This window comes from Pueribacillus sp. YX66, from assembly GCF_041725775.1.
In the GTDB taxonomy this organism is placed as follows: Bacteria; Bacillota; Bacilli; order Bacillales; family UBA6769; genus Pueribacillus.
Genome location: NZ_JBEUEL010000025.1, coordinates 1 through 44,961, shown reverse-complemented (window position 1 = coordinate 44,961; position 44,961 = coordinate 1). Strand labels below are relative to the sequence as shown.

Below are 44,961 nucleotides of genomic sequence, written 5' to 3'. Positions count from 1 at the left end.
ATTGAACATGACACATTCCTTTAGTTATAAGGGTAGTCCTTATGACAACGCTTGTATCGAATCATTTCACGCTATTTTAAAGAAAGAAGAAGTAAACCATGTTCGTTATCTTGATTTTCAATCTGCTAAAATAGCGCTATTTCAATATATTGAAGGTCGTACAACCGCAAAAGAATCCATAGTAGTATTGGTTATAAAACACCACAAGAAGTGGAAGATTTATATACTTATGCCGTATGAAAATTTTGAACATACATTCACTGCACGGCTTTACATGGAGAGGCGGGCATGATAGCCTTTTTGGCAAGCCAGCAATGTTTTATGATGCTGGTTCCATGGCTTGGAAATTTTGCCCGCAGAGGCTCCATCTCAAGCCCCAGCAGTTTGATATAAATATTTTGAAAGAACAATCTAAAAACTTAACTTTTTTGTGTCCAAAATATTGACGTAGGTCCAGAGTTTTGATTTGATTTTTTAATAGCTTGTCTAAATTATTTTGGCGAAAGAAAAATTTTAGTAACTCACGAGTGTTTAATATCTTAATCTTTTTTTGTGTTTGCACTCGGGGGTTATTTTTTTATGCAATAAGTTTTTCAGTAGAACGACAATTTTAATCAGTTTATGGAAGAACAACGTACGCGATACATTCAAGCACCCGAGTAAGAGCATTCTAATCAACTTGTTAGCCTTACCCAACGAGTACCTTTTTCACGTGTTCTTATTCCTTTCTACTTTATGAACCGTAAAATACGTTGGTCGATTTCCTTATTTTCATCTCGTAAATTTTAAATGAAATTTAAGTTTGTTATATTGTTATCTGTCGTGTTCGATACTTTTAAACTACCATGAAGCAAGACTTCCACTAGTGTGTGTACGCTCACCGAAAGTGGATTATACTAGACGTTGCTCACGTGTCCAGAACGTATCTAGTCTGCAAATCGATTCCACCACTGATGGTTAGTGTATAAGTAGACTCGTTAACTTGCGCTTGACTTTTGCAATTTGTTAGAGCCTTTCAGACGGTTATACCACGATAAATAAGCATTCGTATTAAGGTGTCAATCATTTTAATTCTTAAAATGATTGACAACGATTAAATACCGTAACTTAGATTGTTACATATGGTGGGAAATATTGGATGTATTAAGATGTTAATGTTTTAAATGTTTTAAATAGCCGTTTGCGTCATAAGTAAATTTCAAGGTCTAAAAGTGAGTAGGACTCGTATAGATAATAGTACAAACTTGCTTGGGAGGGAAAAGCTTATGCGCAAGCGTATTCAATCTTTCGTTCTACCTTTATTTTTACTTTTGTTATTAATGATTGCGGGTTGTGGTTCGAATGGAAATGAGAAAAACGTGAATATCGATCCACCCCAAGATGTTAATTATGTTGATGAAGGAGAAAAAGGAATTTCAGGTGATGGACAGACCGGAGAAAAGGCTGAGGGCGGGGAGGAAGCAGAAGAGAAAAGTGCTAGTGGAGAAACGGTAAAAAGACAATTGTTTTTAATTGATGAGAACGGGATGGTGGCTCCTCAAACGCTTGAAATACCTGTTCCGGAATCGAAGGAGGTAGCGACGCAAGCGCTTGAATATTTAGTGAAAGATGGTCCGGTGACTGAGCTTTTACCTAATGGTTTTCAAGCTGTGCTACCAGCAGGGACAGAAATTTTAGGTGTCAATATTAAAGATGGAGTTGCGATCGCAGACTTTTCAGAGGAATTTAAAGAATATAAGGCTGAAGATGAACAAAAAATATTACAAGCGATAACGTGGACGTTAACGCAATTTGAAAATGTTGATAAAGTTAAACTACGTATTAATGGTCATGATCAAGATAGTATGCCTGTTGACGGCACCCCCATTTCAGATGGGGTGAGCCGTGATGACGGGATTAATATTGATGTTGGTAATGTAACAGATGTAACAAACAGTATCGGTGTCACATTATATTTTCTAGCACAATCGGGTGACAACAGTTATTACGTACCAATTTCAAAAAGAATCCAACAATCAAAAGGTGTAGATGAAATTGTTGCGACGGTGAATGGACTTATCGAAGGTCCGAGTTTACAGTCTGGGTTATTTTCTGACTTTCCGAAAGATGCTGAGCTTTTAAATGTTCAAAAAAACGATAATGGGGGACTCTCGTTAGATTTTAATGAAGCAATTTTGGACAACCAAAAAATCATTTCTGATAAGGCACTACATTCTCTCGTTTTATCGCTCACTGAAAATCAAGACATTAAAGAAATAGCAATTTCCGTTAACGGTGAAGCGAACGTATTAACTGAAGCAGGTGATCCGTTAACTCAACCCGTAACGAGAGAGATGGTAACGAATGCAATTCCTTTTTGAGGAGATAAAGCAAACGTTATTTTTACTGGAGCGCAGTTCCACTTATTTGCGATTCAAATTGACATTTCTTATAATGTGAGTAATGCGTTGAGGCGAGCGATAGAAGCTGCCTCTTTTTTCATCATTCTGATATACGTAGATGTCTATGACGAGTAGTGGAATGTGCTGTTTATAGAGAAGGAGGAACTTCATGAGAGTTGACGGTAGAAATAAAGATGATTTACGAATTGTGACAATTGATAAAGATTACTTAAAACATCCTGAAGGTTCAGTGTTAATTTCAGTTGGTGATACGAAAGTCATTTGTAATGCAAGTATTGAAGAACGGGTACCCCCGTTTCTGCGCGGTCAAGGAAAAGGCTGGATTACTGCTGAATATGCGATGTTACCACGTGCAACCGAACAGCGAAATATTCGTGAATCTAGTAAAGGAAAAGTATCAGGTAGAACGATGGAAATTCAACGATTAATTGGAAGAGCGTTACGTTCAGTCGTTAATCTTGATCTGTTTGGAGAACGAACATTATGGATTGATTGTGATGTTATTCAAGCCGATGGTGGAACACGTACGGCCTCAATAACAGGTGCTTTCGTTGCCATGACGCTCGCTTTTCATAAGCTACTTGAACAAGATACGATTGAGAAGATGCCAGTTATTGATTTTCTTGCTGCGACATCAGTTGGGGTAATTGAAAATATTGGTGAAATATTGGATTTAAATTATGTTGAAGATTCGCAAGCACTTGTCGATTTAAATGTCGTCATGACAGGGAAAAAAGAATTTGTTGAACTTCAGGGAACCGGTGAAGAAGCGACTTTTTCATCAGTGCAATTAGATGAGATGCTGAAGTTGGCAACGATAGGAATAGAACAATTAATTGATCTCCAAAAAGAGATTCTGGGTGATATTGTAACTTTAATCGGAGAGTAGAGAAGAGGGTAAGGTGTGATGAAAACAGTTTTGATAGGTACGGCCAATTTAGGGAAAGTTAACGATTTTAAACAGTTGCTTAAAGACGAAGGTGTGATTGTAAAATCACTTCACGATTTTTCCGAAGTGATTGATGTTGAAGAAACAGGGGAAACGTTTGAGGAAAACGCGATTTTGAAAGCAGAAACGTTGAGTCGCCATTATAATCAGATTGTCATTGCAGACGACTCAGGTCTTGAAGTTGAAGCTCTAAATGGAAGACCAGGTGTTTATTCTGCCCGTTATGCAGGTGAAAACAAAAGCGATGAAGCCAATTTAAAAAAAGTGTTAGCTGAATTAGAAGGCATCCCCTTTACTGAACGTAAGGCAGCATTTATTTGTGTACTTGCGGTGGCAATTCCAGGAAAATTAACGACAGTGTTTGAAGGAAAATGTACAGGATACATAACGGAAAAACCAAAAGGAGAAAACGGCTTTGGCTACGACCCGATCTTTTTTGTTCCTGAAAAGAATAAAACGATGGCTGAAATGAGTACGGAGGAAAAAAATGAACGTTCTCATCGCAGAAGAGCGTTAGACAAATTAAAACGGGAATGGAATCACTTACTTTAATTCTCGAAAAATTTTTAAGATGTCAAACGTCAGTGAAAATGTCATAGTAAAACGTCAGTGATTTTGTCACTTTTATAATATCCTTCATCCCATTAGTGATGTTAGCTATCTCGTTCATGTCATCAAGGGTAAAGGCAAGCCCTCGCTATCGCTCGCCCTTGATTCCATTCACGAGATAAGCGATTCAGCCTATAAGGAATGAAGGAAGAAATTGTTTTTAGTTTCAATTATGACTATTTTTACACTTTTTGTGTTATCCTAGAAGTACGATTGTATTGTCGCCAAGGATGATTGGCAGCGGGCTTGTGAGATTTTTTCTCCGAGCCCGCCTTTTCTTTTTTTGATGCGACTTGTGGTTTTGATTTGTCCACTTCTTTTAATGGATAATGATGGCCTTTATAAAACAAAAATAACTTGTTATTGAGTGTTCTACAAATTTCCACCTTCGTTTTCATTGGAATCATTTCAGTTCGTTCTTTTCGATCGACTTTGTAAGTTTTATTTTGATAAGAAATGGTTTCTCCAGGGTTTAGCACACGCTGGTCTCGGTAACATAAATAAGGTCAAGAGACTGTTTGTCGTTTAACGGTACAAAGGCTTTCTCAGCCGCTTTTGGCTTGACGGCGAATCGTTTATTATGTTCGTTGACCAGCTCAGGCAACACTTGATTCGCTTCATCAATGGTACGAACATTTCGAAGACGAAGTTCAATAACCCAGCGATCTTGCAACGTTTCAAATAACCGTTCAACACGCCCTTTCGCTTGAGGTGTCGTTGCTTTAATATGGGATACTCCCAGTTCGTCTAATGCTTGTCCAAATTGTGACAAAGGAATCGGTTCACCAGCTAATTCTTGTTCAATGGTTTGTTTTTCATTAGGTGAGCGAAAGATTGTATGTTGGTCGGAATAAATTTCCATTGGGATTCCTTTTTGTGTGATCAATTGTTTCATGATAATGAAATATCCTTCGGTGTATTCTTGTTGGCGGAATGTTGCACCAACAATCTCTCCTGTTGCATCGTCAATGGCAGCTATCAATGAAAAGCGTTCATGTCGTTCTTCCAACCAATGGTGCGTACTTCCATCAATTTGAATTAACATTCCTGCCTGTGAGCGACGTTCTCTCGGTCGATAAATGTTAGACGGTCGACGTTTTCGTTTAGGCTTAATATTAGCTTCTTGACGAATTCTACGCACAGTAGAAGGACTAATCGTAATCCCTTCATACTTTTCAAGAAGTTCTGCAAAGTGATGATCGTTACAGTTTTTATACTTGTCGCTCCGGTGAAGTTCAAGTATATGTTGTCGTTTTTCCTTTGAAAGTGCATGTGCAGGTTTACGCCCTCTATTTTTATGAATAACTCCAGTTTCCCCCTCTTCTAGTACACGTTTTTTTAGGCGATAAACCTGGCGAGTGCTTAATGAGAGCAATTCAGCAGCTTCACCTCCTGTAATATAACCTTGGATCAAATGACCAATGACTTTGTAACGCTTTAATTCTTTTCTGTTCAATACAATTTTCTCCTGTTCCATAGTGACATTTTCACAGACGCGTTACAATATGACAATATCAAAGACGTTTAACACTGGAAAATTTTTAAGATTGACAGGCCGAAAAAAATAAGTTATATTTAAAAACGTCGCCCCTTTGGCTAACGTTTTGATTGCGGGTGTAGTTTAGTGGTAAAACAAGAGCCTTCCAAGCTCTGGTCGTGGGTTCGATTCCCATCACCCGCTCCAAACTTTAACTTTGTTATGAGCGGTACTTCCGCCGAAGAAGCTATGTGAGTTGTCTCGATGGGTTTTGTTAATAAAGGAAGAGACAGTATAGATTTTTAAGAAATACAAATGCATATCACTAACTATGACTTATACATGTCCCAGTAGCTCAGCTGGATAGAGCAACGGCCTTCAAGAATAGGAGCCTCTAAAGGGAAAGAGAAACCTTTAGAGTGGACGACACTATATCGGTGAAGCCTTAACAGGTTATGCTGATGGTAATACCGAGGAAACTTGCGATCTTTATGATTATGAAGATTTAGGGGTTTTAAAGGCTCAACAAGATTTAGCTTGAGGGTAAAAACCCCGAAACATAATCAAGTGCATCAGATTCACACTGCATAAGATTATCGTGAGGATCCGTAGAGACTATACGTGTCGCACCTGAAATGGTGAAGATATAGTCCAGACCACAAACAACCATATTTGTTTGGTGACGAAAGTCATAGTGGTAAGCTAAGCCGTCGGTCAGGGGTTCGAATCCCTTCTGGGACGCCATTTTAACGCTTTTTTAAGCGTTTTTTTATTTTTTAAATATGGTATGATTATCTTGAGGCTCAAAGCTGTTTTCAGTTATTAACCTTAAACGATCGCATGTGTACGAAACTAGAACAAACTAGTTCATTGTTCAATAATAAAATAATTGTATAAAAACGGTTGACCATAACTGAAAATAAGCGTATGATAATTCTTAAATAAAGTTTGTAGTTGAGCTTTTGTTGAAAATCAACTATAATCAAAATCATAAATCAATGTCTTTTAAGACTAAAATGATTTGATGAGTCATACAGTAAATAATGAATTTCACGCGAACTGACACAAAAACTTGTTGAAAACGATGAGAAGGTAAAAGGAAGGGATACGGATATCTACAGAGAGCTAGGCTGCTGGAAACTAGCGTTATCCCCCAACCGACATCGCCTTTGAGTGATTTTCTGAAAACGGTAGACCGTGATTAGGACGATCCGAGTGAACCTCACTCGTTATCAAAAGGGACGGAATAAACTTCATTCAGCTTGCGTCTGAGCCTTGCGGTTATGAACGCTAAGGTGAAATGGATGTTAATGATCGTCCGTGAGATGGTTGTTCGAAAGGACACCATGAATAAGGGTGGTACCATGAAGAGATACCTTTTCATCCCTTAGGCTGTGATAGTCTATTCGGGATGAAAAGGTTTTTTTGTTTTTTTGCGAATCTCAAGGGTGCATACAAAATTGTTTTCAACCGAATCCAAGCAGTTTAACTGAATTTTTTATAAGGAGGAGATTGACCATGGCTGCTAACTTAAAACTCGAGAATAAAAAGCAAACGATAAATAAAAAAATGTCAGGTGCGGAAATTCTAGTCGAGTCGCTTAGAAGAGAAAATGTTGAACTAATCTTCGGTTATCCTGGTGGTGCGGCTTTGCCGATATATGATGCCCTTTATGGGAAATCACTTAAACATATTCTTACACGACATGAGCAAGGAGCAATCCATGCTGCAGAAGGCTATGCTAGAGTTTCAGGTAAACCGGGAGTTGTCTTAGCAACGTCAGGACCAGGTGCAACAAACCTTGTTACTGGAATTGCAGATGCGATGCTAGACTCACTGCCACTTGTCATCTTAACAGGGCAAGTTGGAACAAACGTTATTGGTTCTGATGCATTCCAAGAAACAGATGTCATTAGCATAACAATGCCAATTACGAAACATAATTATCAAGTTCGTGACGTTAACGATATGCCAAGAATTATTAAAGAAGCATTTCATATCGCCTCAACGGGTCGGCCAGGTCCAGTTCTTGTTGACATTCCAAAGGATGTCGCAGTTGCTGAAACAGAGTTTGAATACCCAGAAACGGTTCATTTGCCTGGCTATCAGCCGACAACGGCACCGAATTTAATGCAAATTAAAAAAGTAAGCGAAGCGATTCGTAAGGCGAAAAAGCCTGTAATCTTGTGTGGAGCAGGTGTCATTTTTGCTCAAGCACATGAGGAATTACGTCAGTTCGTTGAATTAACGAATATTCCCATTACATCAACGCTTTTAGGTTTAGGAGCAATGCCAGCGGATCATGAGCAATATCTTGGAATGGCTGGAATGCACGGTGTGTATGCAGCAAACATGGCCATTTACGAAAGCGATTTGCTAATTAATTTCGGTGCTCGTTTCGATGATCGTTTAACAGGAAATCTTGATCACTTTGCGCCAAATGCAACAGTTGCCCATATCGACATTGATCCAGCTGAAATCGGAAAGAATGTGGAGACAGATATTCCAGTTGTTGGCGACGCGAAAGAGGCGCTAGTTGCATTGCTTAATGAAACTGAAAAAGGCTTATCTTTTCCAGAATGGAACAATCATTTAAATGAATATAAAAAGGACTATCCGCTTTGGTATAAACAAGAGGGCGATGAGCTAAAGCCACAACAGTTAATCGAAATGATCCATGATCTAACTGGTGGTGAAGCAATCGTAACAACTGACGTTGGTCAGCATCAAATGTGGGCCGCACAATTTTACGGATTTAAACAGCCAAATTTACTCGTTACATCTGGAGGACTCGGAACGATGGGCTTTGGTGTCCCATCAGCGATTGGTGCACAAATGGCAAATCCGAGCCGTACATGTATTTCAATCGTTGGAGATGCAGGATTTCAAATGACAAACCAAGAGTTAAGCATCATCCAAGAGTTGAATTTACCAATTAAAATTATTATTGTTAATAACTATTCGCTCGGTATGGTTCGCCAATGGCAAGAACTATTTTATGAAGAGCGTTATTCCGAATCATTAATGCCCAACCAACCAGATTTTCTCAAACTGGCTGAAGCATTCGGAATTGAAGGCTTACGAGTCGAATCATTAAGTGAAGCCAAAGAAGTATTGAAAAATGTTATCGATGCAGACCGCCCCATCTTAATTGACTGTCGCGTAACTGCAGATGAAAATGTTTATCCGATGGTTCCGGCCGGGAGTGGTTCACACGAAATGATTGGGGTGAAACCAGAATGAAACGTATCATCACATTAACAGTTAACAATCGGGCTGGTGTCATGAATCGAATTACTGGATTGTTTATGAAACGACAGTACAACATTGAAAGTATTACTGTTGGTCATGCTGAAACACCTGATGTTTCCCGTATGACGTTTGTTGTCAATGTTGAATGCGAAACGAAGCTCGAGCAAGTTATTAAACAGCTCCACAAACAAATCGATGTGTTAAAAGTGCATGATGTCACCGAACAGAGAGTTGTTGTGAGAGAACTTGCATTAATTAAAGTTTTAACATCCACACCGCAAACACGAAGTGAATTATTTAGTTTGATTGAACCGTTTCGAGCATCAGTCGTTGATGTTAGCACATCGAGCTTAACGATTGAAGTGACTGGAAATCCAGATAAAATTGATGCGCTGCTTGAACTGGTACGCCCGTTTGGGATAAAAGAACTAAGTAGAACTGGTGTTACAGCATTAACTAGAGGAACACAAAAAAACGAAGCAGAAATTAAACCTTTTTCAATCATTAATTAAAATAAAATTAAAATATATATTTATGAGGAGAGATTTAATCATGGCAAAAGTTTATTACAATGGTGACGTTCAGGAAGATCTACTACAAGGAAAGACTGTTGCAATTATTGGATACGGTTCTCAAGGGCATGCGCATGCTTTAAACCTTAGAGATAGTGGAGTTAACGTTGTTATCGGATTAAGACAAGGGAAATCTTGGGATCAAGCAAAAGAAGATGGATTTGACGTATTTTCAGTGAAAGAAGCTGTTGAAAAAGCAGACGTTATTATGGTTCTTTTACCAGACGAATTCCAACCACAAGTGTACAAAGCAGAAATTGAGCCTGGCTTAACGGAAGGTAAAGCATTACTCTTTGCTCACGGTTTTAACATTCATTTCAATCAAATTGAACCACCAAGCAATGTTGATGTACTGCTCGTTGCTCCAAAAGGACCAGGACATCTTGTGAGAAGAACGTACACTGAAGAAGCTGGTGTTCCGGCATTGTTTGCAATTTATCAAGACGTAACGGGGAAAGCGACACAACTTGCATTGTCTTATGCAAAAGGTATTGGCGCAGGTCGAGCAGGTGTACTTGAAACGACATTCCAAGAAGAGACTGAAACTGACTTATTCGGTGAGCAAGCCGTTCTTTGTGGTGGCTTGACATCACTCGTAAAAGCAGGTTTTGAAACACTCGTTGAAGCAGGCTATCAGCCAGAAGTTGCTTACTTTGAGTGCTTGCATGAATTAAAGCTTATCGTTGATCTTATGTATGAAGGCGGATTAGAAGGTATGCGCTATTCAATTTCAGATACAGCACAATGGGGTGACTTCGTATCGGGCCCACGTGTTATTAACGAAGATACAAAAGCGATTATGAAAGATGTATTAACTGATATTCAAACAGGTAAGTTCGCAAAAGGTTGGATTCTTGAAAACCAAGCGAACCGTCCAGAGTTTAAAGCGATTAATAGACGTGAGAATGAGCACCTCATTGAAGAGGTTGGCCGTAAATTGCGTGACATGATGCCATTTGTTAAATCCAAATCAAAGGAAGTGGTAGGTAGTGCGAAAAATTGACATTTTCGACACAACGTTGCGGGATGGCGAGCAATCTCCAGGCGTAAGCTTGAATTTAGCCGAAAAAATTGAAATTGCAAAACAACTTGAGCGGTTAGGTGTAGACATTATTGAAGCCGGATTCCCGGCTTCCTCCAATGGAGACTTCGAATCGGTAAAAACGATTGCTGAAGTCGTAAAAGATAGTTCTGTTACAGGATTATCTCGTGTATTAAAAAGCGATATTGATGTAGCTTGGGAAGCGCTGAAAAACTCTGCAGAACCGCGGATTCATGTTTTCGTTGCAACATCACCGATTCACATGAAGCATAAATTAATGCAAACGCCAGATGAAGTTGTTGAATCTGCTGTTAGTGCAGTGAAATATGCTGCAGAACGTTTCCCGATTGTCCAATGGTCAGCAGAAGATGCGTGTCGTTCCGATCGCGACTTTTTAGTAAGAATTATTAAAGAAGTCATCGATGCTGGAGCAAGAGTAATTAATATTCCTGATACGGTCGGTTACAGAAGCCCGAACGAATATGGTGAAATTATTAAGCATTTACGTGACAACGTTCCGAACATTGATAAAGTGAAATTGTCTGCACATTGTCATGATGATTTAGGCATGGCTGTTGCGAATTCACTTTCTGGAATTGAAAATGGAATAGAACAAGTCGAATGTACAATTAACGGAATTGGTGAACGGGCAGGGAATGCGTCACTTGAAGAAATTGCAGTAGCCCTTCATATTCGCAAAGATCATTATCAAGCTGAAACAAATATTAAATTTAATGAAATTAAAAGAACAAGCAGTCTTGTCAGTAAGCTAACGGGTATGATTGTCCCAGCTAATAAAGCTGTTGTCGGAGCGAATGCATTTGCTCATCAATCTGGTATCCATCAAGATGGCATGCTGAAAGAAAAGACGACATATGAAATTATTACACCAGAGCTCGTAGGATTTGAAACGAAGCTCGTGTTAGGCAAGCTTTCGGGTCGAAATGCGTTTAATGAAAAAGCAAAAGAATTAGGTTTTGAATTAGATAAAAATGAATTAAAAAAAGCATTTACTGCGTTTAAAGATCTTGCAGATAAGAAAAAAGAAATTACGGATGATGATATTTACGCAATCTTAACTGAAAATCGTTTCGAAGCGTCAGCATCACCGTACTATGAAATTGAACAGCTTCAAGTTCAATATGATACGAATAATATCGCGACGGCAACCATCTCATTGAAAACATCAGACGGCGGTACAGTGAAAGCGATGGAAAAAGGCAGTGGCAGTGTTGATGCTATTTACAATACGTTAGAGAGCATCATCGGAATGAAAATTGTTTTGAAAGATTACAAACTTCAATCCATCGGAGAAGGTAAAGATGCCCTTGCTCAAGTTAATGTAAAAGTAGACATCAATGGCAAAAAAATCAACGGACATGCAACCGTTCAAGATGTTCTTGAAGCATCGGCAAAAGCATACTTAAATGCAGTAAACCGAGTAATGACTGTTCAAGCGAATAAAAAAGTTGCCAGTAATTAGACGCAGTAGTTAGCAGGAGGCTTGTATGATGAAAAAACAAATCGCTGTTCTTCCTGGTGACGGAATTGGAGCAGAAGTTGCAGAAAGTGCAACAGCCGTTTTACAAGCAGTTGGTCATAAATTCGGACATGAGTTTAAATTTAAAAAAGGGTTAATTGGAGGGTGTGCCATTGACGAAACAGGCACACCCTTACCAGATGAAACGCTAGAAACATGCCGAAATAGCGACGCGATTTTATTAGGGGCTGTCGGCGGTTACAAATGGGATACATTACCAAGTGAACAACGCCCGGAAAAAGGTCTATTAAAACTGCGGAAATCGCTAGATTTATTTGCGAACTTACGCCCAGTAACTGTATTTGAAAGTCTAGCAGATGCGTCAACATTAAAGTTCGACATTGTCAATGGAGTTGATTTAATGATCGTTCGTGAACTAACCGGCGGTCTTTATTTTGGTGAACCGAGCGAGCGTCGCGGTGACGCTGTTGTCGACACACTTGCATATACGCGTCAAGAAATTGAACGAATCGTAAGAAAAGGTTTTGAACTTGCTCAAGTGAGACGCAAAAGATTAACATCTGTCGATAAAGCAAATGTGCTCGAATCAAGTCGAATGTGGCGTGAAATCGTTGAAGAAATCGCACCAGAATATCCTGATGTCGAGTACGCTCATCGTCTCGTTGATGATGCTGCGATGCAACTCATTCGTAATCCGAAACAATTTGATGTCATCGTCACAGAAAACTTATTTGGTGACATATTAAGTGATGAAGCGTCAATGATGACAGGTTCTCTAGGGATGCTGCCATCGGCTAGCTTAAGTGCAGATGGACCAGGATTATATGAACCTGTACATGGATCAGCTCCAGACATTGCAGGCCAAGGAAAAGCGAATCCACTTGCAATGATATTATCAGCCGCAATGATGTTAAAGTATTCATTCCATCTCGATGATGAAGCAGAAATGATTGAAAATGCGGTTGTGAACGTGTTAAAGGCGGGTTACCGTACACCTGATATCGCAGAAAAAGATGCAAAACTTGTTTCAACTACAGAAATGACAGAACAAGTCGTTTCCGCGTTATAAAGCGAGACTTATCAGGGTCTAAGTGTCCGTAGGAGCGCCGAAACGTACGGTACGGTTAGAAATGCGAGACCTCCGCACAAAGGATCTGAGTCAAGTAACAGTAGCTTGCACGACCGTATCATTTGTAGTCTGTCACATAGTAGGGTCATAGCTTAAAAATTCAGGAGGGGAGGAACGATAATGGCACCAAAAACAATTTTTGAAAAAATATGGGAAAACCATATCGTTGTAGAAGAGGAGAATAAACCAGCTTTACTTTACATCGATTTGCATCTCGTTCATGAAGTTACATCACCACAGGCATTTGAAGGGTTACGAATGAATAACCGAAAAGTGAGACGTCCTGATTTAACTTTTGCAACGATGGATCATAATGTGCCAACAACTGATCGATTTAATATAAAAGATTTAATTTCGAAAAAGCAAATCGATACGTTACAAAAAAACTGTGAGGAGTTTAACATTCCGCTGTTTGACTTACAAAGTCCAGAGCAAGGGATTGTTCACGTTATTGGACCGGAGCTCGGGTTAACACAACCTGGGAAAACGATAGTATGTGGTGACAGTCATACGTCAACACATGGAGCATTCGGAACTCTGGCATTCGGAATTGGTACGAGTGAAGTTGAACACGTTTTAGCAACACAAACATTATGGCAAGCAAAACCAAAAACATTAAACATCGAAATTACAGGTAAACTTTCACCATACGTGTCAGCTAAAGATGTCATTTTATATATTATTAAAAAACATGGTATCGGTTTTGGTACTGGTTACGTTATTGAATACACGGGGGATACAATCCGTGCAATGACAATGGAAGAGCGAATGACGATTTGTAACATGTCAATTGAAGGCGGAGCGAAAGCTGGATTAATTAGTCCAGACCAGACGACATTCGACTATTTAAAAGGTAGAAAATATGCACCGCAAGGTAAAGATTTTGACAAGGCGGTTGAAGAGTGGAAAAAGCTTGCAACGGATGAAGGGGCAGTGTACGACAAAACGATTAAAATCGATGCAACACAAATTACACCTCAAGTAACATGGGGAACGAACCCTTCAATGGGAATTTCAATTCATGATAACATTCCGCATCCGGACGATTTTGCCACTGAAACAGAACGGCGAGCAGCGTGGAATGCATTGGAGTATATGGGTCTTGAACCAGGTGTACCGATTCAAGATGTTGAAATTCAGCACGTATTTATCGGATCATGCACGAACTCAAGACTTAGTGACTTGCGTGCAGCAGCTGAAGTTGTCGAAGGTAAAAAAGTAGCAGAAACGGTTAACGCAGTTGTTGTTCCAGGTTCACAACAAGTGAAGGAACAAGCAGAGAAAGAAGGTTTAGACGTCATTTTCAAAGAAGCTGGATTTGAGTGGAGAGATTCTGGTTGCAGTGCTTGTTTAGGAATGAACCCAGACATTATCCCTGAAGGAGAACGTTGTGCTTCGACTTCGAATCGGAACTTTGAAGGACGCCAAGGAAAAGGTGCACGTACACACCTTGTTAGCCCGGAAATGGCGGCTGCAGCAGCCGTAACAGGCAAGTTTACTGATATCCGAACCTTACAAAATGAAGTTGTTTCTTAAAGGAGGGATCACCATAATGGAACCTATTACAAAGTATACAGGGAAAGTCGCTCCATTAGATCGTGTCAACGTCGATACAGACCAAATTATTCCGAAACAATTTTTAAAGCGTATTGAACGGAGCGGTTTTGGAGAATTTTTATTTTATGACTGGAGATATAAAGCACCCGGGAAGCTCAACGAAGAATTCGAATTAAATAAACCAGAACATCAAGGGGCAACCATTCTAGTTACCGGTGATAACTTCGGTTGTGGATCATCTCGGGAACATGCGCCATGGGCATTACTAGATTACGGATTTCGTGTCATTATTGCTCCGAGTTTCGCTGATATTTTTTACAATAACTGTATGAAAAATGGCATTCTTCCAGTTCGTTTGGACGAGGATAAAGTAAAACTGCTCATGGAGAAAGCTGGTGATGCAAATTATGAACTTACTGTTAATTTGCTAGACCAAACCGTTACAGATTCATCCGGTTATTATGAAACGTTTGAAATTGATCCTTATTGGAAAGAAATGCTGTTAAACGGATGGGACGAAATTGCTGTTACGCTTCGTTATGAGGAAGCCATTACTGCATACGAAAGTCGTTAAACGACTCTTGTCAAGTTTCAAGTGTCCACATGGGCATATGGTAATGAATGAACAAAGCTTAAGCTTTAGTTGTTATAGTCGAGCAACTAAAGCTTTTTATATGTTTGCTTTTGTAGAAATAAAGATAACAAAAAGATAGTGATGAAATTTTTCTTGCCAATGACTTAAACAATTGATAAACTGAGTGCTAATTGTGAATGATGAGGTATAGCTTTTGCTAGACATGACAATAGAGTAGGCGATATGATGAGCAATGACGATGATAAAATTATTCCATTTCCGAGATTAAAGCAAACCTTAATAGAAAAAGGAACGTTTGCTCTTCAGAACGAGCAATATAAAGAAGCGCTTGAAACTTTTAATCAGTTGCTTTCCACCGATCCGAAACATGCGCAATCAAATTTAGGCAAAGCGATTTGCCTCGTTGAACTCGGCGATATGCAAGAAGCAGCAACGATTTGTGAAATGATGTTAAATGAAGCAATCGGTGATTATTTTGAAGTGCTTCAAGTGTATGTCTCGATTTTAATTCAGTTAGAACAGTATCAAGAAGTAGTAGATTTACTCGAAGCAGTCGTTGCAGAAGAGAAGTTACCCGCATCATTAGCAGAGTTTTTTTATCAATTATTAACTTTTTGTAGAAAAATGGTTGATAGTAAAAAAGATACTCGCATCATTTTATCTTCCGAAGAAGTTCAGCAGTTTAACGATTTTTTGCATAGTGAGAAACTAGAAAAGCAAATGTTGGCAGTTGAGAAATTAACGAGAAATCTTAATAACGAAGCGCTACAAGTTTTGAAGACATATTTAAAAATAGACAAAAATGATCCGATTTTAAAAAGCATTATCATTAGAAATCTAGCGGAAGAAAAGATAGATGATCTTATCGAAGTACATAAATTTTCAGAGCGAATGTTTATGAATCCAACGGAAGTAGAAGACCCGTTTGAACATCCCGTAACAATAAGAGTAACTGAAACACTAAGTGAAGTTATTGAAAATGAAAATCCGACATTATACGAGTTGAGCATCCAGTTGTGGACAAATGTCGTCTTGATATATTACCCATATCCATTGCCAGCTTATGATCCTCGTGTAATCGCGGCTGTCATTCATTTTGAAAGCAGCAAACTTAACGGTCTTCCGACTACAGAAGAAGAGATTTGTTCTCTTTATGAGGTCCAATCACAACAGATGAAAAATTGTAAATCGGACATAGCGACAGTGAATCCTCATTCATTTCCAACGTTTAGAACATAATCAGATTGAAAACCAAATGACTTATGCTATAATGTAATGGTTATAAATTCGATTAATCAAAAAATCAGTACCGTTAGACGAACGGGAATTAACGCTTGTGGAGATATGAGGACTTGATTGGACTCAGCCCAAGAATCTGCAAGGAAAATAGCTTGCGCGAACGTCAAAAACAATGGAATATAAGATTTTGTTGGAGGTATAATGATGACTGCAAAATGGGAAAAAGATCAAGGCAATGAAGGTGTTTTAACGATTGAAGTCGATTCAGAGCGATTCGATTCAGCCCTTGATCAAGCTTTTAAAAAAGTAGTAAAAGAAGTAAATATCCCTGGCTTTAGAAAAGGAAAAGTTCCTCGCAAAATTTTTGAACAACGTTTCGGCGTTGAAGCATTGTATCAAGATGCTGTCGATTTAATCTTACCTGAAGCATATAACAATGCAGTAGAGGAAACGGGAATTGAACCTGTTGATCAACCAGAAGTGGATATTGAACAAATCGAAAAAGGAAAGCCGTTAATTTTTAAAGCAACGGTGACCGTTAAACCTGAAGTAAAACTTGGTGAATACAAAGGGTTGGAAGTTGAAGAACAAGATGTAACCGTAACGGATGAAGAAGTTGAAGAAGAAATTATACGTTTACAAGAAAACCAGGCAGAACTTGTCATTGTGGAGGATGAGGAAGCAAAAGAAGGCGATACTGTTGTCATCGATTTTGACGGCTCGATTGATGGTGAAGCCTTTGACGGCGGGAAATCTGAAAACTTTACACTTGAACTTGGTTCAGGCACATTCATTCCAGGTTTTGAAGAACAACTAATTGGTGAAAAAGCTGGTGCCGAAAAAGAAGTGAATGTCACGTTCCCTGAAGATTATCATGCGGAGGAATTAGCTGGAAAAGAAGCTGTTTTTAAAGTAAAAGTTCATGATGTAAAGCGGAAAGAACTTCCAGAGCTCGATAATGAATTTGCAAAAGACGTTGATGACGAAGTTGAAACGCTTGATGAATTAAGAGCGAAATTAAAAACAAAACTTGAAGAAGAGAAAAAGCACCAAGCTGAACATGTGAAGCAAGATACAGTTGTCCAAAAAGCAGCAGAAAACGCTGAAATGGATTTGCCCGAAGTAATGATCAAAAACGAAACTGATCGAATGGTGCAAGAATTTGAGCAACGTTTACAAATGCAAGGTATAACTCTCGATATGTATTATCAATTTTCTGGTCAAGACGAAGATGCATTACGTGAACAGATGAAAAATGATGCTGAACTTCGCGTTCGGTCGAATTTAACACTTGAAGCGATTAGAGATGCTGAGCAGATCGAAGCGACAGACGAAGAAGCAGAAGAAGAAATTAACAAAATGGCCGAAATGTACAATATGGAAACGGATCAAATTAAACAAATGCTTGAATTGCAAGGTGGTATAGATGCGGTCAAGCGTGATGTTACGATGAGAAAAACAATTGAGTTTCTCGTTGAACAAAGTAAAGAAGTACCAAAAGCAGAGACGGAGAAAGCAGAGGCTAAGGAAGAACCAGCACAAACTGAATAAGCAAATCATTAAAAGACAAGGTACAATTTGTACCTTGTCTTTTAAACAAAATCTCACATAAACTGTCGATGGACGTGAGATAGTATGAGGTATAAAGCTTTTTATATCCGTTCTATCTTTAAAAGTGTTTTTGTTTTAACTGAACATAAATTTATGATACAATGCAATACATAATGTAAGAAGAAAAATTTGTGACGGACGTATATAAAAAGAATTTTGCATAAATGTAGGGGCTTTTTCATCAAGATAAGTAAGGGGTGAGCGTCGTGTTTAAATTTAACGATGAAAAAGGGCAATTAAAATGCTCGTTTTGTGGGAAAACACAAGACCAAGTCCGCAAGTTAGTCGCTGGACCTGGTGTTTATATTTGTGATGAATGTATAGAGTTATGTACAGAAATCGTTGAAGAAGAACTAGGCACAGAAGAAGAAGTTGAGTTTAAAGAAATACCAAAGCCTCAAGAAATTCGTGAAGTGCTTAACGATTATGTCATTGGACAGGATCAAGCAAAAAAGTCGCTATCTGTCGCAGTTTATAACCACTATAAGCGAATTAATGCATCTCAGAAATCAGATGATGTGGAACTTGCAAAAAGCAATATCGTTTTGCTCGGTCCGACAGGTAGCGGGAAGACATTACTCGCACAAACGTTAGCACGCATATTAAATGTACCGTTTGCAATTGCAGATGCCACATCTCTAACCGAAGCGGGTTACGTTGGCGAAGACGTTGAAAACATTTTGCTGAAACTTATTCAAGCAGCAGACTATGATGTTGAAAAAGCAGAAAAAGGCATCATTTACATTGATGAGATTGACAAAGTGGCTCGGAAATCAGAAAATCCTTCCATTACACGTGACGTATCTGGAGAAGGTGTTCAACAGGCATTGTTAAAAATATTAGAAGGAACGACAGCAAGTGTTCCACCACAGGGTGGTCGAAAACACCCGCATCAAGAATTTATTCAAATTGATACAACAAATGTTCTTTTTATTGTTGGCGGAGCATTTGATGGAATCGAGCAAATCGTAAAAAATCGTCTCGGCAAAAAAGTAATCGGATTCGGAGCGAACTCTGAAAAAGAAGAGCTTAAAGATAATGAATACTTATCAAAAGTATTGCCTGAAGACTTGCTTCGATTCGGTTTAATTCCAGAATTTATCGGTCGTTTACCTGTATTAGCAACTCTTGAGCAGCTCGATGAGGATGCGCTCGTGGAAATTTTAACAAAGCCGAAAAATGCCCTTGTGAAGCAGTATCAAAAATTGCTTGAATTTGATGATGTCGAACTTGAATTTGAAGAAGAAGCTCTCGTGGAAATTGCAAAACAAGCGATTGAAAGAAAGACTGGAGCGAGGGGTTTACGTTCGATCATTGAAAAAATTATGTTAGACGTTATGTATGATTTGCCATCTCGAGAAGACATTAAAAAATGCGTCATAACAAAAGAGACCGTCACGGATAATTTATCACCAAAACTTTTGCTCGAAGACGGTACAATTGTAAAAGAATCAGCGAAAAAACCGAAAGAAAGTGCATAATAATATGGCTTAGTATGAAAACCAACTAGTGCATGAAGTAGTTGGTTTTCTTTATCTCTAACCCTCAATTTATCAAGTTTAGTTTTACATGTAGGTCAAAAAAACTTTGAATTTGTGTCCGGAAGCCTTCTGATTTACATATAGGTAAAAAAGTTTCGACTTCTTTTTCTCACATTTTTCCAATTTATCGTTTATTGACGTTCATGCAGGGAAATACTAATACAATGAATTTCTTTGCAGGAGGTCTAAGCATGGATTGGACAGTAATTGCTATTTTTGTACAGCTGTTTTTTGGAATTGTCATTGGGCTATATTTTTGGAATTTACTTCGGAATCAACGGACACAACGGGTTTCCATTGATAAAGAATCACGAAAAGAAATGGAACAGCTTCGAAGAATGCGAAATATCTCACTATCGAAACCGTTGTCGGAAAAAATTCGCCCTACAACATTTAATGATATCGTTGGACAAGAAGACGGAATCAAAGCACTGCGCGCTGCGATTTGTGGACCGAACCCTCAGCACGTTATTATCTATGGACCGCCAGGTGTTGGAAAAACAGCGGCGGCAAGGCTCGTTTTAGAAGAAGCGAAGAAAAATTCTAGCTCTCCATTTAAGCCCGATGCTGTATTTGTAGAACTTGATGCAACAACTGCACGCTTTGATGAACGAGGAATTGCTGATCCGTTAATCGGTGCTGTACACGACCCGTTATATCAAGGGGCAGGGGCAATGGGACAAGCGGGAATTCCACAACCGAAGATCGGAGCGGTAACGAAAGCACACGGTGGTGTTTTATTTATCGACGAAATCGGAGAGCTTCATCCAATTCAAATGAACAAGTTGTTAAAAGTGCTAGAAGATCGTAAGGTTTTTTTAGAAAGTGCATACTATAGTGAAGAAAATCAAAATATCCCAATGCACATTCACGATATTTTCAAAAATGGATTGCCCGCAGATTTTCGTTTAATTGGAGCTACGACTCGCACGGCTGATGAAATCCCTCCAGCCATTCGTTCTCGATGTTTAGAAGTTTTTTTTCGTGAATTAACTCAAAGCGAAATTGCTTTAATTTCAAAACGAGCAGCTAAAAAAATCAATTGCACAATTAATGAGCAAGCGGTTGACATGGTGACCAAATATACACGTAACGGTCGTGAAACTGTGAATGTCGTACAAATTGCAGCTGGTGTTGCGTTAGACGAAGGAAGAAAATCTATTCAAATCGAGGACATTGAATGGGTTGTTTATTTCAGTCAGCTGTCCCCTAGATTTGAACAGAAAACGAATGATAAACCGGAGATCGGTGTTGTGAATGGACTTGCTGTGACTGGACCAAATACGGGAATGTTACTTGAAATTGAAGCAACTGTAAGTAAAGCGAAAAACAATCAAGGTTCTGTCACAATAACAGGGATAGTAGAAGAAGAAAGCATCGGTAATAACAGTAAATCAATTCGTCGCAAAAGCTTAGCGAAAAGTTCGGTTGAAAATGTGCTTACAGTCCTTCGCAAAAAAGGATTTGAAACTTTACATTACGATATTCATATTAATTTCCCAGGTGGTACTCCGATCGATGGCCCATCTGCAGGGATTTCAATCGCAACTGCGATCGTGTCTGCAATTCGAAGAATTCCCGTTGATAGCAAAGTCGCTTTAACAGGGGAATTAAGTATTCATGGAAAAGTAAAACCAGTCGGAGGAATTGTTGCAAAAGTCAAAGCAGCTAAAGAAGCTGGTGCGAATAAGGCGATTATCCCAATCGATAATAATCGTGAAATGTTAAAACAAATTGAAGGAATTGAAATTATTCCAGTCCGTACATTATCTGAAGCGCTTGACATTAGTTTAATCAAGCCAAAAATCGAACGAGAAAGCAACGTTGTTCCAGCAGTGAGTGGATTACACGAGTCTCCGACTAGAAAAATATAAGTCGGAGCTTCCATATATAATAGTGAGATGCAGGTGATTTAGTTCATGCAGACGTTGTCTGTGCGTGTCACTTGCACCGTAAGGTAACGTCTACAAGGACAGGAACAAGACAAGTTCAGTTTTTATAATGGATGTAATGTAATAAAAGGCAAAAATTCGCAAATGCAATTTTAATACTGTAAACTAAAATAAGAAACTTTTTTATTTTAAAGAGATTGTTCAAAAAGTCCAGGAAATAAAAAACGATAGGCTGTAAATCTTTTAGGAATATTTAAACTTATCATTTTATGGGCGACTAAATGTGGATTTAAAATTAGCTAAGTTTCTTTATCAGCTTGCTCTTCCACTTCACGTACAAAATAAGGATTCTTCTGCTAACTTCGTACACATCTTCTAATTATAGAAAGTGCAAATCTTTTTGATTGAGTACGCTGTTCTGAGTTAATTTCAGAACAAGACTCTCTAGGTAAACATTCGGTACCTTAAAATGTGCTGCTTTTATGCGGCAAACGATAGTGCAGAAGTTTATACAACTTAGATAAGTTTGTGGCTCAGAACCGCCCTTCGAACCTCAACGCACGCAATCTGCTTGTGTAGGTGTTTCAATAGGATATTGCGTATTTAGCTGAACTTTGCTTCTCGTAAATCCATCTTTTTGAACATACATTTAAAGGCTTGTCGGAGGTGTAGTACATGTCAAAATCTGAAACGATTACAATCCCACTGTTGCCATTAAGGGGTTTACTCGTATATCCATCGATGGTTATACACCTTGACGTCGGTCGTGAAAAATCAGTGCAGGCTTTAGAAACCGTTATGTTGGGGGATCAACATATTTTTTTATCCGCACAAAAAGAAGTCTCACTCGATCAGCCGACAGAAAGTGACATTTATCAAATCGGAACGTATGCAAAAATAAAGCAAATGCTTAAGCTTCCAAACGGTACAATTCGTGTTCTCGTAGAAGGAATTCAACGAGGAAAAATTAAAAATTTTACAGGAAAAGAGCAATACTTTGAAGCGAATGTTGAACTGATTGAAGAGAAAACGAGCAAAGACTTGGAAGTAGAAGCATTAATGAGAACCGTATTAGATTTATTTGAACAATATGTCAATTTATCAAAAAAAATATCAGCAGAAACGTTCGCATCTGTGCAAGATATTAATGAGCCTGGCCGATTAGCAGATGTTATTGCATCACACCTTACGTTGAAAATTCAAGAAAAACAACAAATTTTAGATTCGTCTAATATAAAAGAGCGACTGAATCTTTTAATTCGAATTTTAAACAATGAAAAGAAAGTTCTCGATCTTGAAAAAAAAATTGGTCAGCGTGTAAAAAAATCAATGGAAAAAACACAGAAAGAATATTATTTACGCGAACAAATGAAAGCCATTCAAAAAGAACTTGGAGAGAAAGAAGGAAAGTTTGATGAAGTCCATGAATTAAAAGAAAAGATTGATTCAATCGGCATGCCTGAACACGTTAAAGCGACGGCATTGAAAGAACTTGATCGGTATGAAAAAGTTCCAACGAGCTCTGCCGAAAGTGCCGTGCTTCGAAATTACCTCGATTGGCTTATTCAATTACCATGGACGAAAGAGACAGAAGACAAGCTTGATATTAAGCATACAGAAAAGGTGTTAAATGATGATCATTACGGATTGACGAAAGTAAAAGAACGTGTCCTTGAATATTTAGCTGTTCAACAATTGACAAAATCGTTAAAAGGTCCAATTCTTTGTCTTGCAGGTCCCCCTGGTGTTGGGAAGACGTCACTTGCCCGCTCTGTTGCTCGAGCATTAAATCGTAAATTTGTAAGAATTTCACTCGGAGGTGTCCGCGATGAAGCGGAAATTCGTGGTCATCGTAGAACGTATGTTGGAGCAATGCCCGGTCGTATCATTCAAGGGATGAAAAAAGCTGGTACGATTAACCCTGTGTTTTTACTAGATGAAATTGACAAAATGGCTAGCGATTTCCGCGGTGATCCATCATCTGCCTTGCTAGAGGTACTTGATCCCGAACAAAATAGCACATTCAGTGATCATTATATTGAAGAAGCTTACGATTTATCGAAAGTCATGTTCATTACAACAGCAAATAATATCGCTGCGATCCCAGGACCGCTTCTCGATCGCATGGAAGTGATTCGTATTGCAGGCTATACCGAAATTGAAAAAACACACATCGCAAAAGACTATCTAATTCCGCGACAACTGAGAAATCATGGGTTAGAAAAAGGAATGCTCCAAATTCGTGAGAGTGCAATTATTAAACTGATTCGCCAATATACGCGGGAAGCCGGCGTACGTAATTTAGAACGGCAAATTGCATCATTATGTCGAAAAGCCGCGAAACAAATCATAACAACGGATAAAAAGCGAATTGTCGTGACTGACAATACTTTAGAAAGTTATCTCGGTAAACCAATGTTTCGCTACGGACAAGCAGAAGAAAAAGACCAAGTCGGAGCTGCGACAGGGCTTGCTTATACACCTTCAGGAGGCGATACACTATCAATCGAAGTTTCAATCTATCCTGGAAAAGGCAAGTTAATTTTAACAGGAAGTTTAGGCGATGTGATGAAGGAATCAGCTCAAGCTGCTTTTAGCTATATTCGGTCTCGTGCTAACCAACTGAACATTCCTGTTGATTTTCATGAAAAAAATGATATACACATCCACGTACCTGAAGGTGCCACACCAAAAGACGGACCTTCGGCAGGCATTACGATTGCAACTGCACTTATTTCTGCGTTAACTGGCATTCCTGTAAAAAAAGAAGTAGGTATGACAGGGGAAATTACGTTACGTGGACGGGTATTGCCGATCGGAGGATTAAAAGAAAAAAGTTTAAGTGCTCATCGTGCAGGGTTAACGACAATAATCTTTCCGAAAGAAAATGAAAAAGATCTTGACGATATTCCCGAAAGTGTGCGCACAGACTTAACGTTTATTTCGGTGTCACATTTAGATGAAGTGTTGGATATTGCATTGAATCGAGGCAAGGATAAGTGAAAGTAACGAAAGCAGATTTTGTCATTAGTGCAGTCAAGCCTTCTCAATATCCTGAATTGAACGTTCCAGAGATCGCCCTTGCAGGACGATCAAATGTTGGGAAATCTTCGTTTATTAATAAAATGATTAATCGCAAAAATTTAGCGAGAACATCACAAAAGCCTGGTAAGACTCAAACATTAAATTTTTATTTTATCAATGAACAGTTTTTCTTCGTCGATGTACCAGGCTATGGCTATGCAAAAGTTTCGAAAGCGGAACGTGAAGATTGGGGTATAATGATCGAAACGTATTTTTTAAATCGTGAACAACTGCGCGGTGCTTTGCTCGTCATCGATATTCGCCACGAACCGACGAATGATGATGTTGCAATGTATGATTGGTTTAAATTTTATGAAATTCCTGTTATCATTATAGCGACGAAAGCGGATAAAATCTCAAAAGGAAAACGCGAAAAACAATTAAAGCAGATTTGTCATACATTACGTATTGATTCAAACGATCCGCTCATCGCTTTTTCAGCTGAAACAGGCGAGGGTAAAGAACATGTATGGCAAGCGATCAAAACATTATTTTAAAGATGTAATCACTTTCACTGTGTTTACATCTTTTTCTATGTATTCTCGTGAACTGAGCGGTCAGCTTCATTCAATAATACCTGGCGAATCAATTATGCAACCGCTTTTGTACGGTTTCTAGCGTTTAATTTTTTAATGACTGATTTCACGTAATCTTGGACAGTGTATTCACTTATTTGTAACGCTCCTGCAATTCTTTGACACTTTCTCTCCACGATACTCTTTGGATGACTACAAATTCTCTCTTCGTTAATGGATACTTGTCATTGTTTGAATAAGTGTCCATTATTTTCGTTAACAAACTGGTAAATGTCAAGCGACTTTAATCCTCGTTATTAATCGGCAACTGGTAGTCTAAATTGGTAGCTGTAATAAATCCAACAGTTAACGTTTTCAGTTTAATCACTATATAAGTAGTTTGCCGTAATTTGACGAAAGTCTTCAAGTTTATGAATAATTGAAGTTTTTCTTTTTAAATGTTACGGATTGGAGGGAAAGCATTAATTCTTTCATGAATGTTTTTGATTTTCATAAAGCCTATTTTCATTTATCCCCACTTGTCCATGAACCATTTTCGTTAATTCCGAAAAGGAGAAAAGACTAGCCGTTTTGAAATTTAAAATGTGAAAAAAGCTTTTCGTCGTTAGAGTCTGTTTTTTCAACGCGGACGATATATTTTATTAAGGTGGTTTCTGTCAATCGAATACCTTCATTAGAATTGTGTGAAATACCTATGTCATTCCTTAAAGAGTCACTATATGATATCTTATAGAACCCCTCATCCGTTTAATCATGAACAAAGAAACTTTTATTCATTGATAGCAAGTTTCTAGCGTCGGTTATTTGCAAGATTTTACAGGCGATGGACACGTGATAAATAAGAAGGGGGCTTTTTGATGGAAGAAGAAATTTTTAGTTTTTCATGGGTTGTGTTACTTGGACATGAAATGAAAAAAGGTCCTACAGAAGAAAGGAGAAGCAGTGTTGATCCAAATTACTGGAATTGGATTAATCGATGTAAACAAGGCTTGACTTTAAAACTTGCTCTCGTTTTACGAGATGAAATGGATCAGTTCGTATATGTTGACATTGTAAATGGAGAAGTGGCTCATACGTATGTTGGAACAGAAATTGAACTTAAAGAGGCAAAAATTGTTTTATCAGGTACGAAAGAGGCTTGGTTGGAAATTGTGGAGGGGAGAAAGGAACCTTCGCAAATGATTATGACTGGAAAAATAAAAATTACGAATGGTAGTCTTTCGTTTTTTTATAAGCGAATTTATTATTTTTCCGAGCTGTTACGTTGTTTAACTAAGTGTTAGCGTAAAGCTAAAGGCTGGCTTTGAGTGACAATCGCTTTTGTCCAAAATGAATTGTTTAAATCACGAATTGATGTTACATACATATATTGATTCATTAGAAATAGACTCTGATCATTTTGAATTAGAGTCTATTTTTTCGTATAAAATCACGCACATACGGGTATACCTACTATAGTAGTCTCCATCAGTTTGCATACATATTTTATGGCCATACAGTAATTAAAAAAACAGTTATCTGTAAAATGACTAGAGTTCTGTTTTGTTGTAAACGTTCATTTTTTGATCCGTGTCGAAACTTCTGCTATACTGCCTTCAGTCAGTCATATGAACGGTTCATATATCTTTCACAAAGTATTGATCAGTCTATCCAAAATCATGCTAAAATTAAATAAGAAGCTTATGTAGAGGGTGAACGTTTTGCACGTAATTGCAGTCAGTCTTAATCATAACATTGCACCAGTTGAAATTAGGGAAAAAATGACGTTTGATGACGAAAACCTCCCTCAAGCACTTAAAACATTGCGCCACTCAAAAAGTATACTTGAGAACGTAATTTTGTCTACATGTAACCGCACGGAGATTTATGTCGTTTGTGATCAATTGCATACAGGTCGTTATTATACAAAAGCATTTTTAAGTGAATGGTTTTCCATTAAACAGGAAAAGTTTGCCTCGTTTTTAACGATTTATGAAAATGAAGCGGCTATTAACCATCTTTTTAACGTCGCTTGTGGGCTAGACTCGATGATTTTAGGTGAAACTCAAATCCTCGGTCAAGTAAGGGATGCCTTTATACTTGCACAGGAAGAAGGAACGACGGGAACGATTTTTAATGAGTTGTTTAAGCAAGTAGTTACGTTGGCAAAGCGTGCTCATTATGAGACAGGTATCGATGAATCACCTGTTTCAGTTAGCTATGCTGCGGTCCAGTTAGCAAAGTCGATTTTTGGTAGTTTAAAAAATAAACGTGTCGTGATTCTCGGTGCTGGAGAAACGAGCCAATTAACTGCGAAACATTTGCAAAGCAATGGTGTTAAAGCGATAACGGTTATTAATCGAACATATGAAAATGCTGTTCAATTAGCCTCTTCATTGAAAGCGAAAGCTCTACCGCTCACACACCTTCAAGAGGCAATGACTGAATGTGACATCTTAATTAGTTCGACCGGTTCGAAACAGTACATCGTCACGTTAGACATTGTACAGCCACTAATTAAAAAACGTAAAGGTCGACATTTATTTATGATTGACATTGCGGTTCCGAGAGATATCGATCCAGCACTTGATGAACTTGAAAATGTGTTTTTGTACAACATCGATGATTTACAAAAAATCGTTGATGATAACTTAACAGAACGCAAAAAGATTGCAAAAACGATTGAAGGAATGATCGTTGATGCGATAGCAGAATTTGATACGTGGCTAACGACGCTCGGAGTTGTTCCGCTTATATCAGCGCTGAGGACGAAAGCATTATCGATTCAAGCACAAACGATGTCAAGCATCGAGCGAAAGCTACCGGATCTAACAGAAAGAGAATTGAAAGTTATCCGTAAACATACGAAAAGCATCATTAATCAGATGCTACGTGATCCGATTTTAGGATTGAAAGAATCCGCAACGGAACCCGAAGCGAAGCAAGTAATGGAGACGTTTATTAAAATATTTGCGATTGAAGAGGAAGTCGCACGTGAAAAAGATAAGCAAATAGTGTCAAAAACAAGTACTGAAAGCAAGGAAGTGAAAGGTTCACGGTCGACCAACAAACAATTCGCTGAAATACCGCTCCGCCCCTAAGGAGAGGAGGGCAAGCGATTGCACGATTTTGACTGGATATATGAATGTGCTGTTATTTTTTATGTCGTATCCTTACTCGGCTATTTTATAGATTTCTTACAGAACAACCGGAAGGCAAATCGCTTTGCTTTCTGGTTGCTTTCTATTGTTTGGGTGTTACAAATCATTTATTTTTTTGTTACACTTATGCAAATAAACCGTTTTCCAATTTTAACACCGTATGAAGGACTTTATTTCGTATCTTGGTTAATCGTTACATTATCACTTTTAATTAATTGGTTTTCACGGATTGATTTTTTTGTATTTTTTGCAAATATAATTGGGTTTATTATGATGTCCGTTTATGTATTTTCTCCTGAAACGGAATTATTGCCATTCATCACAGAAACGATGACGACAGAACTTTTCTTTATGCATATTGCAATGGCTTTTTTAGCTTATGCTGCATTTACGCTTGCATTTGTGTTTTCGCTCATGTATTTCATTCAATATGAAATCTTAAAAAATAAAATTAATTTCCGCAGGTTAGGTCGCTTTGGTAGTTTGCCTGAGCTAGAAAAAATGTCACTCTTTTTCACAATGATCGGTGTCCCACTTTTGCTCATTAGTTTAATCTGGGGTGCCATTTGGGGACATCTTACACTCGATACATTTTTTTACTTCGATGCTAAAGTCGTGACGTCGATTATCGTATTAATGATGTATAGCTTTTTGTTATATATGAAAATAATGAAACAAGAACACGGAAAGAAATTAGCACTTATTAACATTGCTGCTTATTTATTTTTATTAATTAATATATTTCTATCTCAATCTTTTTCCACGTTTCATTGGTGGTAACCATTTATATAGTGGATTGTTCAAAAAGGTGTAGAAGATATAGCGCACTTCTTTATTATAAGTTTATGTTTTTTTGCTAAAGGCGCGAACATCGTGTGGACAGGATGTACTACAAATGCTCGTACGCACTGGATTTAAGTAATACTTCATCGGGTATGTTAGTCAGCATACCTTGAACACTACTTCATTGAACAAACAAAAGATGTATCGAATGAAGTATTGTAGAAGGATGATAAGTGTCCGACGTTTTTAGCCCGTGTTCGCGTGAATTGTAAAGCACTAGAGTACGTTGATTCATGCATAGTCTTGGCGAGTGTGGACGTTGTATATCTAATTTTGCAAGAGTCGACTTTGCGTCTAATCAACCTTTTTGAACTCGAAAACATAGGAGGGACTCATGAAAAAAATAGTTGTAGGTTCTCGTACAAGTAATCTCGCTTTAACGCAAACGAATTGGGTGATTGATCGGTTAAAAGAGTTAAATTTACCATTTGAATTTGAAGTGAAAGAAATTATGACAAAAGGTGACCGTATTTTGGATGTAATGTTGTCAAAAGTTGGTGGAAAAGGTCTTTTCGTTAAAGAACTAGAACTCGCTATGTTAAATGGTGAAATCGATATGGCAGTTCACAGTATGAAAGACATGCCTGCCATACTTCCTGAAGGATTAATGATTGCTAGTGTTCCCGAGCGTGCCGATCATCGCGATGCACTTATTTCGAAAAAATACTCATCACTCGCTTCAATGCCGAGTGGAGCGATTGTTGGAACGAGCAGTTTACGAAGATCAGCGCAAATTCTAGCGAAACGTCCAGATTTAGAAATTAAATGGATTCGTGGAAACATTGAAACTCGTTTGCGCAAGTTAAATGAAGGGGAGTATGATGCGATCTTATTAGCTGTCGCTGGTCTAGAACGAATGGGCTGGTCTGATGACATTATAACTGAGCACATGGCAATCGATGATTGTTTGCCGGCTGTTGGTCAAGGAGCATTAGCGATTCAATGTCGAGAAAATGATGAGGAAATGATACAACTACTTGCCAAAATTAATGATGAAAAGACGATGCGGACGGTTACAGCGGAGCGTGCTTTTTTGCACAAGTTGGAAGGAGGTTGCCAAGTTCCGATTGCTGCATATGCTGAGCTCGTGTCGGATCATCACGTGCGCTTAACAGGGCTTGTTGGTGAACCGGATGGCAAGTTGATTATAAGTGATACACTTGAGGGGGATCACCCTGAGCAGCTGGGGTGTACATTAGCTGAACAATTGATGAAACGAGGAGCAAAAGAAATATTAGATCGAGTGAAAGAAGAGATCGATCATGATGAGCGCTAAACCATTAGAAGGCAAGCGGATTTTAATTACTCGTGCAAAAGCACAAGCTGCAAATTTTGCGAATCAGATTCGTGCGTTAGGTGGTATTCCAGTCGTTATCCCTCTCATTAAAATACATCATCCAACAGATCGTACACCGCTCGTTGAAGCGGTGAACGATATGCGCTCTTTTGATTGGCTTGTATTTACGAGCCAAAATGGTGTGAAGGCATTTTTTTCAATCGTACACTCAGAAAAGATTCCATCTGAATGGCTCGACAATATGAAAATTGCCGTCGTCGGAGAGAAAACTCGTGAACCAGTCGAGGTGCAAGGGTTTGATGCTCACGTGATTCCGGCTGGAGATTATACAGCTGAAGCATTAGCTGACGAGTTATTGAAACATGTAAAACGAGGAGAGCGAGTCTTATTCCCAAAAGGGAATTTAGCGAGAGACGTTTTACCCGATTCATTGCGCCAGCGCGGGATTCACGTCGAAGATGTTGTCGCATACGAAACAGGAATGAATGAAGAGGCTCAAGCGGACCTTGCTACAGAAGTCACCTCAGAACGATTGGATGTCATCGCATTTACAAGCCCTTCCACTGTCAATCATTTTGTGACACTTCTTGATTCAGTCGATTGGCGAAGTAAAATAAATCAAACTTGTTTAGCTGCAATTGGTCCGATAACTGAACGAGCGATGCATAAGCATGGACTTACACCAAATGTTGTCGCAAACTTAAATACGACTGAAGGTTTACTGCAAGAGGTTGTACAGTTTTTGAATAACGAGGAGGAATCGAAATGAGTGAAAAGCAACTTCATTTTCAACGCCACCGTCGACTGAGAAGAACAGAAAGTTTAAGAAAGCTCGTAAGTGAAAATAAATTACATACAGACGATTTAATTTATCCGCTCTTCGTTGTTGAAGGAGAAGGAATAAAGCGTGAAGTCGCTTCGATGCCAGGTGTGTATCATTTGTCGCTCGATCAGGTACAAACTGAAATGGAAGAAATCACAGCACTTGGGATTCAAGCAATTATGCTTTTCGGAGTACCTGACCATAAGGATGACGCCGGATCAGAAGCATATGCGGAGCGAGGCATCGTTCAGCGTGCGATTATGCAAGTGAAGGAAACGCATCCACAGTTGACGGTTATTGCGGATACGTGTTTATGTCAATATACAGATCATGGTCATTGCGGTGTCATTCAAGACGGATATGTTGAAAACGATGAAAGTCTGCGGCTACATGCGAAGACAGCTGTTTCACAAGCGAAGGCGGGGGCAGATATTATTGCACCATCAAATATGATGGATGGTTTTGTCGCTGCGATTCGGACAGCACTAGACGAAGAAGGTTTTAAACATATTCCGATTATGTCGTATTCAGTGAAATACGCTTCTGCTTACTATGGTCCATTTCGAGATGCGGCAGGAAGTGTACCTCAGTTTGGAGATCGGAAGACGTATCAAATGGATCCTGCTAACCGGCTTGAAGCGATTCGCGAAGCGGAATCTGACGTAGTAGAAGGGGCGGACTTTTTAATGGTCAAGCCAGCACTTGCGTTCATGGATGTCATTCGCGAATTAAAAGATTCGTTCCCGTATCCGATCGTCGCGTACAATGTGAGTGGAGAATATTCGATGGTGAAAGCAGCCGTTCAAAATGGCTGGTTCGATGAAAAAGAAGTCGTGCTCGAAACGTTAACGAGTTTGAAACGTGCTGGTGCAGACTTAATCATTACGTATCATGCAAAAGATGTAGCTACATGGTTGAAAAACGAATAAAGGTGAGGTGCTATTGATGAGAACTTTTGAACGTTCAAAAGCAGCATTTGAACAAGCAGTGCGCGTCATGCCTGGTGGAGTAAACAGCCCGGTTCGTGCGTTTAAAAATGTTGACATGAATCCAGTGTATATCGAAAAAGGAAAAGGTTCTAAAGTTTACGATCTCGATGGGAATGAATATATTGATTACGTTCTTTCTTGGGGGCCCCTTATTTTAGGACATGCTGATGATACGGTAATTGAAGCAATTAAAGAAACAGCCGAGAAAGGAACGAGTTTCGGAGCGCCGAATGAATTAGAAACGAAACTTGCTGAGTTAGTCATCGAACGTGTTCCATCCGTTGAAGTTGTTCGTATGGTGAACTCTGGCACAGAAGCGACGATGAGTGCATTGCGGCTCGCAAGAGGATATACGAATCGAAATAAAATTGTAAAGTTTGAAGGCTGTTACCATGGACATGGAGATTCGTTGCTCATTAAAGCTGGTTCGGGAGTTGCAACACTTGGACTACCTGATAGCCCTGGTGTTCCTGAAAGTATTGCAAAAAACACGATAACTGTGCCTTACAACGATTTAGAAAGTGTCAGACTTGCTTTTGAACAGTTTGGTGATGACATTGCGGCCGTCATCGTTGAACCAGTAGCCGGAAATATGGGCGTTGTTCCGCCAGAAGCAGGATTTTTAGAAGGACTACGTCAAATTACCGAACAACATGGCAGCTTGCTTATTTTTGATGAGGTGATGACAGGTTTTCGTGTAGATTATCATTGTGCTCAAGGCTATTTTAACGTGACTCCGGACATAACGTGTTTAGGGAAAGTCATCGGCGGTGGACTTCCTGTAGGTGCGTATGGTGGAAAACGTGAAATTATGGAACAAATTGCACCGAGCGGTCCGATTTATCAAGCAGGAACGCTGTCTGGTAATCCACTTGCGATGGCTGCAGGCTATGCGACGCTTTCACAATTAAATCGTGAGACATATAAAGAATTTCAAAGAAAAGCGAACTTGCTTGAAGACGGCATAACGAAAGCTGCCAACGATTTTGAAATCCCACTTACGTTCAACCGTGCAGGATCGATGATTGGCATGTTCTTTACGAACGAAGAGGTGACGAATTACGAAAAAGCACGAACGTCTAATCTTGACCATTTTACTGCTTATTTTAAGGCGATGCTACAAGAAGGCATTTCTCTTCCGCCTTCGCAGTTCGAAGGTCTGTTTTTGTCAACGGCGCACAGTGATGAAGATATTGAAAAAACAATTGAAGCCGTTCGTGTTGCCTTCGAGAAATTAAGTAAATAGAATCGTTTAAACCCGTACTCAAAATTTTAAATCGAGTACGGGTATTTTCGTGTATCACTTGCATTCTTTAATCATATTCGTTTTTATCACCGCATAAACCTGTACTATATCGAGGTGCACGAAGAAAGGTGATGATAGCATGACGAACTCATTAAAATTTAACGTTGATGAATCGATTTGGTTTAAGCAAGGAGATGAAATTGACAATATACTATCGATCTCGTTAGAGCCGGACATTAACGTTGAAGAAACAGGGGATTACGTAACAATTAAAGGTTCATTGCGGTTAGGTGGAGAATACGAACGTTCAGAACATACGTCTGAGAAAGAAGAGACGTTAGAACGGTCAAGTGAGCAAATGTCGTTTCGTTCAGTACAAGAAGTTCGTAAACTTGATGATAATGTAGTTGAATTTCAACATCATTTTCCTGTTGAAATTACAATCCCGAACAATCGTGTCGAGAGTCTCGATGACATTGTTGTTACGGTGGAAACGTTTGATTATCGAATTCCGAACGCAAGCAACTTGCAAATGTCCGCAGAATTAGCAATTGAAGGGATTCAAAAAGAGCAAACGAACGAAAACGATCCTATTGACAACTATGATTTTGAAGAAAGAGTGAAAGACATTTACGTGAAAGATAAAACATCGTTCATGATTGATAGTCAAAGAGAAGAAGTAACGATGGACTTGCATGAAGTGGACGAGGTTCAGAATGAGCACACGGAAGAAGAAGAGGAACGTCAAAACAGCGGTCCTCAATTCGAATTAAAAAGTCGTGAAGAAGAGAACGAGCCGAATGAAGCACTTGAGTCGTTACGTAATAAAAGTGAAGAAGACATAGTTGAAACGCTTGAAAATGAAGAGCAACCTGTTGAAGTAGAAGAAGTTCGAACTGTTGAAGAAGTTGAGTCGGATGTTGAAGGGCTTCAAGAAACTAACATTGGTGAAATAGATAAAACAGAAAACAAACAGAAAACCCGGTCTGAAAACGCTTTGTATTTAACAAAAATGCTGACACGTGAAGAAGAGCAATTTTCACGGTTGCGCATGCGCATTATTCAACCTGGAGAATCGCTTGATTCCATTGCGGAGTCATATGAGCTTCAACCTACACAAATCGCAAGACTAAATCGGCTTCACGATGAACAAGTTGAAGAAGGTCAGATTTTGTATATCCCAGTGAAATCAGAAAATCAATCATGATTAAAACCATTCAAGAAACAATGAAAGTGATAGTCCGATAAGGATTAATAATAGAATGACATCAAATGGTGTCGGTAGCAGCAAAGTGCGTATAAATTGAAAGATCGTTAATGGCAGTACGAAAGCAGCACATGTGTCTCTAACTGTTAGCAACCACGGTGGGTATTTTAAACGGCGATAATATTGCTTTTTTTTCCCGAACCTATTCATTTTTTATCCTCCTCATCGTTCGTTGTTCATAATGTATGTATAAATAACACAATACGTTCATATGGACTTGACGATTCATGGCAAAATCGGTAAAATTTAAGCAAATTGAATGATTTGATATGCTATGAAAGGGATTAGTATGTGAAATGCACCTTATAAGAGAGAGAAATCAGTAGCTGAGAGATTTCTTAAGGAACGCAGCGCAGAAGTCACCCTTGAGCAGCTTCTTTGAACTATGAAAGTAGGAGAAGCCGGTTAAACACCGATATGTTGATGAGAAGCACAATTTATTTTAGTTGTGAATAAAGGTGGTACCGCGGAATTAACTTTCGTCCTTTTTGTGGATGGAAGTTTTTTTGTTTTTTTACACATTGCTCAGAACGATAATAGTTGGAGGAATCAAAGATGAATACAGAAATGCCGAAAAAGTATGACCCGAAAAAAACGGAAGAAAATAGGTATGCGTATTGGCTTGATGGGCGCTATTTTGAGGCAACAGCTGATCCGAAGAAAAAGCCATATACAATCGTCATTCCACCACCGAATGTAACAGGAAAGCTTCACCTTGGACATGCGTGGGACACCACGTTGCAAGATATGCTCACAAGAATGAAACGGATGCAAGGTTATGATGTACTATGGCTGCCGGGTATGGACCATGCTGGGATTGCAACACAAGCACGTGTCGAAGCGCAACTACGTGAAGAAGGAATGAGTCGTTATGACTTAGGTCGTGAGAAGTTTCTCGAAAAGTCGTGGGAATGGAAAGAAGAATACGCTGATCATATTCGGAAACAATGGGCAAAGCTCGGTCTCGGTCTCGACTACTCTCGCGAACGCTTTACGCTGGATGAAAGGTTATCGAAAGCGGTGCAGGAAGTGTTCATTAACCTATACGAGAAAGGGCTCATTTACCGTGGCGAATATATCATTAACTGGGACCCAGAAACGAAAACGGCATTATCAGATATTGAAGTCATTTACAAAGACATTCAAGGTGCATTTTACCATATGAAGTATCCGTTAAAAGACGGTTCAGGTCATATTGAAGTTGCTACGACTCGTCCCGAAACAATGCTCGGTGATACTGCAGTAGCCGTTCACCCTAATGACGAACGTTACAAACATTTAATTGGAAAAAAAGTCATGTTGCCGATTGTGAATCGTGAAATTGAGATTGTTGCAGATGATTACGTCGATATGGACTTCGGTTCTGGAGCGGTTAAAATCACACCAGCTCATGATCCGAATGACTTTGAAATTGGAAATCGACATCATCTTGAACGCATTCTCGTCATGAATGAAGATGGTACAATGAATGAAAATGCGGGTCCATACGAAGGGCTAGATCGTTTCGATTGCCGTAAGCAAATCGTTAAAGATTTACAAGAGCAGGGCGTTCTTTTCAAAATTGAAGATCACGTTCACTCTGTCGGACATTCTGAGCGTAGCGGTGCCGTCGTCGAACCGTATTTATCGACACAATGGTTCGTTAAAATGCAACCTCTCGCTGAACAAGCGATTGAATTGCAAAAATCGGATAAAAAAGTGAATTTTGTTCCTGATCGGTTTGAAAAAACGTATTTACGTTGGATTGAAAATATTCGGGATTGGTGTATTTCAAGACAGCTCTGGTGGGGACACCGGATTCCGGCTTGGTACCATAAAGAATCAGGCGAAATTTATGTCGGGCATGAAGCACCAGCAGACAGTGAAAATTGGGAACAAGATGAAGACGTACTCGATACGTGGTTTAGTTCTGCGCTTTGGCCATTTTCAACGATGGGATGGCCTGATGAAGAAGCAGAAGACTTCAAACGGTATTATCCAACTGATGTACTCGTTACGGGTTACGACATTATTTACTTTTGGGTAGCACGGATGATTTTCCAAGGGATTGAATTTACAGGTGAACGTCCGTTTAAAGACGTTCTCATTCATGGACTCGTTCGTGACTCAGAGGGAAGAAAAATGAGTAAATCATTAGGCAATGGCGTCGATCCAATGGAAGTCATCGACAAATATGGCGCAGACGCTCTTCGCTATTTCCTCGTTACAGGTAGCGCGCCTGGACATGACCTTCGCTTTTACTGGGAAAAAGTCGAAGCAGCCTGGAACTTTGCAAATAAAATTTGGAACGCATCGCGTTTTGCACTTATGAACATGGACGGTTTAACGTATGATGAGATTTCTTTAGATGGAGAAATGCAACTCGCGGATAAATGGATTTTAACGAGATTAAATGAAACAATTGAAGCAGTTACAACGTTAAGTGAGAAATATGAATTTGGCGAAGTTGGAAGCAAATTGTATCATTTTATTTGGGATGATCTGTGTGATTGGTACATTGAAATGGCGAAACTGACACTTTACGGCGAGGATGAAGAAGCAAAGCAAACGACACGTTCTGTTCTTGCTTATGTACTCGAACAGACGATGTGTCTCTTGCACCCATTCATGCCATTTATAACAGAAGAAATTTGGCAGCATCTGCCGCACAAAGGCGATTCCATTACTGTTGCAACATGGCCAGAAAAGCAAGAAAAGTGGCATGCTCCTAAATCACTTGAAGAAATGCAACTTATTCAAGAAGTGATTCGTACGATTCGTAACATCCGTGCCGAAATGAACGTGGTACCGAGCAAACCGATTGCAATGGATGTGAAACCGATGTCAGATGGAATCGAACAAATTTTAAAAAAGAACGAAGCGTATATTGAAAGATTTTGTAATACGAATGCTTTAACGATTTCAAGCGACGCAAAACCACAAGAAAAATCGGTTACACAAGTCATAACAGGCGCAGAAATTTACTTGCCACTTGAAGAGCTGATCAACATTGAGGAAGAGCTTGAACGTTTGAAAAAAGAGTACGACAGGCTAACAATAGAAGTTGAGCGCGTTCAGAAAAAGCTCTCAAATGAAGGGTTTGTGAGCAAAGCACCAGAAAAAATTGTTGAAGAAGAACGAGCAAAAGAAAAAGATTATCTCGAAAAACGACAACTCGTGAAACAACGCATGGCTGAACTCAAACTGTGAAGCGAGACTTCCATCGCTATAGCGCTAGTTAGCGAGATTAAATAAGGATTCTAGCGTGCGTATGAACGCAGTGAATAAATTTTTTCAAGACGTGGCAAATAGAACAGACCTTTAGCGATTTCATAGTTTAATGTGCTTTAAAAAATACAAATAGGCGAGGTATGATTTCCATCTGGTGAGTTTTTTCAAGTTCGCGAGTCGAACTTAAATGTGAGGTGGATCTTCTCGCCTTTTGTTTTGCAAAAGGAGTGAACTACGGTGAATACAATTCAAGAAGTGTTTGATTGGTTGCAAGGATTGTTGAAATTTGGTATCAAACCGGGACTTGAACGCATGGAATGGATGCTTGAAAAATTGAATCATCCTGAGCGTAGATTGAAAACAATTCACGTTGCTGGAACGAACGGAAAAGGGTCAACAATTGAATATCTGGCACAAATGTTAATGGAAGCGGAACAGGAAATTGGAACATTTACTTCTCCGCATGTGAGTGATGTGAAGGACCGCATTGCAGTTAACGGAAAAGCAATATCGGACGACGATTTTATCTCAATTGCGAATAAGATTCGCCCACTCGTTGAGGAATTAGAAACGACGACAGACTATGGTCAAGCGACAGAGTTTGAAGTAATGACGGTCATGGCACTTGAATATTTTGCAAAAGTCGCATATCCCGATATTGTCATCATTGAAGCGGGATTAGGCGGAAGATTGGACTCAACGAATGTTATTTATCCTATGCTCACGATTATTACGAATGTAAGTTCTGATCATACCGATATATTAGGCGATACAATAGAAGCGATTGCATCTGAAAAAGCAGGGATTATTAAATCAGGCGTCCCTATTATTACAGGAGCAACAGGAGAAGCTCTTGAAATCATTGAGGAAACAGCGAAAAAGAAACGAGCAAAATGTTATCGTTACGGTCATGAATTTACAAGTAAAAATGGAGTTTCAAAGCTGGATGGCGAACAATTTGATTTTCAATCACCGTTTTTAACGAAAGAGGCACTCTTTATTCAAATGAAGGGAAAACACCAAATTGAAAATGCCTCATTTGCGCTTATGGCACTTGATTATTTGTACTTCTTTTTCGGATTAACCGTTGAATTGGACGATGTGAAATCCGGTTTAAGAACAGTGGCAATAAAAGGGCGATTTGAACAGGTGAGTGAACGTCCGCTTATTTTTTTAGACGGAGCACATAATGAACACGCGGTAGCGCGCTTATCGGAAACGATTGCTAACCGTTTTCAAACTGAAGACATTCATGTCATTTTTGCAGCGTTAGAAACGAAAAATGTGAAACAAATGATTGAAAGATTGGAAAAAGTTGCCGATCGTTTAACACTGACATCGTTCACTCATCCAAAAGCATTATCAGCAGATGAGTTAGAATCGCATGTAACATTAGAAAACTATGAAGTGATTCCAAATATAGAAAATGTGATCGATAGTCTCTATCAAAACAGTGATGATTCAACTGTTACCATCATAACAGGTTCACTTTATTTTATTTCTGAGATTCGAAGCGTTTTGCAGTCATAAATTCAAATGTTCCACCATAGACTCATTGTACAAGCTGTCATAAAGGAGCGCAGATATGGTGGAACAAAATGATAAAAAGATCACAATTGTTGTAAATGGAAAAGAGCGAGACGTTCATCATCGCTATGCTTCTTCTGACAATGAAAATATAATTGATACGAATGATTGGTATGTTGAACACCAGGTTAAGCATCCTCGCTTCAGAGACCACCGTCTCCGTCGTAGCTATTTTAAAAAAAACACACAAAAAAAGTCCTCACGATTCCCAAAAAAACGGAACAACACTGTCATAAAACAAGTGTGGGTATCTGCACTGACAGCATTAAGCATCGGAGCAACATTTGGGTTCTTGATGCTTGCATTATTCACCGGTGAGGAATCCGTCCTTGACAATGCGCAAGGGAAAGAGGCGCAAGTGAATGAAGTGGCATCATTACCAGTTGAAGAAGAAACCCTTGAATTAGCAATCAGTTTAATCCAAGGTGGAGCATTTGAAACGATTGAATCTGCAAATCAAGCAAAAGAACATTTTATCAATGGTGGATACGCAGCTGTCGTTGATGAAACCGAACAACCATACAGACTTTACATAGGGCTCGGGACAAACAAAGCTCATTTACAACCACTTATTTCAGCGTATGAAGCGGATGGCGAAGATACGTATGTTAAGGATCTCTCAGTAATTCCACGAGAAGAAATAACAGAGGAAGAAATACAAACTCTCATTGAAGGTAAGCAACTTTTACTTGCGTTTATGATGGATATTAAACGGCTTTTTAACGAACAAGCCATCGAAGATCATGACACATTATCAGAAAAACTATTCGAATGGAAAGCAGAACTCGAACATAAAGAAGACGTAAATCAAAAACAAATCGATTTTGCCCATACACTCCAGCAAACAGATGGTGCCATTCAAGCGTATGTTGATGAAAACAGACGAGAACATCTTTGGGAAGCCGAACAATTTATATTGGAAGCATTCTTGCTTTATAAAAAAATTATCAGTTAAGTAAATGATAGAGTAAATCAATGACATCTAAGGCTTAAAGAGGCAATACACTTGATTTATGAACGTAATAAAAAGCGGCTTAGCCCTTCGATATAATATACAGGGCTGAAGCCGCTTAACTTTTTTACTTAATTGCGTTTCTACATCGTATAACTAACACTCCGCCAGCCGTAGCTAGAAATGCACCGATAAGAATCAGTGTAGGTAAGCTTGTTGCCGTTTTTGGTAGTTTACCACCAGTGGCTTTTGTATCACCATCTTTCACCGTCACTTTCGAATCATCACCTGATTTTTTTCCGGAGCCATCGCCAGAACGACTTCCGTCACCTGATCCACCTTTACCAGCAGGTCCTTGCGGTCCTTGAGGTCCTTGTGGTCCTCCAGGTCCTTGCAGATTCGCAAGCAGTTGCCATCCGTCAGCCGTTTTTTCATAAAGGTCACCTGTTGCGGTATCGAGATATAAATCGCCGTTATCACCTGCATCCGCAGATGGTGCACCTGAACCTGTTAAGATGGATGAACCTTGGTTTCCGTCATCGCCTTTTATATTGCCAACGAGGCTCCACTTGGTCGTATCACGCTTGTAAATATCTCCAGTTAGAAGATCAACATAAGAATCTCCATTCACCCCAAGTTCATTACTTGGTGCACCTTCACCTGTGAACCAATGGCCGAATGGTTCAACGACCTTGACAATACGTTCAACGGTCGCCACATTGCCAACACTATCACTTACAGTGTAAGTAATCGTGTACTCACCAATCGTTGATGTGTCAACTTCGCCAGAGATTTCGATATCATCTACTGATAGATTTCCATCAAAGTTATCGACAGCGGTTGCTCCAGGTTCGACATAAGGGTCCCCTTGCTTCACGATCATTGGGTTGTCGCCGTTTAAAGTGATGACAGGGGCTTCACCGTCGATTGGAATGGTTGCAATTGTTATTTTTTCTCCAGGCATACAATCATAAACAAGCATGCCATGCCAAGGTTCTCCATCTTCAACTAAGCCAGGTATAAATGAAATTTGGTCAACTTTTAAAATTACATTTCCTTCCTGACCAGCAGTAAATGGTCCAACATCTATGCTTCCTTCATCAGGAATAGAATAACTAAATTCTGCTTCGTAGATAGGGGGAGTTACAATATCTGTAACAATAGCAAGCATTCTTTCATCTACGTTTTCAGAACTGATATACAAGGACGTGCTGTCAGATATTAATGAATTGCCCATTTGTAAATCCCATAAATAGTTCTCTAAAGCTCGGGTTATGGTAAGCGAGGTGTTTGTTAACTGAAATTGTTGCCCTGGTGCTACTACTTCGGGTAACGTTGTCGTTAATGTTACTTTTCCCCATATTCCTTGTACAAGACCATCCAGCATATCACACTCAAGATCAAATACTTTTTTCACTTCATTTGTTGCACTTGAAGCACTTACAGAATTTATACTAAACGAATAAAAAAAGATCATTGAAAATGTGAATACTATAACTATCAATCTTTCACATAATTTACTAATTTCAAATTCCTCCTTTTTCAATGAATCACTTTAGAGTTTCTAGCTATTAAAATATAAAAAAAGAACACATTGCACATGAAATAATAATATGTATTTCCATTTCTAGTCAAAGTATAAAGAATATCTTCTTCAATGTTTTTGTTTATCAGGTTATAAAATGAGTTTAATCATTTGATTAAAAATTTAACCTATATTATGAATAAATATCTTTGGGCTGACACGTACCATATGATTATGGTACGTGTCTTTCCTGTAATTTATGGTACAATCGCAATCTCTACTAAGTTGGCATTGCTAGGTGGTTGACAGTTTGCAGTTAATGGTATTGGAAGACCTCCTCCGGCCGTTACAAATGTTGCAGTGACGTTACCCGCAGAGATATTGATCACACCAGAACTGCCTGCTATAATGGGATCGATATCAATTCCACCTATTGCAGGTACTGTAAACACTAAGTCCGATCCATCTTTAGGAACAGGCATCGATGCAATTGGAAGAGGTGCAACGTCAAATAGAGCAGGTACATTATCTGATAAAACTTCAAATTTAGTGACAGTTCCTTGTACATAATTCCATCTTAGAGTACCATCGAGGGTTTCTACTATATCTCCAGGAACCTCTGCAGTAGCTGACGTATTTAATAATTTGAAATCTTGATTAGGTCTTACTGATGGTTCTTTTGGCTCTTCTGTATATACTGTTGGCACGTGTCCTCTAATTGTCAATGGCATATTGAAATTAATATTTGGGATTATTGGTAGGCTAATAGTACAGTTATAGGTAAGCGTCTCTTCTATAAATACATAACCCGATGGTGCATTCTGTGCACTTGCAACAACCGTTAAACTAGCAAGTAAAAGCGCAGTTATGACCATCGACATGAACGACTTGAATACTTTTGACATTACATTTTCCTCCTCAATAGTTTTAATTTTCAAAAATCTTCGACCAAATGCTTTCACAACACTGATTATTTACTCAATTTCCCTCCTTTGCTATGAAAATTCTAGATCAGAGCGGAGAACATTTGTCAAAAAGGACGTTATCGAAAGTTCTGCTAATCTAGTTGTACTTGTTGTTTAACTTTTGGAGTCAAAAATGATTATAGGAGGATTGCTATAATTTGTAGACGTATGCCTGATCTTGCTATTAGTTTAATAGAATACCCATATATTAACAATGGGTCTAAAGAACTATTTTACATTTTATTGAAAATACATCCTTCATTTTCCTTTATTCGACATTTTTTTCTTGTTTTAAAACTATCGTTAACAAAAGTCAGTGTAAATATTTAAAACTATGAATTGTGATTGTGAACAAAATAGTGGTATTTATTAGATTTTAAGGAAAGAAAAATGTGAAGTTAAAAAGTATTATTAAAGATGATTATGAAAACGAAGTGATACTCGATTTTGCTCAAAGCCTTCAGAAAACCGATGACGCAATTCAAACTTATTTAGAAAAAAACCATATAGAACAGCTTTGGGAAGCTGAACAATGGATGATGGAAGCTTTTATACGTTACAAGCAAATCATTAGCTAAGCAAATGAGCATCGATGAAGAAAAATAAAGTCGGAATTGGTTTATGAAATGAGAAAGCGGCTGAGTCCTTTAAAATATAGGACGACAGCCGCTTAATCGTTTTATTCGATTGCCTTGCGACGACGCAAGAACAAGACACCACCTGCAACAATTAAGAGAGAACCGATGAACATAAGAGTAGGTAAGCTCGTTGCTGTTTTCGGTAGTTTCCCACCTTTACCTGATGAACCTTTTCCATCATCTGATTTTTGGCCAGAACCGTCACCGCCACCTCCGCCTGAACCAGGTTCACCTTTCGGTCCTTGCGGCCCTGTTGGTCCGGCAGGTCCTTGCAAGTTTGCAATCTTATCCCATCCAGAGGCGGTTTTTTTGTACACATCACCTGTTGCGGTGTCGAGATATAAGTCGCCAACATCACCTACATCTGCAGATGGTGCGCCTGAACCCGTAATAACTTCAGAACCTTGTTTTCCATCATCGCCTTTTAGGTTGCCAGCAAGATTCCAAGTGTTCGGATCACGCTTGTACACATCACCTGTTGATAGATCGAGATATGAATCTCCGTTGCTACCAAGTTCATCACTTGGAGCGCCTTCACCTGTGTACCATGAACCGAATGGTTCAACGACCTCTACAATGCGTTCAACGGTTGCCTCATTGCCAACACTATCGCTTGCAGTGTAAGTAATTGTGTACTCTCCAATGGTTGATGTGTCAACTTCGCCAGAGATTTCGATTTCGTCTTCTGATAGGTTTCCGTCAAAGTTATCAACAGCTGTTGCACCTGGCTCCACATAATGGTCCCCTTGTTTAACGATCATTGGATTGTCACCATTTAGTGTAATGACAGGGGCTTCGCTGTCAATCGGAACAGTAAAGATTTCAAATTCTTCATTTTCCGGAACAAGACACATTAAACTTAAAGATAATGGTATCCCTGCCCCTAGGTTAATCTTTAAATTCATTCGAATTTCATCTGCTCTTAAAATAATTTCATTATCCTCATCGGCAATAAAAGGACCAACATCCGTACCCTCAGAAATCATCACAGGATAATCATAATTTATTCCAGGTGGAATAACAATATCTAGATCCGGAAGGAAAGTATGCACTACTGAGTTTTCATTTCCATAGGATATTTTAAAATTTGGTCCTTCAAGAGATGCATCTGCTGGTGGTGCAGCATCTGGATGGTTAAACGGTAAAGTTAATGATACTGACGTATTTGTTAAGTAAAACTCTTCACCTTTTGCAACTTTATCTGGAATGGTTGCTTTAAATGTTACTGGTGATGGAAATAAAGTGGGTTCAAGATTTACTGGAGCTAGTCCACATCCATATTCAAATGTCACTTCTACCTCTTTAATTCCAACTGCAGCATTTGCTTGATTCGTACTAAATGCATTCAAAAAGATTATTGACAATGTAAACATTACAATTATTGTTTTTTTCATAAGATTAATAATTTTATATATCCTCCTCGTATATTATTATTAACTAGTATTTTTACTAGTTTTAAATCGTTATACCTTTTCCAAGGTATGATGTATT

33 protein-coding genes, 1 tRNA gene, 2 pseudogenes and 1 other annotated feature are annotated in these 44,961 nt (G+C 38.9%); of the genes and pseudogenes, 30 read left to right on the top strand and 6 right to left on the bottom strand.

Features of this window, described 5'->3' with window-relative positions; translation table 11 throughout:
* The 4 genes and pseudogenes from ABU914_RS11370 to ABU914_RS11355 form a co-directional block, all read left to right on the top strand.
* Positions 1–240: pseudogene (locus ABU914_RS11370) on the top strand (integrase core domain-containing protein); the annotation flags it as partial.
* A gap of 1,025 nt (positions 241–1,265) precedes the next feature.
* The gene (locus ABU914_RS11365) at positions 1,266–2,360 is read left to right on the top strand and encodes a GerMN domain-containing protein (RefSeq protein WP_379669851.1); all 1,095 of its coding nucleotides are present in this window, start codon (positions 1,266–1,268) and stop codon (positions 2,358–2,360) included.
* 190 nt (positions 2,361–2,550) lie between these two features.
* Complete coding sequence (rph, locus tag ABU914_RS11360) at positions 2,551–3,291, top strand: ribonuclease PH (protein WP_379669850.1); 741 nt, start codon at positions 2,551–2,553, stop codon at positions 3,289–3,291.
* A gap of 18 nt (positions 3,292–3,309) precedes the next feature.
* Complete coding sequence (locus ABU914_RS11355; protein ID WP_379669849.1) at positions 3,310–3,903, top strand: XTP/dITP diphosphatase; 594 nt, start codon at positions 3,310–3,312, stop codon at positions 3,901–3,903.
* A 239-nt stretch (positions 3,904–4,142) separates the two neighbouring features.
* Here ABU914_RS11355 and ABU914_RS11345 read toward each other — a convergent pair.
* A pseudogene (locus ABU914_RS11345) lies at positions 4,143–5,416 on the bottom strand (ISNCY family transposase).
* A 154-nt stretch (positions 5,417–5,570) separates the two neighbouring features.
* Between ABU914_RS11345 and ABU914_RS11340 the strand changes: the two are divergent.
* The 14 genes from ABU914_RS11340 (at position 5,571) to yihA (ending at position 24,949) form a co-directional block, all read left to right on the top strand.
* Positions 5,571–5,644: transfer RNA gene (locus ABU914_RS11340), tRNA-Gly, on the top strand.
* 1,311 nt (positions 5,645–6,955) lie between these two features.
* On the top strand, positions 6,956–8,680 hold the full coding sequence (gene ilvB / locus ABU914_RS11335) for an acetolactate synthase large subunit (protein WP_379669846.1): 1,725 nt from the start codon (positions 6,956–6,958) through the stop codon (positions 8,678–8,680).
* Positions 8,677–9,201 (top strand): acetolactate synthase small subunit, encoded by a 525-nt coding sequence (ilvN, locus tag ABU914_RS11330; RefSeq protein WP_379669845.1) that lies wholly within the window; start codon positions 8,677–8,679, stop codon positions 9,199–9,201. Before ilvB ends, ilvN begins: the two co-directional genes overlap by 4 nt.
* A 40-nt stretch (positions 9,202–9,241) precedes the next feature.
* Complete coding sequence (gene ilvC, locus ABU914_RS11325; protein ID WP_379669844.1) at positions 9,242–10,264, top strand: ketol-acid reductoisomerase; 1,023 nt, start codon at positions 9,242–9,244, stop codon at positions 10,262–10,264.
* Complete coding sequence (locus ABU914_RS11320; RefSeq protein WP_379669843.1) at positions 10,251–11,786, top strand: 2-isopropylmalate synthase; 1,536 nt, start codon at positions 10,251–10,253, stop codon at positions 11,784–11,786. Before ilvC ends, ABU914_RS11320 begins: the two co-directional genes overlap by 14 nt.
* 28 nt (positions 11,787–11,814) lie before the next feature.
* A complete protein-coding gene (leuB, locus tag ABU914_RS11315; protein WP_379669842.1) occupies positions 11,815–12,873 on the top strand; it encodes a 3-isopropylmalate dehydrogenase in 1,059 nt (352 codons plus the stop codon).
* A 180-nt stretch (positions 12,874–13,053) separates the two neighbouring features.
* A complete protein-coding gene (gene leuC, locus ABU914_RS11310; RefSeq protein ID WP_379669841.1) occupies positions 13,054–14,469 on the top strand; it encodes a 3-isopropylmalate dehydratase large subunit in 1,416 nt (471 codons plus the stop codon).
* 16 nt (positions 14,470–14,485) lie between these two features.
* The gene (leuD, locus tag ABU914_RS11305; protein ID WP_379669840.1) at positions 14,486–15,064 is read left to right on the top strand and encodes a 3-isopropylmalate dehydratase small subunit; all 579 of its coding nucleotides are present in this window, start codon (positions 14,486–14,488) and stop codon (positions 15,062–15,064) included.
* Between the two features lie 243 nt (positions 15,065–15,307).
* Positions 15,308–16,324 carry a tetratricopeptide repeat protein gene (locus ABU914_RS11300; protein WP_379669839.1) on the top strand — a complete coding sequence of 339 codons (1,017 nt, stop codon included), beginning with the start codon at positions 15,308–15,310 and terminating at the stop codon, positions 16,322–16,324.
* Between the two features lie 204 nt (positions 16,325–16,528).
* On the top strand, positions 16,529–17,875 hold the full coding sequence (gene tig, locus ABU914_RS11295) for a trigger factor (protein WP_379669838.1): 1,347 nt from the start codon (positions 16,529–16,531) through the stop codon (positions 17,873–17,875).
* Between the two features lie 266 nt (positions 17,876–18,141).
* A complete protein-coding gene (gene clpX, locus ABU914_RS11290) occupies positions 18,142–19,416 on the top strand; it encodes an ATP-dependent protease ATP-binding subunit ClpX (protein WP_379669837.1) in 1,275 nt (424 codons plus the stop codon).
* 251 nt (positions 19,417–19,667) lie between these two features.
* Positions 19,668–21,350, top strand: a complete 1,683-nt coding sequence (lonB, locus tag ABU914_RS11285; RefSeq protein ID WP_379669836.1) for an ATP-dependent protease LonB — start codon at positions 19,668–19,670, stop codon at positions 21,348–21,350.
* Between the two features lie 693 nt (positions 21,351–22,043).
* Positions 22,044–24,371, top strand: a complete 2,328-nt coding sequence (gene lon / locus ABU914_RS11280; RefSeq protein WP_379669835.1) for an endopeptidase La — start codon at positions 22,044–22,046, stop codon at positions 24,369–24,371.
* Complete coding sequence (yihA, locus tag ABU914_RS11275; RefSeq protein ID WP_379669834.1) at positions 24,368–24,949, top strand: ribosome biogenesis GTP-binding protein YihA/YsxC; 582 nt, start codon at positions 24,368–24,370, stop codon at positions 24,947–24,949. Before lon ends, yihA begins: the two co-directional genes overlap by 4 nt.
* Before the next feature lie 92 nt (positions 24,950–25,041).
* On the opposite strand, the gene ABU914_RS11270 is transcribed toward yihA, so the two are convergent.
* Positions 25,042–25,164 carry a LuxR C-terminal-related transcriptional regulator gene (locus ABU914_RS11270; protein WP_379669833.1) on the bottom strand — a complete coding sequence of 41 codons (123 nt, stop codon included), beginning with the start codon at positions 25,162–25,164 and terminating at the stop codon, positions 25,042–25,044.
* 681 nt (positions 25,165–25,845) lie between these two features.
* Between ABU914_RS11270 and ABU914_RS11265 the strand changes: the two genes are divergently transcribed.
* From ABU914_RS11265 to spoVID, 8 genes are all read left to right on the top strand, one after another.
* Positions 25,846–26,271, top strand: coding sequence for an SCP2 sterol-binding domain-containing protein (locus ABU914_RS11265; RefSeq protein WP_379669832.1), 426 nt, complete (start codon positions 25,846–25,848; stop codon positions 26,269–26,271).
* Positions 26,272–26,688: 417 nt separating this feature from the next.
* A complete protein-coding gene (gene hemA, locus ABU914_RS11260; protein ID WP_379669831.1) occupies positions 26,689–28,068 on the top strand; it encodes a glutamyl-tRNA reductase in 1,380 nt (459 codons plus the stop codon).
* 18 nt (positions 28,069–28,086) lie between these two features.
* Positions 28,087–28,908 carry a cytochrome C assembly family protein gene (locus ABU914_RS11255; protein ID WP_379669830.1) on the top strand — a complete coding sequence of 274 codons (822 nt, stop codon included), beginning with the start codon at positions 28,087–28,089 and terminating at the stop codon, positions 28,906–28,908.
* 397 nt (positions 28,909–29,305) lie between these two features.
* Positions 29,306–30,247: a hydroxymethylbilane synthase gene (gene hemC / locus ABU914_RS11250; RefSeq protein WP_379669829.1), complete on the top strand. Its 942-nt coding sequence runs from the start codon at positions 29,306–29,308 to the stop codon at positions 30,245–30,247.
* Complete coding sequence (locus ABU914_RS11245; protein ID WP_379669828.1) at positions 30,234–31,037, top strand: uroporphyrinogen-III synthase; 804 nt, start codon at positions 30,234–30,236, stop codon at positions 31,035–31,037. The genes hemC and ABU914_RS11245 overlap by 14 nt, the downstream gene beginning before the upstream one ends.
* Positions 31,034–32,020: a porphobilinogen synthase gene (gene hemB, locus ABU914_RS11240; RefSeq protein WP_379669827.1), complete on the top strand. Its 987-nt coding sequence runs from the start codon at positions 31,034–31,036 to the stop codon at positions 32,018–32,020. The genes ABU914_RS11245 and hemB overlap by 4 nt, the downstream gene beginning before the upstream one ends.
* A gap of 16 nt (positions 32,021–32,036) precedes the next feature.
* The gene (hemL, locus tag ABU914_RS11235) at positions 32,037–33,326 is read left to right on the top strand and encodes a glutamate-1-semialdehyde 2,1-aminomutase (protein ID WP_379669826.1); all 1,290 of its coding nucleotides are present in this window, start codon (positions 32,037–32,039) and stop codon (positions 33,324–33,326) included.
* 139 nt (positions 33,327–33,465) lie between these two features.
* The gene (spoVID, locus tag ABU914_RS11230; protein WP_379669825.1) at positions 33,466–34,533 is read left to right on the top strand and encodes a stage VI sporulation protein D; all 1,068 of its coding nucleotides are present in this window, start codon (positions 33,466–33,468) and stop codon (positions 34,531–34,533) included.
* Here spoVID and ABU914_RS11225 read toward each other — a convergent pair whose 3' ends face one another.
* Positions 34,534–34,743: a hypothetical protein gene (locus ABU914_RS11225; protein WP_379669824.1), complete on the bottom strand. Its 210-nt coding sequence runs from the start codon at positions 34,741–34,743 to the stop codon at positions 34,534–34,536.
* Between the two features lie 115 nt (positions 34,744–34,858).
* Positions 34,859–35,083 (top strand) — a binding site (T-box leader).
* Positions 35,084–35,148: 65 nt separating this feature from the next.
* Here ABU914_RS11225 and ABU914_RS11220 point away from each other — a divergent pair.
* From ABU914_RS11220 to ABU914_RS11210, 3 genes are all read left to right on the top strand, one after another.
* Positions 35,149–37,782, top strand: a complete 2,634-nt coding sequence (locus ABU914_RS11220; protein WP_379669823.1) for a valine--tRNA ligase — start codon at positions 35,149–35,151, stop codon at positions 37,780–37,782.
* Between the two features lie 258 nt (positions 37,783–38,040).
* Positions 38,041–39,333 carry a bifunctional folylpolyglutamate synthase/dihydrofolate synthase gene (locus ABU914_RS11215; RefSeq protein WP_379669822.1) on the top strand — a complete coding sequence of 431 codons (1,293 nt, stop codon included), beginning with the start codon at positions 38,041–38,043 and terminating at the stop codon, positions 39,331–39,333.
* A 55-nt stretch (positions 39,334–39,388) separates the two neighbouring features.
* Entirely contained in the window at positions 39,389–40,345 is a 957-nt protein-coding gene (locus tag ABU914_RS11210; RefSeq protein WP_379669821.1) for a hypothetical protein, read from the top strand.
* A 124-nt stretch (positions 40,346–40,469) separates the two neighbouring features.
* Here ABU914_RS11210 and ABU914_RS11205 read toward each other — a convergent pair whose 3' ends face one another.
* Both ABU914_RS11205 and ABU914_RS11200 read right to left on the bottom strand, forming a co-directional pair.
* Positions 40,470–41,888 (bottom strand): DUF5011 domain-containing protein, encoded by a 1,419-nt coding sequence (locus ABU914_RS11205; protein ID WP_379669820.1) that lies wholly within the window; start codon positions 41,886–41,888, stop codon positions 40,470–40,472.
* A 236-nt stretch (positions 41,889–42,124) separates the two neighbouring features.
* Positions 42,125–42,772, bottom strand: a complete 648-nt coding sequence (locus ABU914_RS11200) for a hypothetical protein (protein ID WP_379669819.1) — start codon at positions 42,770–42,772, stop codon at positions 42,125–42,127.
* A 452-nt stretch (positions 42,773–43,224) separates the two neighbouring features.
* Here ABU914_RS11200 and ABU914_RS11195 point away from each other — a divergent pair, with 452 nt between their 5' ends.
* Positions 43,225–43,410, top strand: coding sequence for a hypothetical protein (locus tag ABU914_RS11195; RefSeq protein WP_379669818.1), 186 nt, complete (start codon positions 43,225–43,227; stop codon positions 43,408–43,410).
* A 101-nt stretch (positions 43,411–43,511) separates the two neighbouring features.
* Here the strand turns inward: ABU914_RS11195 and ABU914_RS11190 are convergent, their stop codons facing one another.
* Positions 43,512–44,864 carry an immunoglobulin-like domain-containing protein gene (locus tag ABU914_RS11190; protein WP_379669817.1) on the bottom strand — a complete coding sequence of 451 codons (1,353 nt, stop codon included), beginning with the start codon at positions 44,862–44,864 and terminating at the stop codon, positions 43,512–43,514.
* Positions 44,865–44,961: the final 97 nt, after the last annotated feature.

Coding starts and splice junctions, on each gene's coding strand:
- ABU914_RS11365 (WP_379669851.1), top strand. CDS start 1,266: ATGCGCAAGCGTATTCAATCTTTCGTTCTACCTTTATTTTTACTTTTG.
- rph (WP_379669850.1), top strand. CDS start 2,551: ATGAGAGTTGACGGTAGAAATAAAGATGATTTACGAATTGTGACAATT.
- ABU914_RS11355 (WP_379669849.1), top strand. CDS start 3,310: ATGAAAACAGTTTTGATAGGTACGGCCAATTTAGGGAAAGTTAACGAT.
- ilvB (WP_379669846.1), top strand. CDS start 6,956: ATGGCTGCTAACTTAAAACTCGAGAATAAAAAGCAAACGATAAATAAA.
- ilvN (WP_379669845.1), top strand. CDS start 8,677: ATGAAACGTATCATCACATTAACAGTTAACAATCGGGCTGGTGTCATG.
- ilvC (WP_379669844.1), top strand. CDS start 9,242: ATGGCAAAAGTTTATTACAATGGTGACGTTCAGGAAGATCTACTACAA.
- leuB (WP_379669842.1), top strand. CDS start 11,815: ATGAAAAAACAAATCGCTGTTCTTCCTGGTGACGGAATTGGAGCAGAA.
- leuC (WP_379669841.1), top strand. CDS start 13,054: ATGGCACCAAAAACAATTTTTGAAAAAATATGGGAAAACCATATCGTT.
- leuD (WP_379669840.1), top strand. CDS start 14,486: ATGGAACCTATTACAAAGTATACAGGGAAAGTCGCTCCATTAGATCGT.
- ABU914_RS11300 (WP_379669839.1), top strand. CDS start 15,308: ATGATGAGCAATGACGATGATAAAATTATTCCATTTCCGAGATTAAAG.
- tig (WP_379669838.1), top strand. CDS start 16,529: ATGACTGCAAAATGGGAAAAAGATCAAGGCAATGAAGGTGTTTTAACG.
- lonB (WP_379669836.1), top strand. CDS start 19,668: ATGGATTGGACAGTAATTGCTATTTTTGTACAGCTGTTTTTTGGAATT.
- lon (WP_379669835.1), top strand. CDS start 22,044: ATGTCAAAATCTGAAACGATTACAATCCCACTGTTGCCATTAAGGGGT.
- ABU914_RS11265 (WP_379669832.1), top strand. CDS start 25,846: ATGGAAGAAGAAATTTTTAGTTTTTCATGGGTTGTGTTACTTGGACAT.
- hemC (WP_379669829.1), top strand. CDS start 29,306: ATGAAAAAAATAGTTGTAGGTTCTCGTACAAGTAATCTCGCTTTAACG.
- ABU914_RS11245 (WP_379669828.1), top strand. CDS start 30,234: ATGATGAGCGCTAAACCATTAGAAGGCAAGCGGATTTTAATTACTCGT.
- hemB (WP_379669827.1), top strand. CDS start 31,034: ATGAGTGAAAAGCAACTTCATTTTCAACGCCACCGTCGACTGAGAAGA.
- hemL (WP_379669826.1), top strand. CDS start 32,037: ATGAGAACTTTTGAACGTTCAAAAGCAGCATTTGAACAAGCAGTGCGC.
- spoVID (WP_379669825.1), top strand. CDS start 33,466: ATGACGAACTCATTAAAATTTAACGTTGATGAATCGATTTGGTTTAAG.
- ABU914_RS11225 (WP_379669824.1), bottom strand. CDS start 34,743: ATGAATAGGTTCGGGAAAAAAAAGCAATATTATCGCCGTTTAAAATAC.
- ABU914_RS11220 (WP_379669823.1), top strand. CDS start 35,149: ATGAATACAGAAATGCCGAAAAAGTATGACCCGAAAAAAACGGAAGAA.
- ABU914_RS11210 (WP_379669821.1), top strand. CDS start 39,389: ATGGTGGAACAAAATGATAAAAAGATCACAATTGTTGTAAATGGAAAA.
- ABU914_RS11200 (WP_379669819.1), bottom strand. CDS start 42,772: ATGTCAAAAGTATTCAAGTCGTTCATGTCGATGGTCATAACTGCGCTT.
- ABU914_RS11190 (WP_379669817.1), bottom strand. CDS start 44,864: ATGAAAAAAACAATAATTGTAATGTTTACATTGTCAATAATCTTTTTG.